Here is a 50,064-nt window from a genome sequence, read left to right on the forward strand (position 1 = left end):
AGAACGCATAACCTTTGCGTCCGTTTCTCTGCAATCTGATTTTAGTTGCCATTTTTTAAACGTTAAATTTTTAATGTTAATGATTTGAATTATGCTATTATCTCGTAATAGCGGCTGCAAAGATACTGCTTTTCTTTTGTTTTACAAATAGTTGGGCTATTTTTCTGTATATTTATTTGTTTATCTCTCTCAACCATTTCTCCAGCTCGCCTGTCCATTGTCTTTTGTAGATGAAACTGTCGCGATATCCCCATCCGTGTCCACCGATAGGATATGTGTGAAGCGATGCAGGAACTCCGTTTTTCACGAGCGACATGTAATAGTTGATGCTGTTTTCTACAGGTACGGCCTTGTCATCGCTACAGTGCATAATGAATGCTGGAGGAGTCTGTGGAGTAACCTGCTTCTCATTACAATACAGTTCTACAATCTTTTCGTCAGGATTGCTTCCCAGGAGATTGTTTCTTGAGCCCATGTGAGTATATCTCTTCTCCATTGTGATGACCGGATAGAAGAGTATCTGGAAATCGGGTCTTGTAGACTCGTCGAAATGAGTTGCAGCAGTGCTCGTAAGATGTCCTCCGGCAGAAGAACCCATGATTCCGAGTTTTGAGAATTTCAAGTCTTTAGACTTTTCACGCATGATTCTTATGCCCTGATGTGCATCGCTCAGGGGAACTTCGTTGTGTCCGTTAGGCATTCGGTAGATAAGAACCGAATATGTTATTCCCTGACTGTTGAACCACGCAGCCATATCGTGTCCTTCATGGGCAGTAGCCAGATGATGGTATCCGCCTCCGGGACATGCTATGATTGCCATTCCGTTGGGATTCTCGGCAGGATAAACATAAAGAGTAGGTTCTGCCACATAGACAGGACCATTTTCTTTTTGTTCTTTAATACCGTTTTCGTTAGGCGCACCATTAGGCCAAAGCTTGATTTCGATAGGCTTCTGTGCGCATAATATAGATGACAGCATAATGAAACTCATAATCAGTAAATTCTTTTTCATAACAGTTTATTTTTTGATCGACATGCTGGCTTTCACCAGATATATAATAAGGAGTGCATATGCAACGAGTGATACAACCTGGCTCATAGGATTAGCCAACCATGACTCGTTTACAAGATTGATGTCGCAATATCTCATCACTGCGCTAACTACACCCATCAGAGCACCTCCGGCAATGAAACCGGAAGCAAGCAATGTTCCTTTCTCGCCACGTTCCCGGTTCACAGATTCGTCCTTACTTCTTGTTGTCACGTACCAGTTTATAGCACCACCCACCAATAGAGGAAGGTTGAGTTCCAAAGGAATGAACATACCAAGTGCGAAAGCCAGTGCAGGAACCTTGAAATAAGTAAGAACGATTGCCAATACAGCACCTGCTCCATATAAAGCCCATGGAGCACCTACACCATTCATCAGCGGGTCGATAACGGCTGCCATAGCATTTGCCTGAGGTGCAGCAAGCTGTCCGCTTGTAAATCCGTATGAATCATTAAGCACCATGATGACACCGCCCACTGTAGCGGCAGAAACCAGTGTTCCGAGGAATTTCCATGTTTCCTGTTTCTTAGGAGTACTTCCAAGCCAGTAACCTATCTTGAGGTCAGTGATAAAACCGCCGGCCATTGATAGAGCTGTACATACCACACCACCCATAACCAGTGCTGCAACCATACCTGTAGCTCCGTTCAGACCTACTGCCACCATGATTACTGATGCAAGGATAAGAGTCATAAGCGTCATGCCCGATACTGGGTTTGTACCTACTATGGCTATCGCGTTTGCAGCCACTGTTGTGAAGAGGAATGCTATACCTGCCACAAGCAGAAGTGCCACAACGGTGTGAAGCACATTACCCTGCATAACGTCGAAGTAGAAGAACAGCAGAACCAACAGCAACGTAAAGATAGATCCGAATGCGATAATCTTCATCGAAATATCTTTCTGAGTACGTTCTACGTTGGCTTCAGCTTTCTTGCCACCCATTTCCTTTGCTGCAAGACTTACGGCACCTTTTATTATACCCCATGAACGGACTATACCTATGATGCCGGCCATAGCGATACCGCCGATACCTATACTCTTGGCATATTCGCTGAATATCATTTCCGGCGACATATCCTTAACGGCCATAGTGATGTTCGGATTCCATGTATTGAGAACCTGGTCGCCAAACACAAGGGCAAATCCCGGTACTATAACGAACCAAACCACCAGCGAGCCGGCACATATTATGGCAGCATATTTCAGACCTACGATATACCCCAATCCAAGCACGGCAGCACCTGTATTTATCTTGAAAACTAATTTGAATTTCTCAGCCACCATTTCACCGGCACTGCATATACGGCTTGTGAAGTTCTCGTTCCACCATCCGAAGGTACCGACTATGAAGTCGTACAGACCTCCGATGAGTCCTGCCATAAGAAGCGGTTTTGCCTGGTCGCCTCCTTTCTCGCCCGACACAAGAACCTGTGTGCTGGCTGTTGCCTCAGGGAAAGGATATTCGCCATGCTTGTCCTTTACGAAATATTTACGGAATGGAATGAGGAAGAGAATACCCAATACACCTCCAAGCAGAGAGCTGATGAACATCTGCATGAAGTTCACTGTCATCTCCGGATATTTCTCCTGAAGAATATAGAGTGCCGGAAGAGTGAATATGGCACCTGCTACAATCACTCCGGAGCATGCTCCGATAGACTGTATCATTACGTTCTCGCCTAATGCGTTTTTACGCTTTGTGGCACTTGACACACCCACTGCAATGATGGCAATAGGAATAGCAGCTTCGAATACCTGACCTACTTTAAGTCCCAGATAGGCAGCTGCGGCCGAGAAAATCACAGCCATTACTATACCCCATGTCACTGACCACAGGTTTACTTCCGGATAATTCTTCGAAGGCGACATGAGCGGCTCATATTTCTCGCCCGGTTTAAGCGGACGGAACGCATTCTCTGGCAGCCCCGTCGGCTTTTCTTGTTCTGTTTTCATGTTCGATTATGTTATTATTTTGTTAATGTTATTCCGTTTCGTGTCCAAAAGTAATAAAAAAAACTCATAACCTTTGCGTTCTGTATTCGTTTGGTGTGCAGCCAACTTCTTTTTTGAACATACGGCTCAGATGTTGCGGATACTGGAACCCAAGTTCGTAGGCTATTTCCGTCATAGTCATCTGTGTGGACAGCAGTTTCTCCTTAGCCTTGTCCACCACCTTGCCGTGGATGTATTCGGACGCCGTTTTCCCCGTCTGCCGGCTTATCATGTCGCCGAAATAGTTTGGAGAGAGAAACACCTTTTCGGCAAAGTATCTCACCGTAGGCAGACCGTTCTCGGTAGGGGCCTTGCTGTCGAAATAATCGTCCAGCAGACGTTCGAACTGCACTATTACGTTCTTGTTAGACACCTCTCTCGTCTGGAACTGTCTGTCGTAAAAACGCAGGAAGTAGTCGAGCGTCAGTCCTAAGTTTGCTGTTATGATTCTCCGGCTGTGTTTGTCCTGTCGGATTCGGAGTTCCCTTTCTATATTGCCGAAACACTCCATGATTATCCTCTTTTCCTCTTCTGACAGGTGAAGAGCCTCTTTTGAGTCATATCCGAAGAAAGAATATCTCTTTATGTCCTTGCCAAGTGAAGTGCCGTGTATGAAGTCCGGATGAAACAGTATTCCGTAGCCCTCCGGCTTTGTGTCGGTATTCATGTGCGATGTTACCACCTGTCCGGGTGCAAAACAAACTATTGTACCCTCATCATAATCGTACTCCTGCATCCCGTATGTCAAATCGCCACATTTCGTTTTTTTCAGATATACGGCATAGACTCCGTAGTTAATGGTCAGAGTTTCAGGCCACCTCGCAGCCTTGGACAAGTCGACCACACTCACCATAGGGTGCAGAGTCTCAAGTCCGAATATATCGTTGAATCTGTTGACATCCTCTAATTTGATAACTTTCTGTTTCATTTATGCAGATTATTTGTGTTTCGTAGCAAAAATAATACATATTATCCGTATAAGCAACATTCGGTAAAATTGGTACAAAGAGCCGTAATCCATATACAGTACAGATATAATGTATATAGTACTTTTGTAACATGAACAATTATATATTACAGATATGCTTTTAAACGACTTTTTATCTTATGTAAAGACCGGCAAGGCACTCGATACGGATGAAATCCATGCTCTTATGGGAGAGATGAGCGAGGAGGCCCGCCGTGTGACATTCCGGTTGAATTCATCGTATCACACACCGGATGAAGTTAGAGGATTGCTGTCCGAACTTTTCGGATATACTGTGCCCAAAACCCTGCGTGTGTTTCCTCCTTTCTATTCTGATTTCGGAAAGAATATCCATGTGGGAGAAAATGTTTTCATAAATGCATGCTGCCATTTTCAGGACCACGGAGGAGTAACTCTTGGCGACGGCTGCCGGATAGGTCATAACGTGGTGTTTGCAACTCTAAACCACGGATTGCAGCCCGAGGAGCGAGGCATAACCTATCCTGCGCCGATAGTTCTCGGCAAGAATGTATGGGTAGGCTCCAATTTCACTATTCTGCAAGGGTTGACTATAGGCGACAATGCAGTGATAGCTGCCGGTGCTGTAGTTACTAAGGATGTGGAACCCGGCACTATAGTAGGCGGTGTGCCTGCCCGTTTCATAAAGAAGATGTAGGATTTTTCCGGATTCTTCGTTTCTGATTATCAGATTCTTCGACGCAGAAACCGTAACACGTTCGTGTAACGGGTGGAACACGCTCGTGTCACGCGCGGAATACGAACGTGACGCGGGCGTAACACGTACGTGTCACGCTTTCTGCGAACCGTCTTTTCGGGATATTTAAACAATCATCTTCCCATATGTTTCAAAAAAAAACAAACCAATATGAAAAGAAACCTGATTTTAATTATTCAAATTCTAATAATAAGTGTTATGACAAATCTAAATGCGCAAGACAAAAAGACTTTCGCTCCAAGCGATAAAGTAGTGACAGAACGTGTTTCGTTCAAGAATCGTTTCGGCATCACACTTGTGGCCGACCTGTATCGTCCGAAAAATGCTGAGGCTCCGCTACCGGCATTGGCTGTGAGTGGTCCTTTCGGTGCAGTGAAAGAACAGTCGTCCGGACTATACGCCCAGACTATGGCCGAACGGGGATTTCTGACAATAGCTTTCGACCCGTCTTTCACCGGCGAGAGTAGTGGAGAACCACGTTATGTTGCATCACCTGATATCAACACCGAAGATTTCAGTGCGGCAGTGGACTATCTGATTACACGTCCGGATGTGGATTCTGCCAAGATTGGAATAATCGGCATATGCGGTTGGGGCGGATTTGCTCTGAATGCAGCAGCCATAGACACCCGTATCAAAGCTACCGTGGCTGTGACCATGTACGACATGAGCCGTGTCACGGCAAACGGATATTTCGACTCAATGGACGAAGATGCACGCTATGAGCTTCGCCGAAAACTTAACGAGCAGCGCACCATCGACGCGAAGAACGGAACATATGCCCTTGCAGGTGGAGTGATTGACCCTCTGCCGGAAGATGCGCCGCAGTTCGTAAAAGACTATTATGCTTACTATAAGACTCCGCGCGGCTATCATCCGCGTTCGCTGAACTCAAATAACGGATGGAACGTGACTTCCTCTCTTTCATTCATAAACACTCCGCTACTGACATACAGCAGCGAGATAAGAAGTGCCGTCCTGTTGGTTCACGGCGAGAAAGCCCATTCGCGCTATTTCTCAGAAGATGCTTTCAAGAAACTCAAGGGCGACAATAAGGAACTGCTCATAGTTCCTGGTGCAAGCCATGTAGATTTGTACGACAATGTAGCCGGAGTGATTCCTTACGACAGGATTGAGAAGTTTATTCGCGAGAATATGAAATGATAGTGTATAAAGAAACAGACTTGCTTCGAGAATGAAGTCAAGTCTGTTTCTTGTTATATTTCTATTATTATTTTACTTCTTCTATATATAATACCCTGCTTGCATAATCATTTAGTTTATGATAGTCAACTTTGTGGGTATATGGAATTTCAAGTCCTTTGCTCATGAGGAACTTACCTGTAAATGTTTTTCCTTCGAATACGAGAGGTTCATTGTCAATTCTGTTTAATTCTTTAACCATATATCTTTTTTCAGGATTTAAACCTTTCATAGTTATAACAGGCAGATGCTGGTTTACGAAAGTCTCTGTTTTCCACCAATAGAATACAGCTTTGTCTTTTTCTGGAGAAACATACATTAGCGATGCGACTCCATCCTTATCGTATGGTGATTTCAGTCTGTAAATATCACCGAATTGTACTATCGGACGTATTGTCTTATATTCGCTTATAGCTTTACGGCACAATTCTTTTTCTTCCTGTGTCATGTTTTTAGGTTGTATTTCCATCCCGAGACGTCCGCTCATGGCTACATCAATACGGTATTTTAACGGTATTGTTCTGAATGTCTGATGGTTAGGTGTCGCACTGATATGCGATGCCATTGCTATTGCCGGGAAGAAATATGATGTACCCCATTGCATATAAATTCTTTGTAAAGCATCAGTATTGTCACTTACCCAAAATTCATCGAAGTAAGGAAGATATCCATAGTTGGCACGTCCTCCTCCACTTGCGCATGCCTGTATTGTCAGTTCTGGATATTTGTTGCGGATACGTTGGCATACTTTCTCAAATCCTCTGTGATATTCAATGTAAAGATGGCTCTGGTTGTCGTTTGTCAGGTAGTTAGAACCATGATTTATTATACCCATGTTTGCATCCCATTTTATATAGTCTATTTCCGGATTTTCAGTCATTAATTTGTCAACAATTTCATATACAAAATCTTGTACTTCAGGATTTCCCATATCCAGTACTAATTGTGTTCCACCGCGTCCTGTTGTAGCTTCCCTTTTGGGAGATTTAATAATCCATTCAGGATGTTTCTCGTACAATTCGCTTTTAGTGTTTGTCATTTCAGGTTCAATCCATATTCCAAAATCGATGTTGTTCTTTTTTGATGCCTTGATCAGACCTTCTATTCCTTGCGGCAATTTCTTTTTATCGACAGTCCAGTCGCCCAGTGATGAATTGTCTGTGTTACGTTGATATTTGTTTCCGAACCATCCGTCGTCCATTACGAACAGTTCACCTCCCATGGATGATATGTCATTTATCATCTGTTCCATTCCTTGTTGATTTATGTCGAAATATACACCTTCCCAGCTGTTTAATAAGATTTTTCTTTCTTTGTTACCATTGGCAAGTTTATATTCACGTCCCCATTTATGGAAATTTCTGCTTGCACCGCTTAATCCTTCTTCGCTGTATGTAAATGCAAGTACCGGTGTTGTGAATGTTTCATTTTTCTTTAAATTGTATGCTGAATTTTCTTCGTTTATTCCGGCAAAGAAATGATGATATTCACTGTCGTCGGTATCAATTCTAAGTTTATAGTTTCCTCCATAGCAAAGAGCTGCACCTATGGTCCTTCCATTGTTTTCCTGCGGCTTTCCGTCAAGAGAGAACATAACTTCCGCATGTGCGGTATGCGAATTGCGTACACCGTCTTTATTCTTTATTATTTTCATTCCTGGTGTCAGTTCTTCCTGGCATAGGCGGCCTTCGTTAGCCCATGAACCATAGAGAGATGATAGCCATACATTACCCCTTCTTATCGGCATATAGCCTGAGGAGAATTGGTTTAATGTCACTGTTCCTTTTTCTTTGTTCGTAATTTCGCTCCATGTTTCTATCATGTCCACTTTATTGTATGCTTTGTAATTAATATTTACATAAAGTGGATAAATTTTATCTTTCAGGGTAAGTGTTGTCTGGACATAGTCTTCATTGTTTGTTTTTTCGACATTGATGACTTCCATTTGCAATGACATGTTTCCGTCATAATGTTTTACAGCAAGGGCTGTTTCACTTTGACAATTCATTCCATACACAGGATATGCGGAGAATGAATTAAAACCTGAGCTTTTTATTTCGTTCAGTTCGTTTTCTGATAGTTTTGTACCGTAATATATAAGTTTGGCTTCACCGTTTTGGGGAGCTTCTATTACAAGACTGGTACCAGGTGTTGACAGGTTGTAGAACTGTGCGTTTGCATTACTGCATAACAGTAAAAAGAATGCAGTGGAAACATTGGTTAGTTTAAAGATGTTCATGTTTTTTATGTTTTAGATTATTTTACTGCAAAAGTATAAGTTTTTGGTATTATTGTATGATATTTATTTATCATATATTGGTATAAAGGAAAATAAATTATAAATTTGTGTATCAGCGTAATATTTTTAATAAGGTTCATTATGGATAATAAGAAGGAAAACAATATTATAAGGGAAATAACTCCGCTTTCGGATAAAGATTGTTTCTACATAGCTGACAGATATAAAACAGAGTTTACATATCCTATACATTGTCATAAGGAGTATGAATTGAATTTTATAGAGCATGGTTCAGGGCTGTGCAGGATTGTAGGAGATTCAAAAGAGTGTGTTGGAGAATATGATATGGTACTTATAACCAGTCCTGATTTGGAACATGTGTGGGAACAAGGGGAATGTAAGTCTGATAATATACATGAAATAACCGTTCAGTTCTCACCTGCTTTTTTAAGCGGATTGATAAACAAGAATCAGTTTGAGCGTGTTGAAAAAATGTTGAGCAAGGCAAGAAACGGTCTATGTTTTCCAATGCCTGCAATACTGAAAGTTTATAATTTAATATCGGAATTGTCAAAAGAAAAGGGCTTTTATGCTGTTATTAAATTTATGACATTATTATATGAACTTTCTTTATTTATGGATGATGCTAAGGAATTGTCCAGCTCTTCATTTGCACAAATTGAGGTGCAATCAGACAGTAGAAGGATTCTGCGTGTACAAAAATATATAGCAGAGCATTATCAGGATGAAATTCATTTGTCGCAACTTGCCAATATGGTTGGTATGGCGAATGTATCATTCAGTCGTTTCTTTAAATTGAGGACAGGCAAGAGCCTTTCAGATTATATTATAGATGTGCGTTTAGGATATGCAGCACGACTTTTGGTAGATTCTACAATGTCTATATCTGAAGTGTGTTATTCATGTGGTTTTAATAACTTGTCTAATTTCAATCGTTTATTTAAGAAAAAACGAAAATGTACACCGAAAGAGTTCAGGGATGATTATAATAACAGACGTATAGTGATATGATGATGCAGTAATCGTTTTTTTTGGGAACAGACTGTAATAATATTTATGGCTTTAAACAATTAATCGACTTTGGATAAAATAGTATCATACTTTTTATTCAAAGCCGATTAATTTTGCACTTGTAAAGATTGAGTCTTTACGAATTAAAGTAACACATTATTAATATTAAATTTAATCTCTAATAGTATGAGGAAACTTATTTCTGCAATTATCGTTTTTTCTCTTTTTGGAAGTTCATGCCAATTTTCAGAAGAAAAAGTAAAACCTGTTAAGACTCTTGAGGCAGAACAGATGTTGGTTAAACTTAAAAAAATTCCGGTATACGGATTCATGTTCGGCCATCATGATGACCCTGTATATGGAATAGGATGGGATGGTGATGAAGAACGTAGTGATGTAAAAAGTGTGTGCGGCGATTATCCGGCAGTTATGTCATTCGATTTGGGAAGAATGGAAATCAATGGTGACAAAACTTTGGATAATGTTTCCTTGGACAGAATCCGCAAGGAAGTGATAGAACAATATAATCGTGGCGGAATGTCATCTTTTAGCTGGCATGTTGATAATCCTTCGACAAGGAAAGATTCATGGGATGTAAGCGATTCTACAGTGGTTAAATCAGTATTGCCAGGAGGAAACAATCACGCAAAGTTCATAGGATGGCTTGACAAGCTTGCGGAATATATGAATTCCATAACATTAGAGGATGGAACAAAAATCCCAGTGATTTTCCGTCCATGGCATGAACATACCGGAAGCTGGTTCTGGTGGGGACAGAACTTATGTTCTACAGAGGAGTATAAAGCATTGTGGAGAATGACATATGATAGACTTCAGGAAAAAGGTGTTACACAATTGCTATATGCATATTCTCCAGGCTCTGAACCGAAGGATTCTACAGCGTATCTTGAAAGATATCCGGGAGATGACATTATAGACCTGATTGGAGTAGACATCTATCAGTTTGATAAAGATAATTATGTGAACGACATGGAAAAATCATTGGACATAATGACTCAGGTATCTAAGGCACACGATAAGGTTATGGCTGTAACTGAAACCGGCTATGAGGCTATTCCGGATTCTTTGTGGTGGACGGAAACACTGCTTCCTATCGTTGAAAAGTATCCGGTAAGCTATGTCTTGGTATGGCGTAATGCACGAGAGAGGGAAAACCATTATTACGCACCTTATCCGGGACAAGTTTCTGAAAAAGATTTTGTAAAATTTTATGACAGTCCTCGTACTTTGTTTTCAAAGGATATGAATAATATTAAATAATTAAATACATTAATGCAATGAAACAGTTTGAACAGAAATTAAACGATTTATTTGCTCGTCACGAAGAGTTGATTACTCGTAAAAACGAACCTATTGAAGAAGGTAACGGAGTTTATAAACGTTATAAGAATCCTGTATTGACAGCTGCGCATACTCCGGTTTTTTGGCGTTATGACTTGAATGAGGAAACTAACCCTTATTTGATGGAACGCATCGGAATGAATGCCACGATGAACTCTGGAGCAATCAAGTGGAATGGAAAATACCTGCTTGTTGTAAGGGTTGAGGGAGCGGACAGGAAATCGTTCTTTGCTGTGGCTGAAAGTCCTAATGGAGTTGATAATTTCAGATTTTGGGATTATCCGGTTACGATGCCTGATGATGTGATTCCTGCCACAAATATATACGACATGCGACTTACGGCACATGAAGACGGATGGATATACGGAATATTCTGTGCGGAAAGACATGATGACAATGCTCCGGCAGGTGATTTGTCATCAGCTACCGCTACCGCGGCAATAGCTCGTACCAAAGACTTGAAAACTTGGGAACGACTGCCGGACCTTAAGTCGAAGAGCCAGCAGAGAAATGTAGTGCTTCATCCTGAATTTGTGGATGGAAAATATGCGTTCTACACTCGTCCGCAGGACGGATTTATTGATGCCGGAAGTGGCGGTGGAATAGGCTGGGCGTTGGTTGACGATATTACAAATTCCGAGGTTAAGGAAGAAAAGATTATTGACAGCCGTTACTACCATACTATAAAAGAAGTGAAGAATGGTGAGGGACCTCATCCTATAAAGACTTCAAAAGGATGGCTACATCTGGCACATGGTGTAAGAGGTTGTGCAGCAGGTTTGAGATATGTTTTGTACATGTATATGACTTCATTGGAAGATCCAACCAAACTTATAGCTTCTCCGGCAGGATATTTCATGGCACCGGAAGGAGAGGAACGTATCGGCGACGTTTCAAATGTACTGTTCTCTAATGGTTGGATAGCCGATGAGGATGGAAAAGTTTTCATATATTATGCGTCATCAGACACACGTATGCATGTGGCTGTATCTACGATTGATAAATTGGTTGATTACTGTATGAACACACCTCAGGATGGACTTACAACGACAGCTTCTGTCGAGACACTGAAAAAACTTATTGACAAGAATTTGAAATTGATGAACAAGTGATAATTTAATTTAGAAAGCACTGCTATGATAAAACTCAAGGAAAAAATAGGATATGGTTTTGGCGATATGGCTTCATCCATGTTTTGGAAACTTTTTGGAGCATATCTGATGATTTTTTATACCGACGTTTTCGGCTTGCCGGCTGCTATCGTTGGTACTATGTTTCTTGTTACACGAATTTGGGATTCTGTTTTTGACCCCATAGTGGGAGTCGTTGCAGACAGGACATCAAGCCGTTGGGGTAAGTTCAGACCATACCTTTTGTTTCTTGCTGTTCCGTTCGGACTCATAGGAGTGCTTACTTTTTATACCCCTCCTTTCGGAAATACAGGCAAACTGGTATATGCATATATCACTTATTCCCTTATGATGATGGTTTATTCCGGTATAAATGTTCCGTATGCATCACTTTTGGGGGTGATAAGTCATGATTCTAAGGAAAGAAATACATTGTCAACTTTCCGCATGATGTTCGCTTATATAGGCAGTTTTATAGCTTTGTTGCTTTTCATGCCTATGGTGAATGCTTTCTGTAGTGATGCCGGTGACGTGTCGCAACAGCAGCAAGCGTGGACTATGGCTGTTTCTGTGATAGCTGTTATGTGCGTATTGCTATTTCTGGGTTGTTTCTATCTGACTAAGGAGCGTGTCAAACCTATCAATGAAAACAAATCATCATTGAAAAGTGACATCAAAGACCTGTTTCATAACCGTCCGTGGTGGATATTGTTTGTAGCCGGAGTATTTGCACTTGTGTTTAACTCAATAAGAGACGGTGCGGCTGTTTATTATTTCAAGTATTATATTGTTGAAGAAGAATTCCGTTCGATAACATTATTTGGAGTATCATTCGTTTTAAGCGGATTATTCCTTTCTATAGGACAGATGGCTAATATAATAGGTGTAGTTCTGGCGGCTCCTGTAAGTAACGTTATCGGTAAAAAGCAGACCTTTGCTATTTCCATGTCATTGGCTGCTGTTCTTAGTATTATCTTCTATTGGTTCAAACCTGAGGATTTGGTATTGATATTTGTTTTCCAGTGTGTTATAAGTATCTGCGCCGGAAGTATTTTCCCATTGCTGTGGTCTATGTATGCCGACTGTGCCGATTATTCAGAATATAAGACAGGAAACAGAGCTACAGGCTTGATATTTAGTGCCTCATCAATGAGTCAGAAATTCGGATGGGCTATAGGAACAGCCGTTACAGGTTGGTTGCTTTCTTTCTTCGGATTTCAGGCGAATGCGGCTCAAAGTCCTGAAACAATAAATGGAATAAAAATGTTTTTGAGTATTCTTCCTGCGATAGCGGCTTTGGTTTCGGTGTTGTTTGTATGTTTTTATCCTTTGGGAGAAAACAAGGTAAAGGTAATTATTAGTGAATTGAATTTAAAACGTGAAAATAAGAAATGAAAGATATAGTAGTGTCACTTGTAGATGAAGTGCGTAAGGAACTGGAAAATGACATACTTCCGTTCTGGATGACCAGGATGGTTGACAATGAGAACGGAGGATTTTACGGACAAATAACCGGTGAGGATGTTTTATGCCCGGAGGCGTCAAAAGGTGCGATATTGAACGCTCGTATATTATGGACATTTTCTTCGGCATATAGGATATTGAAGAAAGAGTCGTATCTGGAAATAGCTTCAAGAGCTAAAGATTATCTTATCGGTAAATTCTATGACAAACAGTTCGGAGGCATTTACTGGGAACTTGATTTCAAGGGAAACCCCACAGACACAAAAAAGCAGATATACGCCATAGGGTTTGCCATATATGGCTTGAGTGAATATGTAAGGGCTACCGGCGACAAAGAGGCGTTGGAATATGCGGTAAAATTATTTGATGTTATTGAAAGATACAGTTTCGATTCTGTAAGGGGAGGATATTTTGAGGCATTTACACGTGATTGGAAACCTATTGAGGATATGCGTCTGAGCGAGAAGGACGAGAATGAAAGCAAGACCATGAATACCCATTTGCATGTACTTGAAGCATATACAAATCTTTATAGGGTCTGGAAAAACGAATTGCTGAAAAAGCAGTTGGCACATTTGATAGATGTTTTTCTGTACAGGATATTGGATAAGGACACAAATCATCTCAATCTGTTTTTTGATGATAATTGGATAAATAAGTATCATATCATGTCTTACGGGCATGACATTGAAGCATCGTGGCTGATACATGAGGCTGCGATTGTACTTGGTGATAATTCTCTCCTTGGAGAAGTTGAGGCTATAGTTCCGAAAATAGCAAAGGCGGCAGATGAAGGGTTGAACGATGACGGCAGTATGATATACGAGAGATTTATTGACAAGGATATCACAGACAGGGAACTTCACTGGTGGGTACAAGCTGAGAATGTAGTAGGACATGTCAATTTATATCAGCATTATGCTGATAGTAAGGCTCTTGAAACGGCTTCGGACTGTTGGAAATTTATTAAGGACAAACTCATAGATAAAGTAAACGGGGAATGGTACTGGAGTATATCAAACGATGGAACAATAAATAAGAATGATGACAAAGCGGGATTTTGGAAATGTCCTTATCACAATGCCCGTATGTGTTTGGAGATAATTGAACGCTTTTCTTAATACATATTACAAGAGTATTATATATGGATATAAAAGTATCATTATATGATGCTGGTTGTATGTAACTTTGCAACAGTAAGATAAAGCAGATATGTCTATTTATTTGTTACCATTGAATTAATTAATAATAATACAAAAAACACGTTATGAATTTCAAAGTTAAAAAAAGAGTGTTACAGCTGTGTGCTTGTTCAACACTGATTTTCTGGAATATTCCTGACGCATTGGCTTATGATTCTAATCTTGAAATTGTCCAACAGAACAAGAAGCAGATTAGTGGTCAGGTATTGGATTCATCCGGAATGTCTGTAATAGGAGCCAATGTAGTGGAAAAAGGTACTACAAATGGTGTAATAACAGATCTGGATGGAAATTTCTCTCTGAATGTTTCTCCAGGTGCGGTGATTGAAGTGTCTTTTATAGGTTTTGCTACCCAAGAGATAAAAGTAGGAAACAATACAACTTTCAATATCGTGATGAAAGAAGATACGGAGGTATTGGATGAAGTTGTTGTAGTAGGATATGGTACTATGAAAAAACGTGACTTGTCCGGTGCTGTATCACAGATAAAAAGTGATGACCTGATGAAAGGCAGTCCGACTGATTTCACCAAGGGCTTGGCTGGAAAAGTGGCTGGTGTGCAGGTAAATCAGAGTGATGGTGCTCCTGGTGGAGGTGTAAGTATCCAAATCCGTGGTACAAACTCATTTTCAACAAGTTCGCAGCCTCTATATATAGTTGATGGTGTTCCGTTCGATGCAGGGTCAACTCCTTCGAGTGATGCCAATTCAAACAGTAATCAAAGCTCGAATCCATTGTCATTTATAAATCCTCATGATATTGAATCTATAGAGGTGTTGAAGGATGCTTCTGCTACTGCAATATATGGTTCACGAGGAGCAAACGGGGTTGTTATAATAACAACCAAACGTGGACAGGCAGGACATGAGCAGGTGGAATTTTCTGCGAACTTTACAATGTCTAGAGTAGCAAGAAAAATAGATGTCCTTGATGCATATACTTATGCTCTTTATCAGAATGAACAACAATTGAATGACTATAAATATAATAGTAAGCCTATAGGCACATTGCCTTATCCAGGCAAGTGGGAATATGCTTTAAAAGCTGACGGTACTATGAACTCGTTATCAGGTGAGTATAAACCGTCACCGGAGGATTTCTTAAATCCTGGAAATAGAATTGACGAGTTTGGAAATACTACATGGGTTGGAGTAGCAGATTGGCAAGATCTTATATTCCAGACGGGATTCTCACAGGAATATAATATAAGTGTTTCAGGTGGTTCTGATAAAGGTTGGCACTCTTTTTCCGGAAACTATCTTGATCAGACAGGTATTATTAAGAATTCAGGATTTACCCGTTACTCTCTTCGCGCCAATATCGGAAGAAAGATTACGAAATGGTTGGAAATGGGTATGAATACAAGTTTCACGCATACGTTGACAGACTTCTCAAAAACTAATGCTTCCGACTATGGTGTAATCCGTTCAGCGTTGATATTCCCAACTACATATGACCCTAATAATAATGAAGCGGAAACAGGTGAACTTAGCTGGTTGGCATCAAATCCGTTGGCATATATCAATTCAACTAAAGACCAGTTGAAATCTATAAATGTTTTCAATTCTTCATATTTGGAAGTGACTTTATTCCCTTTCTTGAAATTCAGACAAAATTTAGGTATTAGTTATACAAATAATGATCGTGGCACCTATTATGGTAGAGAAACTCAAGAAGGTGCTTCTACGAGTAACATCGATGGTAGAGCCGGACAGTCGGTTAACTGGTGGAGTGGAATAACTGCAGAATCATTGCTTACTTTTACTAAGACATTTGGAGGAATACATTCGGTTAATGCTGTTGCAGGTTTTACTGCCGAAAAATCAAGTTGGGGAAGTAAGTCAATGTCCGCAACAGGATTTCCAAGTGATTTGACACTTGATTATGACATGAGTTTAGGAAAGAACCCGGGTAAATTGGTATCTGATAGGGGTGATGCGGCGTTGGCTTCTTTCTTGGCAAGAGTAAACTATACATTGATGGACAAATATATCTTTACCGCGTCCTATCGTGCGGATGGTTCCAGCAAGTTTACAGCTGAGAATAAATGGGCGGATTTCTTGTCTGGAGCTTTTGCGTGGAGAATTTCAGAGGAGAAGTTTATTAAGAATTTAGGTATATTCAGCAATATGAAATTAAGGTTGAGCTATGGTGAAACCGGTAATCAGGGTATTGGAAGTTATAGGACAATGTCTATTCTGAATATTGCTAATTATCCATTCTCTGGGGCCTTGAGCAGTGGATTTGCGCAAGTTGACTGGAGAGGTCCTGTCGCTCAGGATTTGCGTTGGGAAACAACTTCACAGTATAATGTGGGTTTGGATCTGGGATTTTTGAATAACAGGATAAACTTTACTGTGGATTATTACTACAAAAAGACACGCGACTTGTTGCAGGATGTAAAGATTCCTAACAGTACAGGTTTTGGTACAATGTTAATCAATAGCGGATATGTAACCAACGAAGGATTAGAATTGACTGGTAACTTCCATATATTGCAAGATACACCTTTAAAATGGAGCATGGATGCCAATATTTCGTTTAACCGTAACAAAATTGGCGGTTTGGATTCTGACCAATACGCAACTAAATTGTGGAATGCGGCAGATGAGGTCTTCTTACAGCGTAACGGATGCCCTATCGGTACAATATATGGATATGTTGAAGATGGATTCTACGATAATTTGGCTGAGGTAATGGCTTCTCCAGATCCACAGGTGCGTGCAAAAGGAAGCGCAATGATAGGTGAAATCAAATATAGGAATTTTGATGATAACCCTGCAATAACGGCTTCTGACCGTGTAATAATAGGTGATACAAATCCGGATTTTGTATATGGCATTACAAATAATTTTGAGTGGAAAAACCTTACATTCAGTTTCTTCCTGCAGGGAAGTCAGGGTAATGACATTTTCAATGGAAACCTGATGGATATTAAAATGGGTAATGCCGGAAATATCACCACTGAGGCATACAATACAAGATGGACAGCGGAAAATGCATCAAATGCCAAATGGCCAAAAGCAACAGCCGGATATAATCGTACATGGTTGATTTCGGACAGATATGTGGAAGACGGTTCTTACCTTAAGCTTAAGACAGTAAATATAGGATATAAATTAAAGCCGAAATTCAAGGGTATTAATACTATAGATATATATGCAAGTGCAAGCAATTTGTTTACAATAACAGGATATAGCTGGTATGATCCTGAAGTAAATGCATTCGGCTCAGATGCTTCACGTAGAGGTGTTGATATATATTCATATCCAAGCAGCCGTACATTCTCTATGGGAGTAAAAGTAAGTTTTTGATAACCATAAAACAGATTATTTATGAAAACCTTTAATATATTTATTATCTCATTAGGTATTGCAGGGGCATTGTCAATGTCGTCTTGTAATAATTTCCTAAAAGAAGATCCTTACTCATACGTTGGTATAGATGATGTTGGTAACGATGATGATGCGGTAAATCTTTGGGTAACCGGTGTTTACAGCAAATGGCTTGACGATATGGCACGTTGGGGAAATTTTCCAAGATTGCTTGATATGGATTGTGACTATGTTTCAGGTCCTGATTGGGCATTTTCTAATTTGGGTGCCGGTAACTTTCAGGGTGATGAAGTTCCGAATACTTTATGGAACGGATGTTACAATTTGATAAATAGAGCAAATGTGGCTATTGAAAGAATTAATAAGATAACAGGTGCTGATGAGGCTGTAAAAGAAAATGGTCTTGGAGAAGTCTATTTCAACAAAGCGTTTGCATATTTCCTTTTAGTACGTGCATATGGTGAGATTCCTCTGTTTGATAAATCTATAGATGAAGGAGCTTCATACAATCAACCGAGAAGAAGCATAAAAGAAGCATATGATGAAATTGTACGTTTGCTGGAAGTTGAGGCTATTCCAAGATTGTATAAGAATACAGATCCTTCGTTTCAGGTTGGACATGTCTGTGCCGGAACAGCAGTTGCACTCCTTGCAAAGATTTATGCTACAATGGCAGCGGCATCAATGCCTGCTGGTGCAGAACTTACTGTAATGTCAGGGCCATCATATAAGTTTGAAAATGATACAAAGAAATTAGTTAAGCCTATTCCTCTTACTTTCACTAAAAAGGTAGTTTCGGGTTATGAAGTCTTTGATTATACTCACTGTTATCAGGAAGCTGCAAAATGGGCAGGTTATTTGATAAATCATTCTTCAGAACACGATTATGGGCAGTACGGATTATTGGATTATGATGATTTGTGGACAAAATCAGGATATGATAAAATAGGTAATGGTCAGGAACATCTTTTTACCTTGAGAACCAGAAGTGGTGATGAGGTCTATAGCTCTGGTGTCCTTGAATGGTATAATGGTATTGATAATGGTAATGGAGTCGTTCAGAATGGATTATATATAGGAAACAGATATCATTGGTATTGCCTTTTTGATGATGATGATTATAGAATAGTAGATGGCGTAAAACATCGTTTTATCCTTTCATACCAAGATGAGAATGAAAATAATAAGGGTGGTTTTTATTATCCACAAGAATTGAAACTTCAGGCTACTGGATATGATGAAAACGGCAATAAAGTAGCTGACCCTGTTGCTCCTTTTAATGACGGACGAAACTATTATTATAACGTGTCAAGTGAGTGTTTGGCTTTTACTAATAAATATTCTGATGTAACAGATCTGACTCAGAAATATTCTGATGCTTATTATCCTTTCCTGAGAATGGCTGATGTTTATTTGATTTATGCGGAAGCAAAATGCGAACTGGATGAGTATAATGAATCTGTTGGTGCTTTAAACGAGATTCGAGTAAGATCTAACGCCAAAACATATTCTTTCAGTAACAAAAATGATTTGCGTTCAAAAATATTGGAAGAAAGGGCTAAGGAGCTTACTCTTGAGGGAGACCGCAGGTGGGATCTTATCAGATGGGGAATATATGTTGATGTGATGAATTCCATAACCGGTACAAATAATGATGGTACAACAGCTGCTTATGATGAGGCAGGAATAAATAAAAGGCGTGACGAAAGGCATTTGCTGTTCCCGTTACCGACTTCAGAAGTGTCGACTAATGAGTCTATTGACAGTAATAATCCTGGATGGAGTTAATTAATAAATATATAAAAGTTATGGATAAGATAAAAAACAAATATATGTACATGTTGTTTATGGTTTCATTAGCCATGGCATCATGTAACGACATAGTGACATACGATGATAACTATGACGATGGTATGACATCTACAGGAATTCCTGTTATCAATGCTATTTATGATTCTGAAGATACGGAATGCACAACTCCATTGGATAATGCGGTTTTTGAGCAGATGATTATTATTACAGGTAATAATCTTGCACAAGTCAAAAAAATCATGTTCAATGATGTGGAAGTAAAGTTGTCAGAGGTTTATGCAACAAGAGAAAAGGCTTTTATGCCTGTTCCTCGTCAGATACCGGAAAATGTGACTAACAAGATTACATATGAAACAGAGTTTGGTACAACAACATTCGATTTTACTGTTAATATTCCAGAGGTAAAAGTAGATGGACTGTATTATGAGTTCTGTCAGCCTGGAGATACAGTTCAGATGGTAGGTGACTATTTTGATTTGTATGGATTTGGTGGTGAAACAGAAACATCTACAATAAAAATGAACGGACAGGATTTGAAAGTGGATTCAATTTCTGAAGGATATCTTTCTGTTGTAATTCCTGAAGATGCTCAACCAAATTCTGTAATAGATATAAACTATGAAGGAGTTAATGGTAATGTTCATAGACAGATTTCATATATGAATACAGATGGATTGGTTTGGAATAAGGATTTTGTAAAAAATTATTCATATCCGGAAAAAGTATCGTATGTAGAAGGTAATGTTGAAGATGGTGAACCTGATTATTATATAAATTTGAGAGGAGATTTTTCTGCATGGGGATGGGTTGATATAATAAAAAGTAAAATCAATATTTCGTCTCAAGTTGCGGCTTCTCCGAATGATTATCTTCTTAAGTTTGATGTATTTTCTGCAGAAAATACTCCATTCTATAATTCTGGAGATGCAGGATATAGATTTGTATTTAACACCAATGGGGATAATTCATATGCATGGAATCCTTCGTCTGTAACAAGTTTCGGGACATATGGCAAATGGTGTACTGTTTCTCTTGATTTAGTGTCTGTGGCTACTAAAACTCAACCATTAACAGAAGGTGAGACTAATTTTGAGTTGGTTATTCATCCAAATTCTAATTGGACTGTGGATCATGGTTTTGCAAACTTCAGAATAGAGAAGAAACTTCCTTGAAAGAATTTATACTATATTATGACACACTAAAACAACATTGTTATGAGAAAATTTATTTATACCATATTGCTGGCATTTGTTTCATTGGCTATTACGTCATGCAATGATGAGGCTGGAGAAATAACAGTAACATCTGTGCCGCGTATGACAACTGTTACTCCAGAAGATGGTGCCACAAATGTGATAGCACAAGATGGTTCGTTGACTATAGAACTTGTTTATGACCAAAAAATAAAATTGACAGAAGATAATCCTTTGGAAAAGATTCAAGTTTTCAGAGGTGAACTTGAAATAGTTGATGTTTATTGTGCAAACAATATTTTATATATTGAACTTGATAAATGCAATGATAAGACTAACTATGAAATTTATATACCAAAAGGAGTAATCTTATCTGCTGCTGATGGAACAGAGGCTTATGCTGCTCGTTTTAGCTTTACAGTAAAACTGAAAAAAACTGCTCCATTTCAATTAATCAAAACAAATTTGTGTAATGAAAATGCTTCACCTGAAACCAAAAGGTTATATACAGAATTGGTAAGAAATTATGGCAAAAACATAATTTCCGGTGCTATGGCTATAGATCAGGTACAGAAATCCCAATATCATAGCTGGAACAGTGAGTATGCAGAATTTGTAGGACAGAAAATAGGCAAGACCCCTCTCTTGAATGGTTTCGATTATGGTCATTTGAGCAGTTCACCTGCAAAATGGATTGATTATAGTGATATAACTCCTGTAACTGACTGGTATCATGCAGGTGGTATAGTATCTGCAATGTGGCATTGGAATGTACCTGATAAAGAACCTTTACATGATGCTGTAAATTTGTTTTATGGACAGCATGATTTGGAAAATTGGAATAGTCGTGAGGTTAGTTTAAATGGTAATGATGTAAATAATTTTACAAAAATAAAGTTTTCTATTTCTGACGTTAAGGATGATGCGCAGATACTTATTCAAAAGAAAGATAATGGAGATGGAGGAGGTGATATATCATCTGTTATGATATCTTCCGATATGACAGAATATGTATTAGAGTTAAACGATGAAATAAAAACTTTAATAGGAAACGAATTTGTGCTAAACGGAAAAAACTGTACAGTTACAAGTATTGATATGATTGATTATACTTTAGGTTTTTATGTTCCAGGTGCAGGCAGTTCATCTACAACTTTTGATCCATCTAAGGTACTTGAAGAAAATTCATGGCAGCAGAAATTTTTCTATGATGATTTGAAAAAACTTGCAGATTATATGAAACCAATATCTGATGCCGGTATTCCTGTTATATGGCGACCGTTACACGAAGCATCAGGTGGATGGTTTTGGTGGGCAGCAGGAGGTCCTGAAGTATATAAACAATTGTGGCAGATGATGTATAAATATTTGATAGAAGAGCGCGAATTGAATAACTTGATTTGGGTATGGACTTCCGATTCAAAAGGTAATGACGAAGAATGGTTCCCTGGAAACGATTATGTTGATATTATCGGACGTGATTTGTACGATGTCAGCGATGTAGATGAGTTTGTAAACGAGTTTTATAATCTGGCAGAAAAATATCCTAACATGATGATTGCTTTAACGGAATGCGGTAGAATTTCAAATATTTCTGATATTTGGGAGACCGGAGCAAAATGGGCTTGGTTTATGCCGTGGTATCCAAGCAGTATAGACAATTGGGAAGAGCAAGCCACTGAGGCATGGTGGAATGATGCAGCTAATACCGATTACGTGAAATGGAGAAATTAAAAATATTATTAACTTTCAAAATATATAGATTATGAAAAAGACATTATTATTATGTTTAGCCGTAGGGCTTGCCATAACAGGATGTAAAAATGAAGTGACAGATATTATAAATAATACAGCCGGAACAACTGTAAGTTTTACTTCTTCAATAATTAAAAGTCGTGCAATAGATAATAACTGGGAGGTAGGAGACGAAATAGGAGTTTATATGCAGAATGCAGACGATGCTACATCGTATTTAAATACAAATGTAAAATATACTAATTCTGAAGAAACTATTGATGGCTTTACATCCGATACTCCGATTACTTATCCTGGTGGAGATGTTACTTTAGTGAATTTCATGTCTGTTTATCCATATAATGAAAATGTGACTGATGGAAACTATTCATTTACTTTGGGAGATAATTTGTCTGATAACGATATTATGTATGCTTCATCTCCTTTGGTAGAGGCTGGTACAAATAATGTTGATTTGACATTCAAGCATAAACTATCTAAAATAGTTTTAAACATAAAAGATGAGAACGGTAATCCTTTGAATGATGCTACTGTAAGTATTGACAAGCAATGCAAGGAAGGTGTGTTGAATATGTCTGATGGAACAGTGACAGCTAAGGAAGCAGCAGAATATAATTCTTCTCTGCAATTTGTTAATAAAACCAATGGACAATACGAGGCTATAGTTTTGCCTGACGAAGCACGTGAAGGACGCATAATATTAGTAAAGACTTCTGACAATAAAATTTACAGATGTCCTATTGACAACATTTCTTTTGATTCTTCAAAAAGATATACATTTCCTGTAGTTCTTTATTCTAAAGATCCTTCAGTAGAGCAGCCTGGGTTAGTTCCAGATATAGATGATTGGACAGATGAAGGTAAGTCAGAAGGTTGGGTCGTTGCTCCAGATGTTGATATTACTACTTCCAAAACAAAGTATGTTTTAATTGAAGATCAAACATTGACTACAAATTTGCCTATAACTGTTTCTGATGAGAACTTTAGTGGTACATTGCTTGATACAGATGCTTATTGTATAGAATATTCAAGAACTGATGCTTCTGCAGCAGCAACACTTACCGTATCATCATCTTCAAAGGGTTCAAAGGCATTTACTTTACCGGAAAATATGAAAGAAGGAAAAGTGATATTTGCAGTAGGAGAGTTTACTACAGGAATAAATATATCTTCTGATGTTGATATTACTTTGAAGTCTGTATCTGTTTATAGCGTAAATACTATTACACCAATTGTTCCTATTGTGATTTGGGAAGGTGAACATGTATTATTGTCTGGATGGGGGGCATCTGCAAGTCTTGAGTATACTTCTGAGAACTATAATAAAACAACTCTTGGAAGCATATTTAGATGTTATTATAAAGATAAAACTGAAGGGGCACAATTACAAATAGCAGTAGGATGTACTGATGTTAATGATGATTTGGGATATGTTGATATTATAGTAACGCAAGAACATCTTGATGCTCTTAAACCAGATGAAGGAAGTAGTTCAAAGTGGTCTTCTTTTAATGGACAGAATATGACTATTACAAAAATACTCCTACTTCCTGCTCCAACTGAATAATTATATTAAATATGGCATATAATCTCCGTTGTATCCTAACCATCCTGGTACAACGGAGATTTTCTTTTTTATTATTGAATAATGTTGTTGCTAAGAATTTCTAATCTCCCATAATATTCAACTTCTGTTATTGTATTGTAAAATTTAAATTACTTATTTTGTAAAATCATGGGATAAACTAATTTAAATTTGTTTCTAATAATGTTTTTTTATTTAGTTAGCCTTAAATTTATAACATCAAATAAGATTTATTGATTTACAGACGTGTTTTTATAGAATATAATTATTATACAATAACAAGTAGAATTATGAGATTTGTGTGTGTTGTGCTATGCCTTTTATGCTGCACTTTCGGTATTGAGGCGCAAAATGTTTTAAAATTCAATCAGGAAGGAAAGTTCAAGATTGTGCAGTTTACTGATGTTCATAATATTTATAGTGACTCACGTTCAAAGGTGGCCTTACAGAGAATTAAGGAAGTTCTGAATGTGGAAAAACCTGATTTGGTGATAATTACCGGTGATATAATATATGGAAAACCGGCAGAAGAGGGATTTCGTGAAGTACTTGGACTTGTTTCAGATTTTAAAATCCCTTTTGGAATAACTTTTGGAAATCACGATGATGAACAAGGGATGACTCGCAAACAGTTGTTTGATATAGCATCTTCGTTTGAGTATAACCTTACGACTACGGCCGAAGGTGTTTACGGTTCCTCTAATTACATATTGACAGTTAGGTCGAACGATAATACAAAGGATGCAGCCATATTATATTGTATGGATTCCAATACATATTCCACGATTAAGAATATAGAAGGATATGGTTTTATAAATTTTGACCAGATTGCGTGGTATCGTGATAACAGTAAAAAGTTTACATCTGCCAATGGAGGAAATCCGGTTCAGTCATTTGCCTTTTTCCATATACCGCTTCCTGAATATTCTTATGCAGTAGAAGATCAGAATGCAGTAATGATAGGTACACGTATGGAACAAATCTGTGCTCCTAAATTGAATTCCGGAATGTTTGCTGCAATGAAGGAAATGGGCGATATAAAGGGTATATTCGTGGGACACGACCATGATAATGATTATGCAGTGTATTGGAATAATATATTGTTGGCTTATGGAAGATATAGTGGTGGAAATACCGTGTATAACCATTTGTCGAATGGAGCAAGAGTGATAGAATTGTCAGAAGACGGAACTTCTTTTACTACATGGATAACTTTGGAGAAAGGTGAAAGAATTAATAAGGCTGTTTGTCCGGATGATTTTATAAAAGATAAAAATAAGAACATGTAGTAATAAAGGCTGTTTCTTAAGTGCTAATTAAATCACGAAAGAAACAGCCTTCTCTGTATCTGTAATTCTGTTATTTCCACTCCTTTTTCTTCCTTACGAAAAACATCCAGCGAAGTATGGATGCCGGGATAGTATGACTGAATGAGTTTACTTCGTCTGCACGTTCATCTATGTTCTCCAAAAGAGGTTCAGCGTCTTTCTCTGTTATTATTCCGTTGTTTATCATTTGTCTTACGGTACGCTTTTCATTGCTTAGCAGCATACGGATAGACTTCAGTGTAAGGGCATGTCCGTAGGCTTTCGGGAATTCATCTGCGAGGGTATTTATTACTACGTCCATGCGCGAGATGTTGTTTCCAATTTCCGACTTCAATGTACCTAATACGGCCTTTTGACTGTCGTCCAGAAGATTGGAAGCCTTAAGTTCGTCTATCAGTTTCAGGTCTTCTTTCTGAAGAATGATGAAACCTCGTCCCAAATCATATACCACAGTGATACGCTCGCGGAAGTAGAAACTTATCCAGTTGTTTATAATAGGAGTTTTTCTGAGTGCGTTTATGCTATTGCTTCGGTCGCAGAATTTGAATATTGAGTTTCTGAAGTCAAGTGTGTATTTACCGTCGTGGTCGTACAGTTCGTCGAGCGAGTTCATAAGTCGGCGGAAAACCGTTTTCGAGATTATACCTTCTTCGTAGATGGCTTTGCAGGTAGCTTTTTCACGGTCGAGAACTTTCAGACGTATTTCGGAGATAACATCCTTTTCCTTTGAATCTACCATTGGAACTTTAGGAGCTTCAGCCATATAGTGTTGTACTTTCTTCCAGTTAGCTCCGGTCAGATGATCTCTCGATTTCAGTTTCTCCAGATATATCTCTGAATTTTCTCTGATATGTTTCTGGATATTGTATTCTAATTCTACCCTTGCCGAAGGAACATTGATAAGCCCCATCTTGTTCAGCAACCAGCGCATTGTCGTGGCATTTATGCAAAGGGTAAGTGTTACGATTCCGGCTGTGAAGAAAAGAATCTGATTTCTGATGTCTTCCGGTATGGCTTCAGTGTACGAAACCATCAGCGCAAGAGTCATGGCAAGTGCACCACGCAAACCTCCCCATGTGAGTATCACAGATTCACGTTTTGTAAGTCCGTAGCCCATTCTTTTCATCACCGGATAGAGCATGGAAATCATGGCGTAACGGAACAGATTGAGGAAGATATATATCAGTATAAGCACTACGAATGCGCTCCATGAGAAAGTGACTTTTTCGGAAATCACTATACCTACGATGATGAAAATAAGAGTGTTCGCTATATAAGTGGCAAGCTCCCAGAAATGTTCCATGAAGTTGTTTACCTGTGGTTTCAGACGAGGTTTACCAACGTATGTCACTGTGAGTCCGAATGCTACGAGAGCTATTACTCCCGATACTCCAAGATAGAACTGCGACACTATAAAGGTGACGTATGCCGAAAGTATGATAACACTGTTCTGTATCATTTCTTCCGAGTTTATTCGGGTGATAAACCATATAACGAGACGTGCAAGGAAATATCCGAGTATGGTACTTATGCTTATCACCTTGATAAATTCCATTATAGGAGAACTGTCCGAACCTCCTGTAGCCGCATATACTCCGAAGAATAGCATAAAGCATACGATACCGGTTCCGTCATTCAGCAGAGATTCTGCATCAACCAATGTGGAGAATCGTTTACTGGTTTTCAGTTCATGAAGAAGTGCGACTACGGCCACAGGGTCAGTGGCGCTTATCAATGCTCCGAACATAAGAGCGAATGCCCATGTCCAGTTTTCATATCCGGGGATTGTCAGTCCGATACCTACCATGAGCACTCCTGTAAGAATCATGCAGATGACAAGTCCCGGTGCGGCAAGCAGTGTGGCATTAGCCAGTGTCTTTTTGAAGATGTGCATGTTCAGCTCATATGCGGCATCGAATATCAATATAGGCAGAAACAGATATAGGATAAGGTCCGGATTGATGTTTGCCACGCTGTCTACTGCCTCGGTTATCTGTGGAAGCGAATGGAATACTCCGGAACGGTTTAATACCCCTACAAGGAGTCCGATGGCGAACAGTCCTACTGTATAAGGGAAACGACTGTGTTTTAATAGAGATTTAAGTAATGCTCCTATTACAAGTCCTGTGATAGTGAGCAGCAAAGGTTGCAGAAATGCAAATTCTTCCATGGTAAAGTTTATTAATTGTTACAATAATTATGGTAATGAAACAAAGATAATAAATAAAGAATACAGAATACATTTCAGTCTGAAAAAAAAGTAACAAAATATTATCTGTCGGCATTATGGATTAAATTTGAGTTACTTTGTATGGTAAAAATTGTTTTTGTCTTATGGATAAGACAAAAAATGCTTATTATTGTCTTGTATATAAGACAAAAAATACCTATTTTTGTCTTGTTAATAGGACAAAGGTATGGATAAGGAAATATTAAGGTCAGTTTTGGTGGATTATCAGATTGAGATTCCACGACATAAAGTAATTCCACGTAATTTCCGGATTGAAGAATTTGGCAATTATGTATTTGTCGGTATCCGACGTGCGGGAAAATCTTATCTTCTTTATCAGCGTATTCAACAGCTTCTTGCATCAGGAATAGGTTGGGATGAGATTCTGTATATGAATTTTGAAGACGAGCGTATCGAAAATATGTCGGTACAAGACCTTAATGTACTGTTGGAGATACACATGGAAATGTACGGTAAACGTCCTATTCTGTTTCTTGACGAGATACAGAACATTGATGGTTGGGAAAAATTTGCAAGACGTCTGGCCGACTCAAAATATCGCGTATATATAACGGGTAGTAACGCGAAGATGTTGAGTAAAGAGATACAAAGTACATTGGGTGGAAGATATATTGCTGTGGATGTGTTTCCATATTCGTTCGAGGAATTTCTTACAGCCAATAATGTTAAAATATCTCCTACAACATTGTATGGCACTGAAACACGAGCTGAAGTCTTGAGGATGTTTAATGACTATTTCAGCTTTGGCGGTTTTCCGGAAGGCTCTTCTTTGGCATCAAAACGTGATTATCTGTCAAGTGTTTATCAGAAAATATATTTAGGCGACATTGCTGCCAGACATTCTATAGATAATACTTTTGCCTTGAAAGTGATGTTCAAAAAGATTGCAGAAAGCGTAATGCAGCCTTTGTCTTTCAGCCGTTTGGCAAATATCATAACTTCCACTGGAGTAAAGGTGGGGAAAAGTACATTGATTAATTATATAGAATATTCCAAAGATGCCTGGCTGATAAATCAGATTACAAATTTTGCCGGTAAATTAGTCGATAAGGAAACAAATCCCAAATATTATTTTACTGATAATGGAATTTTGAATCTTTTCCTTATTAATAACAATGCTGCTTTGTTGGAGAATCTTGTAGCAATCAGTTTGTTGAGAAAGTACGGTAGAGAGGATGCCGTTTTCTTCTATAATGATGGTGTGGAAGTGGATTTCTACATTCCTGAGGCAGCGATGGCAATACAGGTGAACTACACTATTTCAGATAAGGAAACGTATGAACGTGAAGTAAAAGCATTGATTAAATTGTCAAACTTTATTGAATGCAAACGTCTGGTCATAATAACACGTGATGAGGAGCAGACTATCACTAATGATGAAAAGATTATAGAGGTAATCCCAGTGTGGAAATGGCTTTTGAGGGAATGACAGGAATTTCAAATCATTCCCGCAGCAATAGTCTTCGCCTTAGCCCTGTCAGGCTTTCCTGTTCCTGTAAGAGGAAGTACCGGAATAAGGATGATATGTTTCGGACGCCAATATGGTGGAAGATTGTTTATCGCATTGTCCGTATTCATTTTGCGTGAAATAAGCATAACAATCTTTTCGCCAAATTTTGCATCCGGTACGGAGGTTATCATATACGAACCTTCAGGCAGGTAATGACTCAGCTTTTCTTCCACCTGTTCTATCTGTACTTTCACTCCTCCGGTGTTGATGGTATTGTCCTTGCGTCCGAGTATGCGGAACTGTCCTTTGTCGTTGAATTCTACTATATCGTTTGTGATTAAAGTTTCAGGATTTACGGATGGAGCAGAGATGATAAGTGTTCCTTCGCCTGAAAGGCTGAGGGAGACATTGTAGAAGGGTGTGTACCATTCCGAGGCATCGCTGCCGTTCAGTCGGCGGAGTGCGATGTGCGACAGTGTTTCTGTCATTCCGTATGTGCTCCAAACGGCATTAGGGAAAGATTTCAGCTCCTTTGCCATGTTCTTGTCTATGGTTCCTCCTCCGATTATGAGGTGACGGATTTGCATCAGTTTCTTTCTTTCTTCCGGGTGCTGCAAGGAGTTGAATACCTGCATCGGTATCATAGCTGCGAAGTCCGGTATTTCCGTTATGTCCTGTAACGGTCGTCCGCATGGAGTAACTACCATAAGGTTGAGGCCTGCTATAATGCTTCGTACAACTACCATTTTTCCGGCTATATAGGGTAGGGGCATACACAGCAAAGCACTGTCGCCTGCCTTTAGTCCTAAGAATGATACTGTCAGGCGTGCGCTGTTCATCATCCTTTCTTTCTCTACCCACAGTTCTTTTGGAGTGCCGGTAGAACCGGAAGTGTGAACTTTCAGCAGAGGACTGTCGTTGTACCATTCGGCAAGGAATCCTCCAAGTGAAGCCATGAAGCTGTCTTCACCGTATTCTGATGCGAATCGGTCTTTAAGTAGTGATGCTTTTTCTGCAGTATAGGTCTTTCCGTTTATGGTGATGTTTTGGTGCATTATCATTTCCATAGGCACTCTTCATGTAGTTTTATAATAGATTAGTAATAACTTCAGCCGGAATGTCCAATAGGGAGAAAGCAAACATTTTTTTGCCCAGATCTTTCATGGAAGCCCCGATATGGTACACTTCCTTATCGTCAACTATTAGGAAACGGTCATGGCTGTTTCTATAGGTTCTGATATTAATAGGTGGGTATTGGTTGTTATGCTTGTCAAGGTCAAGTTGCAATTGTTTCGTAATCTTTTGTGTATAGACTGTGGCAGACACACCATGATTACGTTTGCTCAACATAAGCAATACAGATTCGTCCACATAGTTGTCTATCAGAAGAAGGGATTTTCTGGCAGATTTGATAATATCTGTAGCGAACTTATACGCATCAAAAATCTGTCCGTCAAAGAAGATACCTTCAACAGGAGGCAATGAGGTGCGGACAAAGAAGTCTATCTGTTCAGAATGTTCGGCAAGGGTTTTCTCTATCCTGGAAAACCTGTCATCTATTCTATGTTCGATGTCATTTAACCGTTGATTGATGGAATATCCTTTCAATAAGTATTCTTTCAAAACTTTATTAGCCCATTGACGGAACTGTGTGCCTCTTTTGCTTTTCACCCGGTAACCTACTGATATAATAACATCAAGGTTGTAGTAATCTACCTGATAAGTCTTACCATCAGAGGCAGTGTAGGCAAATTTTGCCCAAACTGAATCTTTTATTAACTCTTCTTCTTTGAATATGTTTCGTATATGTTTTCCTATAACACTTATATCACGCCCAAACAAATTTGACATTTCTTCAATAGAAAGCCAAACTGTCTCATTCTCCAATCTTACTTCCAACTTTATTGTTTCGTCAGGCTGATATAATATTATTTCTCCTTGCTCCATGATTTACTATGCTTATGTTTCTACAAAAGTACGAAAATATATTAAAGAATTTTCATCACCTGTGGCTCAACTTCTGAATACGGAGAATCAGACTGGAACTATAATTGGGACGGAGGCTTCACCGTATTCTGATGCGAATCGGTCTTTATTAGTATTATTCTTCTCCGCATCAAACCACAACCTCTCTCCCTTAATACACAGCGGAGATTCAATATTGTCGGTAAACAGCAGCCCTGTTCCGAGTCCCTGCGGCAAGGTGTGTTCCTGAGTGGCTGTCCATTGTGCTATGGCATTAAGCCCGACGTTGGATTCCAGTGCTGAGGTTATCCAGTAACCGATGTTTCTTTCCTTTGCCAGCCTTATCCATTCTTCAGAGCCGGCAATTCCGCCATGCAGGGATGGTTTCAGAATGATATATTGTGGACGGATAGTTTCAAGAAGGCGAACCTTTTCGCTTTCCTTGTTTACACCGATAAGTTCCTCGTCGAGAGCTATGGGCAGAGGAGTTGAGGCGCATAATCTTGCCATTTCGTCCCATTGTCCCTGGCGTATGGGCTGTTCTATGGAATGAAGGTCGAACTTGCTCAATGCTTCAAGTTTGGACATAGCCTCTGACGGTTTGAAAGCTCCGTTGGCATCTACACGGAGTTCTATATCTTCCTTGTCGAAGCGGCTGCGTATAAATTCAATCAGCTGTAATTCCTTGTTGAAATCTATTGCACCGATTTTCAGCTTTATACAGCGGAATCCGGCTTTCATCTTTCCCCTGATACGGGCATACATCTCGTCGAAACTACCCATCCATATAAGCCCGTTGATGGTTATACCTTCTTCTCCACGTGAGAACGGTGTATTCCAGAAAGCAAGGCTGCCGGCGTTAAGATGATAAAAAGCTGTTTCCAGACCGAACAGCATTGATGGATATGGTCGCAGACTCTTATAGTCTATCCGGCCTGCTTTTTCTACTTGGAGGCAATGGCATCGCAGCACATCTTCATAGTCCGGAATGTCGTCGCAACTGAGGTTGGGAAGCGGGGCACACTCGCCTGTTCCTGATTTACCGGTTTCTGTATCTGTGAGTCGGATGTACCATACTTTTCGGGTTGTATATACGCCGCGTGATGTACCGGCCGGCTGTTTGAAGTGAAGTTCGTATGGGAAGATTTCTGATTTTATCATAAAATATATCTTAAAATGGGCTGTATAAGAAAGCGTGACACGTACGTGTTCCGCCCGTGACACGAACGTGTTACGCGCGTTACACGAACGTGTTCCACCCGTTACACGTACGTGTTACGCTAAGTGTTACGGCATTTTAGGGAATTTGCTCCAGTCCGGTTTACGTTTTTCGAGGAATGCTTTTCCGCCTTCCTGTGCTTCTTCGGTCATGTAGTACAGCATTGTGGCATCGCCGGCAAGTTCCTGAATACCTGCCTGACCGTCGAGTTCGGCGTTCAGACCAGCCTTAATCATGCGAAGTGCAAGCGGACTGTGCTGCATCATTGTTTCTGCCCATTCCACTACTTCGTCTTCCAGACGGTCGAAAGGAACAACTTTATTTACAAGTCCCATTTCAAGGGCTTCCTGTGCGGAATACCGGCGGCAGAGGAACCATATCTCGCGGGCCTTTTTCTGACCAACCACGCGAGCCAGATATGAAGAACCGAAACCGGCATCGAAGCTACCCACACGAGGGCCTGTCTGTCCGAAAATTGCGTTCTCCGATGCGATTGATAAGTCGCAAACTACGTGAAGAACGTGTCCGCCACCGATAGCATAACCGTTTACCATCGCTATCACAGGTTTAGGAATGGAACGTATCTGCTTCTGTACGTCAAGCACGTTGAGGCGTGGCACACCATCTGTTCCGATATATCCTCCGTGGCCTTTCACGTGCATGTCGCCGCCTGAACAGAAAGCCTTGTCGCCGGCACCTGTCAGTACTACTACATTGATGTCCTGACATTCGCGGCAGATAAGCAGTGCATCGCTGATTTCTGATGTAGTGGTAGGAGTGAATGCGTTTCTGTATCGCGGACGGTTAATAGTGATTTTCGCTATTCCGTTATAGAAGTCGAAAAGAATATCCTGATATTCCTTTATGGTTTTCCATTCTCTTTTTTCCATGATGTAATTATTTTTTTATTAATTCTTCTATTATGTCTTTTATGCCTTTACTGTTTATCTGTTTACGGAAATAAACTGAATATCCCTCCGTACTTATGTCATTGAAAAAGAGTTCTGCGCAAGAAATCTTTATTTCTTCATCTTCTGCTATTTTAGACTCATTGTCATATCCTTTAGTTTCTATTACAATGTTAAGTTCCTTTGTTCCATCTTTCTTCTTGACCACATACATGAAGTCCGGACTATAGTTGGATGAAGCGACTGTAGGGATGCAAATACTTGATGATGGTATTTTACCATATACAATAATTTCGTCAATATCCGATTCCATGATGTTTTTTCTTTCCAAATCTGAGTCGTATGCAAGTGTGTCATACAGATATTTAGGTGAAAGAAGAACATTCTTATTTTCTCGTTTGCGACCAATGAATGCCTGTGCAACTTCATCCTTTACAGAACCATCTGCATTTGTCAGTCTTGTTTCTTTTGGATGGTAATTTGCCTGTTTGTATTTAACCATTCCGGCCAGATTTTTAGCTTTCCAGTCGTCTATTGCATTTATCAAACGTGCTGATGAATTTTCATTGAACATCTCGTTCGATATATCAGTTCCATTATTGGCAGCTTTGCATATTGCTTCATGAAGGATTGTTATAGGAACACATGTGAAATATGAAACTCTCTTTAAAAACTCGTTGTATGCCATGTGACGGTTGTTCAACAACAACTGTGTACCGGTTGCTTCTGTACTTACAGCCTTGTCATTTTCTATACCTACAACTCTCCTGTCGGAACTTACGGACAAATGTGAGAATATGTTTTTTTCTTTGATTATTTCCGGAAGTCGTTTTTTCAATTCTTCCTCAATACCTTTCTCAAAATACAAAACATACTTCTTGTTAAGTTTTTTCCATAATTCTCTTATTTCCTCAAATCTTGCCTTACGTATTCCGATGGTACCTTTTCTTTCACTGTTTCTATTCCTTATGCGGCTTGAGTCAACTCCATCCTTTTCGTTAATGTTATTGAACTCAGGATATTCAACAATGAACGCATCGAAGTTTGAAAGAATAATCTTATGGTCAATACCTATATAATCTTTGTCTATGAGTTCCATAAACAGACTCTTAATAGTCATGCCACGCATTATAGCGACCTTTTCTATCTCAGAAATGGATAATTCCATCGGAGGGATTTCTTTTTTCATTATGTCGCTGTTTATTTCCTCTACAAGCTTTGTGGCAAAGTCCTTCTCGGTAAAATCGACAATATAGTTAAGCATGAATGTCTTGTCAACAATACGGTTACCAGCCTCATCAACCGGGAGTCGCAATCCTCTACCTACTTCTTGTAGTTTGCTTATTTCGGAGCCACTGGAACGCAACTTACATATTGTAAAAACATTAGGATTATCCCATCCTTCTTTTAAAGTCCATTTCGAAAAGAGAAAACGTTGTATGTTCCAATTTCCATTTTTATCTTTAAAACTTATCAGTTCTTTTTTGCCGTGAAGGATTACAGACACTTCTTTTGCTATGTTCTCATCGCTGTCTTGGTTGTCTTTTGAAAAATATCCGGCACATGCGTCATTTATATTGTCAAGAGTAGCCTGAAGATATGACTGGTATTCTGTATCGTTTTTTCTGCTTAACTCGAATAAAAGTCTCTCTTTTAATAGTTCAATAAATTTGTTGTGTAGCCAACCATCGTTTTTATTTTCGGTTCCTCTATAACTTTCTATATTGTCAATAAAGAATAAAGCTAAAGCTTTTATGCGTGTAGGAGTACGTTCAAAAAGTTCCCTTTCTGTTTCAAAATGTCTTTTTAGTGCCAACGACAGCATTCCTTCCTGATAAGATGTTGAGTACTGGTCAGGAAAGAATTCCATTCCTGTTTCTTTTATCTGTCCATTACTCAGCTCTATATTTTTTGCGGATATTCCGCTTATGGAAATACCGCTCAAGTCCGGGTCTATCTGACTAAGACTATCTCCTGCATGTAGTACATAATGCGAATTACCATCGTTTGTGGTATATTGCATATTTACGGACTTTTCCGTATTGTTTATTTTTGTGATTTTTATTTTCTTTTCTGCAGACTTCCCACCTGGCAGTTCGAGATGTTCTTTTGAAACACCTTTGATTAAAGTCTGTCTGAATGCTTCACAAGCGTTAAGGTCATAGACCAGGTTTATATGGTCTTTCTCAGAGCTTTTGTTTTTCCCTTTTCCGAATGTGTGTTCAGGAAATGTGGCGCCATATCGTAACACCAATTGCGGCTCAAAGCTTTTAATCAGTGAGACAAAAGATTTGCTTTCTCTTTCCATCCTGTGCGGCTCGTCTATTATCAACACAGGGCGTGTGTCTTTTATGGCATCTGTCGGACGGTGGAACTCGCCAACCATTTGGTCATAGTCTTCTCTTGTCAAGAGTTTTCCGTTGGTGAGCAGTTGTGAATTAAGCAACAGAACGTATATTTTGTTTTTTTCATGTTTGCTGCCATAAAAGAATCTTCCTACAGCCGTAGGAAATTTCAATTTTCCTTTATTTTTTGTCTTTTGTGCTTTCAGGACGCACAGCTCGATTCTTGCATTATATTTGCAGGTGTCTGTAAAATGTCTCATCACAGTGGAGTCTTCGAGAAACGAAGATGTTCCGGCTTTTATTGGCAGTGTGGGTACTGCTATGATGAATTTGTTAAAACCGCATCTTTTATGCAGTTCGAACATGGTTTTTGTATATACGTATGTTTTTCCCGTGCCTGTTTCCATCTTTATGTCCATCATCTGGTATGATGGCATATCTTCTGATCTTTTTACCCTAACATTATTGGGATTGTTGACAAATCGGCGATATTTATGAGGAATATCTTCCTTAACCCAAATATCATAAATAGTTTTTGAATTCAGCGACCATCTGTAAATCTCAGGATTACGGTGCGGGGCTGTAGCTTCCGATACATTTGATGTTTCTATCACACTGGCTACGTTTATTACAGGACGTTGTTGGTGTTCGAGGTCGTTTTGCAGGATTAATTCCATATATTGTAATCAGTGTATTAGTATCTTATATCTATATTTATTCTCAGACTTTTGGCACCGTCTTTAAGCGTTGACAGATTTTTTGTTAATTGAATACGGTTTTCAACACAAAAGCTATATCCGAATATGACAATGTTTTGTGGAGAAAACAATTCACCGTTGTATTTATCCATCAATGATATTATACTATCCTTTGAGAATGAGTAATCGCTGTCTATCATATAAAGATGATTACCTATATGATATGCTTTATATCCGGCAAGATTAATCTCTTCCGCATTGTCAGTCAGTCCGTAACCGTCGGCTACCATCCAAGTACGGAGTACACTTTCGACACCGAAATCTTTCAGAATATTATCGTCGCTGAATGTTCCTTCGGGATTGAAAGTCTCAATCTTGTCTAATGTTTCCTGCTCAGGTTCTTCAAGTGTAAAGTGCTTGAAACCCAAATCACCTGAGAATAACGGATTTTCTTCTTTTATTTTGCGTGAAGCTCGTTTGATACGCTCTATACCAACATAATTTAAATAATGTGGATATCCGTTATTATCTAGAAAATCTATTACTTTTTTTATTTTAGGTTTCTCTCCTGTTGGAGCATTTGCATATTTATATTCTAAATCTTCAGGTAGTTGTATAACAATAAATGTTCTGTTTCCATTTAGAACATTTAATCTGAATATTGATTCAGCAGTGGTTCCTGAACCTGAAAAGAAGTCAATGCATATTGAATCTTCATTACTTCCTAATGTAAGTATTTTTTTTAATAAATATGTTGGTTTCGGAAAATCAAAGATTTCTCCCATTCCATATTTGTTAAGTTCTATAGAGCCTTGTTCTGTGATAACACCTGTTTCATCCCAAATTTCATCATCCTCACCGTCTTCTGATATTTCTATGTCTTCAAGCCAAATAGTTTTAGCTTTGTAAGTACCTTTACGGTATTTTTCGTATATACCCCATTCTCCAGATGATTTTTCTCTTGCAACAACTGTACTGTCCATTGAGGATTTACCAATATTATTATTTAATTTTTTCTTTCCCCATCTCCAACAACTCTCAACTTTTTCGCTGTTGTAAGGAAGAACCTCTACTGAATATTCTAATGTGCGTGTATCGCTTATTGGATAGTAGCCATTATCATCTTTAAGGTTGGGGTTTACATAAATAGGATAAAATAGATTAGGTCGATTAAAGCGTCCATATTTAGGATTCCTGTTTCTTAATTCTCTTTCGGAATATTCGCTTATATTATCTTTCTTTATATTTCCGCTAAGTTCTTTTTTAAATTCGTTGATAATAGTTTCTTCACTTTTAGCATATACTAATAGATACTCGTGTGTTTTTGCTAATTGCTTGTAAGTTTGTCCACGTTTGTTAGATTGTACTATTATTTGTGCTATAAAATTTTCTTCGCCAAAAATTTCATCGCATAGGCATTTTAAATAGGCTTGTTCGTTATCATCTATCGAAATAAATATAACTCCATCATTTGTCAGTAAATCACGTGCGAATGAAAGTCTTGGCAGCATGAAAGTAAGCCATGCTGCATGACTTGCACTACCACGTTTTGTCATTGATATGATACGTTGTGCACGTTCTTCATCTATTCCCAGTCGTTCAGCAAGTTGCGCTCCTGTGAAGGAGAATTTGTCATTATATATAAAGCCATCTGTACCGGTATTGTAAGGAGGGTCGATGTAGATAACCTTTACTTTACCTGAATATGATTTTACCAAATGTTGCAATGCGTCAAGATTATCACCACTAATATATATATTTTTACTATCCTTATTCTCCGGGTTTTTATTATGCTCAGTATCCGGACGAATAATGGTCGTTGTGTCCATATTTGTTAGCATACGTGCATAATTCTTGCCAAGGAAATTAAACCCAGAAGTTTCGTCGGTTATATTCATTTCCTTAGGAAGTGAAGCTTTAAAAGCGTCTATATCAAATTCACCGTTTGCTCTAAAGCATTGAGGAAAAAACTTTTTCAGAATATTAATTTCTTTTTCTCCCGCAAAGCTTTTATCATTTTGGGCAATAATATCTTTTATCATAATGGCTTTAATTATATGTATTTCAGGTTATCTCTTTAAGTTGTGATAATACTTTTTAAGCAGTTCTATGTCCTTTTCTTTCTCTGTAAATACTTCGAGCAGCATAGGGCGGTTTGTTACTGACGGTTCAAGGAAACGTGCAGTGGCGCTGTTCAACTCTTCTTCATTATGAGCCGACAGATATTCCAGTCCGCGATCCTCAGCCCATGCCTTTGCCGATGCTGTGTGGGGGGCTGTCACGAAACGGCGAGCATTGTCGTGCAGTTCCAGTCCCGGCAGTGCGTGGAAAATCTCTCCACCGCTGTTGTTGAGGAGCAGTATGCGGATGTTCGAACCGTAGTTATTGTTCCACAAGGCATTCATGTCGTAGAAGAAACTCAAGTCGCCAATGATAATGAAGTTCAACTTGTCTGATGCAGTGGCATAACCTATGGCTGTTGACAGTGAACCTTCTATACCGTTTGTTCCTCTGTTTGATAGAATCTCTACATCCTGAGGAACATCGAAAAGCTGTGCGTATCTCACTGCCGAGCTGTTGGCAAGATGCAGTGAACACGGTGCAGGGAGTCCGGTTATAACCTTTCCTATGGCACTCATTTCTGAATATTCAAATTCTGCCTGTGGTATGGCTTTCGACAGGGCTTCCCACTGGCGCGGATATTCCGGAGTTCGGTTTTCCATGCGTGATGAAATCTTTTCGAGGAATTCGAACGGGTCCATTTCGATTATTGTAGTCAGAGAGCCGTAGAGATCCATCGCTTCACCGTCGGCAGATACATGCCAGTGCTCTACAGGCGGATGGCGGCGAAGGAATTTCTTCAGACGCTTTGATATGATATGTCCTCCGTATGTGATGAGCAGTTCCGGACGCATCTTCTTCTGTGCCTCGAAGTCCATTGAGCATAGAAGCGGTTCAATGTTTTTGATAGGCATTCCCGGTATGGTGCGGTTGCTTATATTCTCGGAGAACCATGCGAAGTGCTTGTATAACAGTTTGGTATATTTCTTGTCGAACAGGTAAATCAGGTTCATCTGTCCAACTACCATCATCCGTCGCTGGTATTTGTTCAGGCGTTCGATAAGCGGTTCGTAGTCCTTGTCATAAACACTAAGTCCCTGATAGCGGGTGATGACTCTTGCATTTGGGAGTTCGTTTACCGGAAGCAGGAAGAAAGGATCGCTGACCGGTACATTGATGTGAACAGGACCTTTTCCGTGATGGTTAAGTTCGAGAAGAGCCTCGTTTGTCAGGCGGTTGCAATACCATTCGTCCTCGTCTGTATTTACTTCAGGAAGGTTCACGGATTTCTTTACCAGACTTCCGAATACTCCCGGTTGAGGCAATGTCTGTCCGTCCATCTGACCTATCCATGCAGCAGGGCGGTCGGCAGAGATTACCACAAGCGGTACTTGCTGATAGAATGCCTCGGCTACAGCCGGATGCAGATTCAGCAGGGCAGTACCCGAAGTACAACAGATGGCTGCCGGGCTTCCTCCGTGAAGGGCAAGTCCGAGCGCAAAGAATCCTGCACTGCGTTCGTCGGTTACGGGATAACATGTGAACTCAGGTATATTGGCAAGTGTCTGCACAATAGGTATGCTACGGCTACCGGGGCAAAGTACTATCTTCCTTATCCCATGTGCTTTAAGCAGAGCTGCCAGTTGTAGTATGCTTTTTTTGTCGGTGTACATTTTGAGTAATATATTGGGGAGTTGTTGGCTCTATCAACTAATAACTAACTTTATAGTCTTCATCTTATGCTGTGTTTCTTCCCATTCCGAGTTGGCGTCAGATGAAGGAAGAATACCTCCTCCGGCGTATAAAGTTGCGTAATTGCCGTTTACGTTCAGACAGCGAAGATTTACATAAAGCGTGGTATGTCCGTCCGGGTCCAGCCATCCTATTATGCCGGAATAGTATTTCCTGTCATAGCCTTCGTTTTCGATGATGAAATCGTATGCCTTTTCTTTTGGAAGTCCGCAAACGGCGGGAGTTGGATGCAGGGCATCAAGCAGATTGCCAAGTTCGGAAGTCTTTTTCAGTCCGAACTGGAAGTCGGTTTTCAGGTGTACCAGTTGTCCGGCACGTGCCGTATATGGCCCTTTGACGGAAATCTTGCTGCTGAATTTCTTTATGACCTTGTTTATGTATTCGCTTACGAAAGCCTGTTCGTCTTGCTCTTTCTTGTGCCATTCGGTAGGCATAACTTCGCCCTGCATTGGCATTGTGCCTGCCAGTGCCACAGTGTTCCATGTATCTCCCTCACCGCTGAGGATTATTTCCGGGGTACTGCCTATCCATGTACCGCTTACGGGAGTGTGCGACAGCGAAATCATCATTCGCGGATAGCTGTTGCATGCTGTGACGAATGCTTCAAGAGGAGAGAAACTCTCGTCAAGCTTGTACGATGCATTGCGCGATAAGACAAGTTTCCCTATTTTTTTGCTTTTCAGCGGACTGATGAAATTGGCGAACACTTCCAAGTATCTTTCTTTAAGCTCTGTTTCAGGCTTTATGTCGATAGCGGTGGATGTACATTCCTGTTCGGTGTCGGATATTGTAAATGATGAGATTTTTTCCGATATTTCTTCCCATCCTGTAGCTGTAATGTCCGGGCGGATTATTACTCCGGGATGATTGCTTGTGAAACTGAAAGGAGATATCACAAATCCTTTTTGTCCGTTCAGTTCCTTCAGACTGCTGAATGTCTGCGGCTCACCTCCGTCCTGCATTACCAGGAGAGGTATATCAGTCCATGGAAGACGGTAAATGGCGAACGACGTGTTGCTGCACGTCATTTGGTCAATAAGTTTATATATCTGTGAATCGGGTTTGTTCATATCCGTTTTTTCACTATTTGATTAACTATTCTTGCAGTGGAAATGAGTTTTCCATCCTGGTTTGTTATGTCTACGTTCCAAATATGTGTTGTTCTGCCCCGGTGTACTATTGTGCCTGTGGCTGTAACGAAAGCTCCTTTTTCCACCCGCACCATTCCTACGTGGTTGGCGCTGACCTGAATGCCGCACGGCATTTCTCTCGGGGCGCAAAGCGGAACAGAGCCGTGTCCTGCAACCATTTCGGCCAGTGCGAGTGATGCTCCACCATTCAGTATGCCGAACGGCTGGCAAGTACGATGGTCAACAGGCATGACGGCAATTACTCTTCCTTCTTCCATCGTTATGAACTTTATACCAAGATGTTCACCCATCGAACCTTTTAAATCAGGAAGAGTATTTGCTGTTTTATTGCTGTTTTGCATATTATTTCCTTTTTTATCCGAATGCAAATATACATTTATTCGTTGAAGACCGGAAAAATTCTTTACTCATTTATATTTAAAGATACTCTTTTTACCATATGTTAATTTTCATGACGAGTCTTTGACCTAACTTTGCGCCCTGAAAAAAATGACAGTATGAAAGATAGTATCGACTTTGGAAAGATGGACGTATCGAAGTTGTTCGTAAAACTTCTGATACCTACGGTGATGGGAATGGTGTTCTCAGCCATATTTATCATAACCGACGGAATTTTTGTGGGAAAGGGTATAGGCAGTGACGCACTGGCGGCGGTGAATATTACAGCTCCGTTGTTTTTGATAAATACCGGTGTGGCTCTGATGTTCGGTATCGGTGCTTCGGTTGTGGCGTCTATACACTTGTCACATGGTAAAATAAAAGTAGCACGTATAAATGTGACTCAGGCTGTTGTAGTGTCATCGTTACTGCTTATACTTTATGCGCTGTTGATAATGTTGAATTTGGAAAAAGTAGCATTGCTGCTTGGCAGTTCGCAACGGCTTCTGCCTTTGGCTGTGGAGTATATGAACTGGTTTATTCCGTTCCTGGTGTTCAGTGCATTGCTTAGTTCCGGAATGTTTTTTGTACGTTTGGACGGTTCACCTAATTATGCCATGTTTTGTAATATCATACCGGCTGTCATCAATATAGTACTCGACTATGTATTTATCTTTGAATTCTCTTGGGGAATGTTCGGTGCTTCCTTGGCTACTAGTCTTGGATATATAGTAGGTGCCGCCATGATACTGGTTTATCTTATCGACAGAAAGCATGTGGTACATATGGTCAGGGTGAAACTGAGCCGAAAGAGTCTGATGCTTACCGTGCGGAATGTAGGATATATGTGTCGTCTTGGTGCATCTACATTCCTGTGCGAAGGAGCTATTGCTACGATGATGTTTGTGGGTAACTACGTGTTTATGCATAACATTGGCGAAGACGGTGTGGCGGCATACAGTATTGCATGTTATTTCTTTCCGATAATATTTATGGTATATAATGCCATAGCGCAGTCGGCACAACCTATTCTGAGTTATAATTTCGGTCAGGGTAACAGTTCTAGAGTTAACCGTGCGTTCAGGTTGGCTCTCTTCTCTGCTGTAGGTTTTGGTGCGGTTGTTATTGTTCTTACCGAAGTATTCTCGCCGCAGATTGTATCTATGTTTATAGATCCGGCATATCCTGCATATAATATTGCAGAAAGCGGTCTTCCGCTGTTTGCTTCCGGGTTTATATTTTTCGGGATAAATATGGTTTCAATAGGTTATTTCCAGAGCGTGGAGCGTGACCGTCCTGCCATGGCCGTGACATTGCTTCGCGGATATATCCTTATTCTGATGTGCTTTTGGATTATGCCTGAATTGTTAGGAGTTCCGGGAATATGGCTGTCTGTCCCCGCGGCTGAGTTTGTTACTTTCCTTTTTGTCATTACCATTTATTGCAGAAGAAAGAGATAGTCTTGAAAGTAATGTGTATTTTTGTATCAGTTAACTAAATATTGATATTTCATGAAACAGTTTGTTGATGCGTTTTGCAAGAGATACAGTGCTGACGAGAAGGAGTGTATGAGGCTCGTTGATAATATGGAAGAAGTTTGTGTCCGAAAAGGTGATTTCCTGGTGCGTGAGGGTGAGACCAACAGTTCATATTATCTGATTAAAGAAGGGATATGGCGTGGGTATATACTACGTGACGGAGAGGAACTGTCAGTCTGGTTTGCAATAACCGGCGAGACGGTTTTCTCCAGTTGGGGATATATGGTCGGTCGTCCGTCGCCTATCTATATTGAGGCTATGACGGACAGTACACTGTATGTGATAAACAAACCTAAGATGGAAGAGTTTCTAAACTCTTCTATAGAAAGTGCTAATCTTGGTAGGAAGTTAGTGGAACAGGATTTTCTTGTAGCGGAGGAACGTATAGTAGCCACTGGAGCTATTTCTCAGGCAAAAGAGAGATATCTTGATTTGCTGAAACGTGATCCTTTATTATTACAACATGTTCCATTGAAATATATAGCGTCATATCTTTTCATCACTCCACAGTCGTTAAGCCGAATAAGGGCAGAACTGGCTAAAGAAAAATTATTTTAGATGAAGATTAACGAAAAATGATAATATGATTGTGCTTTTTGTTTTGTGATTTATATGGTTTATGCTATATTTGTCGCAAAATAACTTAAAATCATATTATTATGAGAACAAAAGACTTTATTTTTATTCTGATTGTTATTGCAGTGTTCCTCCCTTTTACAATTTCCGATACCATATACAATTGGTATCTTTCTTTTAATGCAGAACATGGCATGGTGATGAGTTTCATGAAGTTCGGTATATTGGCAACTATGGGGGAACTGTTGGGGCTTCGTATCAGTAGAGGAGTTTATTATTTTGAGGGCTTCGGAGTATTGCCTCGAGCTGTCGTATGGGGAATATTGGGTATGGGAATAAACATGGCTTTCATTGTCTTCTCAACCGGAGTTCCTGCATTTATGGGGTATATGGGAATGGACAACCCGTCAGGTGTGATGGCTGGCTCGTTGACATTTGAAAAGGTTCTGCTGGCCTTTTCTGTTTCTGTGGTTATGAACTCAATATTCGCGCCTGTTTTTATGACGCTTCATAAAATCACCGATACGCATATAATGAATAACGGAGGAACACTGAAGGGACTGTTTACTCCTATAAAGATGGGAGAAATAATGCAGAATCTTAACTGGAAGATTCAGTGGGGATTTGTCTTTAAAAAGACTATACCGTTGTTCTGGTTTCCGGCGCATACAATAACTTTCCTTCTTCCAGGAGAAATGCGAGTACTTTTTGCTGCACTTTTGGGAGTACTGCTTGGAGTAATACTTTCTGTTGCCGCACGAAAGAAATGATGTCATTCCTTCATTTCGCTCACACGGTTTATGAACTCATCGGCATACACACGGCCGACAGGTATTTCCACTGCACGGTGATAGAGTGTAAGTTGGCGGCGGGTATAATTTGCCACTTTGTGCAATGGAACTATATACGACTTATGTACACGCATGAATCTGTCCTTAGGCAGCATTCCCATGATTGATTTCATGCTGGTTTGCGAAAGAACCGGTCTGTCATCGTCTGTAAGATAAATCTTGATATAATTGTCCATAGCTTCGATATACTCTATCGAGGCTATTCTTATTTTCACATTTTTGTATTCCACTTTCAGGGTTATCTCTTCCTCTTCTGTAAGTACGGGGGCGGCAGAAAGGCTTTCCAGCTTTTTCATCCTGCGTACCCTTTCTATAGCCTTTTCGAAACGGGAGTATGAGAATGGCTTGTGAAGGTAGTCGATGGCATTCAGTTCGAATCCGTCAACGGCATATTCGGCGTATGCTGTGGTAAATATAAGATATATACCTGCCGGAAGTTCGCGTGCTATGTCGATACCGTTTATTCCCCCCATTTCTATATCGAGGAATACTATATCTGGTCTGATGGACTTTACTTTTTCCAGTCCTGTTATAGGATCTGTATATGATGTAACTTCAAGTTCACCGCAGCGTTTGCAGAACTGTTCTATAATACTCAAAGCTACAGGCTCGTCATCTATTGCTATACACTTCATGGTCATTTCAGTTTTAAGATAAGATTTACGGTGAAAATACCGTTTGTATTACTTATTTCCAGGTTGTGTTTACCCGGATATAAGAGCTCAAGTCTTTTCTTGCAGTTGGATATACCTATCCCTGGTTCCTTGTTCTCGGGTTTTGGGTTAACTGTATGGTTTTCTGTGAACAGAGTCAGTGTGTCGTTATTTACCTTAAGGCTTATTATGATATCGCTTTCTATATGCGATGATGCACCGTATTTCAGTGCATTCTCGATGAAAGTTATAAGTATCATCGGAGCAATCTTTGAGGCTTTTGCTGATTCGTCGGCCGAATATGAATAGTAGATATGGGTACGGTTTTCGTCTATACGGTTCTTTTGTAATTCTATGTACTGGCTGATATATTCTGCTTCCTCGTCAATGCTTACAGTATCCTGTGTTGCCTTAGTGTACATATATTTTATCAGTTCGATGAATTGCATAAAGGCTGTTTCTGCCTTTTGGCTTTGGGTTATCATCAGTCCGTATAGGGTGTTCAGGGTGTTGAAAAGGAAATGCGGATTTATCTGTGCCTTGTATAGTGCCAGTTCGGCTTTCTTCTTCTCGAACTCACTGGCTTGTCTTGCCATAATCTGCTTGTACAGTTCTGTAAGGAGTCCTACAGCTATACTGAAACATACTGTTACCAGATACATGAACCATGTGGCTTGCTGATGTTGCTTTATTCTGCTTAGACTCATGGTCTTTCTTATGAACTTGTCCATTTTAGGCTTGTGACCTCTGAAGGGAAAGTCCATCTGGTACTGTGTGATAAGCCATGTAATGAATATCGTACCTAATAGAACAGCTATTGCTATTAGCAGATGTTTTCTGTCTTTTAGCGCCATAGGAACGCTGATTTGCTTGATACAGAAATATACGGCATAAAGCCATGCTATCAGAGTGATGACGAATAGTGAGTTGCTTTCCAGCCATTTGTCCACAGGGAGCATCATCATCATGGCAGGCAGCAGAATGATACAGAAGAATAGGTCTATGCCTATAGGTAAGTACTTGTTGTTCATATCGTATGGAGTTATGATGCAAATGTAAAATAAATATGCCGAAAAAGCGAATAAATGAAATGTTAAAAATACGCTTTTTGTCGTTTGCCACTTGATGTGTGTCGTTCGCCACTGCATTCGTCTGGAGCTGATTTTTGTGTTAAAAGTTTGGGTAGCTTTGTCTCGGAAACGAAAAATTTAACATTATATGAAACAGAAACTTTTGACATTTATTGTTTTATTATTGTTGCCACTGATGTTGGTGGCACAAGGGAGGGTTACGGTGAGCGGAACCGTGACGGACAAGAATACAGGTGAACCGTTGCCATCGGCTACAGTAAGTATAGCACCTTCTTCGGATAAGGATGCGAAGAAATATACCTCAACAGATTTGGACGGTAAATTCGTATTCAAATCTGTTTCTTACGACAGTTATGTCATCGGAGTGACATACGTGGGTTATAAGGATGATGAAAAACGATTGAAGATAACTGATAAGAAAGACAGCTATATCTTAACTTTCAAACTTGATGAAAACGCTCTGATGTTAGGGGAAGTATCTGTGCAGGGACGTGCCACTCGTGCCGAACAGAAAGGCGACAGTCTGTTCTATAATGCCGAGGCTTTCAAGGTCATGCAGGGAAGCTCCGCAGAGGATTTGTTGTCGAAAATGCCTGGTATAGTGGTAGAAGGTGGAACCATTCAGGCTCAGGGTGAAGATGTTAAGAAGATATTGGTAGACGGTAAGGAGTTTTTCGAAGGCGATGTAAATCTGGCTATCAAGAACTTGCCTTCGGGTGTCATTGCAAGTATTGAGGTGTTCGATAAGAAGAGTGAGCAGGCTGAATTTACCGGTTTCGATGATGGTGAGGAAGTAAAGACCATCAATATCATAACAAAAGGAGGATATCGTCAGGGAACTTTCGGTGAGGTATCTGCCGGATATGGAACAGAAGACAGATATAAGGTGAACGGTAATATAAACTTCTTCAATGACGACCGAAGGATTTCCGTATTGGGTATGTCGAACAATGTCAATCAGCAGAATTTCTCGCAGGAAGACCTTGCCGGAGTTATGTCATCGTCTGCTAAAGGTGGTGGCCGTGGAAGACGTGGCGGTGGCGGCGGAGGTGGTCGCGGCGGTGCCGGAGGAGGGGGTAATACCTCTGATTTCATGGTAGGCAGCATGGGAGGTATCACTTCTACAAATGGTGTCGGACTGAACTATGTAGACAAATGGGGAGAAAAGGTAAATATTACAGGAAGTTATTTCTTCAACCAGTCTGAAAACCTTACACAGCAGCAGACAGAGCGCGAATACTTTGAATCTGTGCTTCCGGGTATGACGTACGATGAATATCAGGAGAAAACCATGGAGAACTGGAATCACCGTTTCAATATGAAACTTGATTACAGAATCTCGGACAGGACATCGCTTCAGTTCCGTCCTACAGTGAGCTTTCAGAACAATGACAATATATCATTGCTCGACGGACAGAATATGATTAGCGGACAGACTGACGCCGAAACACATACCAACTCCAATAGCAATACCGATGCATATAATCTTGGGGCGGACATCATTCTTCGTCACAGATTCCCAACGGAAGGCAGAACACTGTCACTCATGATGAACGGTAAGATGAGCAATACGGATGGAGGTACTTATACGGACTATCTTAATACATTGAATATGCTGTCCGGTACACCTCAGACAGAGGAGTACAGCCAGTATAAGAACACTATGAACAAACAGTACAGTTTCCGTTCTAACCTCAGTTATACAGAAAAACTGACAGACCATATGCAGTTGCAGTTAGGGTATAAATTCTCATACTCCGATTCGGATTCAGGCAGAAAAACCTATATGAAATCGTCTGTGACAGACCTGTATGACCAGTTGGACGAGAATCTTTCAAATGTATATCAGACAGGATATACCACTCATGCGGGTAATGTGGGACTCAGATATCATGCCGGAAAACTGAATGCCATGATAGGTGCAGACGTACAATGGTCGGAATTGTCGGGCGACCTTGTATATCCTAATCCGGACAGAATGAACAACAACTATTTCTCATTCCTGCCTTCGTTCAATTTGAGATACTCGCTTGACAGAACGAACTCGTTCATGTTGCGATACAGAAGCAGCTCGTCTTCTCCATCGGTTACGGAACTTCAGAATGTGGTTGATAACTCCAATCCGCTTTTCCTTTCTACCGGTAATCCTGACCTTGACCAGCAGATTTCGCATACAGCAAATTTACGATATATCCGTACCACTAAATCGGGACAGACATTCATAGCAATGGTTGGGGGTACGGCGAAATTGGGTTATGTGGCTGACAGTACATTTATAGCAAAAGAGGATATACAGATATCTGATAATGTGACTCTTAACAAAGGCTCTCAGTTCACCAAACCTGTCAATATGGACGGATACTACAGTCTGCAGTCAATGCTTACATACGGTTTCCCGTTCGACCTGATTCGCAGCAACATCAATTTCAGTGTATCGGCAAACTACTCAAATGTACCGACCATTTTCAACGGAGAGAAAAGTAAGACTAACGAACTGAACATCATACCGAAAGTGATTATAGGAAGTAATATAAGTCAGAACCTTGACTTTACAGCTTCCTACTCTGCAGGAATAAACAAAATATTCAGTTCTCTTAATACAGCAAGCGGAACAGGAGATTATATTACTCATAATGCAGCAGCCAAGTTGGGATGGACATTCTTCTGGGGACTTACATTGCGCAGCACATTCAATTATATAGGCTATACAGGACTTGATACAGGTAATGAAGATTATTTCCTCTGGAATGTATCGTTGGGAAAGAAGTTCCTGAAGAACAATGCGGCGGAAATAAAGGTTGAGGCTTTTGATATCCTGAAGCAGAACCGGGCATTCACCCACAGCACCGGAAGCAACTATTACGACTACATAAACAGCAATGTTCTTAAGCCGTACGCAATGGTAAGCTTTGTCTATACAATAAGATAGCTGCAGAAAGGTTTTGCAAAGCTCTTGCAAAGCCTTTTAAAAAGCTTTTAAATGGTGTTTAAACAGTATTTAAACAGTGATTAATGAACAAACTTTTTATTAACAAATAAAGAACAACAGACATGAAAAAGATTTTATTTTTTGCCTTGATGGCAGCAATGTGTACTCAGACAATTGACGCACAGCGTAAAGGAGGAGAGAAGAGAACTCCGGAACAGGTGGTAGAAAACCTTGACAAAAAGCTTGATCTGACAGATGAGCAGGAAAAGCAGATAACAGAACTGTATAAAGAATTTTTCAATCAGAAGGTTTCACGTGAGGACAGAAAAGCAAAGATGGACGAACTGAATACCAAAATTTCTTCTTTGCTGACAGACGGCCAGAAAGCCAAGTTCGAGAAAATGAAATCGGAAAGGAGTAAGAAAAAACGATAAATATCTTTACTTATACACAACAAAAAAAGCCGGGCATCAAGAATTAATGACGCCCGACTTTTTTGTATATCATTCATATATATTATCTTGCTGCAGTAAACAAAGATGTTTGCGAACCGCTCAGAGCACGTACAGATGCCAATCCCTGCTGGTCAGGAAGAACTGTTACAGTGTTTCCATCCTGAAGTCTTACAGTGATAGTTCCATCTTCATTCATTGTCATAAGTTCGTAAGATTCACCATCACAAGAAGCATTCCATGTACGGTTTTCCTGATTGTAAACCAAATCTATAGAAACATCTTCTCCTTTTTTAGTGATGCTGTATCCGTTTTCGTTTGTTCTTACGAGATATTCTCCGTTTTCACCTTTCACGGTTTTGGTAGTTCCAACCTCAGCCAATGGATTTGACCCACTCCAGAATTCG

Annotated in this window: 36 protein-coding genes; 19 read left to right on the forward strand and 17 right to left on the reverse strand. The window is 39.8% G+C overall.

Annotation, left to right across the window (positions count from 1 at the left end):
- Nucleotides 1-172: 172 nt before the first annotated feature.
- The 3 genes from QZ379_RS02445 to QZ379_RS02455 all read right to left on the reverse strand — a co-directional run bounded on the left by QZ379_RS02445 (nt 173) and on the right by QZ379_RS02455 (nt 3,974).
- A complete protein-coding gene (locus QZ379_RS02445) occupies nt 173-1,012 on the reverse strand; it encodes an alpha/beta hydrolase (protein WP_291557935.1) in 840 nt (279 codons plus the stop codon).
- Nucleotides 1,013-1,018: 6 nt separating this feature from the next.
- On the reverse strand, nt 1,019-3,007 hold the full coding sequence (locus QZ379_RS02450) for an OPT family oligopeptide transporter (protein WP_291557937.1): 1,989 nt from the start codon (nt 3,005-3,007) through the stop codon (nt 1,019-1,021).
- Between the two features lie 64 nt (nt 3,008-3,071).
- Nucleotides 3,072-3,974 (reverse strand): AraC family transcriptional regulator, encoded by a 903-nt coding sequence (locus QZ379_RS02455; protein ID WP_291557939.1) that lies wholly within the window; start codon nt 3,972-3,974, stop codon nt 3,072-3,074.
- 154 nt (nt 3,975-4,128) lie between these two features.
- On the opposite strand from QZ379_RS02455, the gene QZ379_RS02460 reads away from it, so the two are divergent.
- Complete coding sequence (locus QZ379_RS02460) at nt 4,129-4,689, forward strand: sugar O-acetyltransferase (RefSeq protein WP_291557940.1); 561 nt, start codon at nt 4,129-4,131, stop codon at nt 4,687-4,689.
- Between the two features lie 258 nt (nt 4,690-4,947).
- A complete protein-coding gene (locus tag QZ379_RS02465; protein ID WP_291557943.1) occupies nt 4,948-5,913 on the forward strand; it encodes an alpha/beta hydrolase in 966 nt (321 codons plus the stop codon).
- Between the two features lie 67 nt (nt 5,914-5,980).
- Here QZ379_RS02465 and QZ379_RS02470 read toward each other — a convergent pair whose 3' ends face one another.
- Complete coding sequence (locus QZ379_RS02470) at nt 5,981-8,191, reverse strand: alpha-galactosidase (RefSeq protein ID WP_291557944.1); 2,211 nt, start codon at nt 8,189-8,191, stop codon at nt 5,981-5,983.
- A 141-nt stretch (nt 8,192-8,332) separates the two neighbouring features.
- Between QZ379_RS02470 and QZ379_RS02475 the strand changes: the two genes are divergently transcribed.
- The 11 genes from QZ379_RS02475 (at nt 8,333) to QZ379_RS02525 (ending at nt 25,350) form a co-directional block, all read left to right on the forward strand.
- Nucleotides 8,333-9,223: an AraC family transcriptional regulator gene (locus tag QZ379_RS02475; protein WP_291557946.1), complete on the forward strand. Its 891-nt coding sequence runs from the start codon at nt 8,333-8,335 to the stop codon at nt 9,221-9,223.
- 186 nt (nt 9,224-9,409) lie between these two features.
- On the forward strand, nt 9,410-10,504 hold the full coding sequence (locus QZ379_RS02480) for a glycoside hydrolase family 26 protein (protein ID WP_291557948.1): 1,095 nt from the start codon (nt 9,410-9,412) through the stop codon (nt 10,502-10,504).
- A gap of 17 nt (nt 10,505-10,521) precedes the next feature.
- The gene (locus QZ379_RS02485; protein WP_291557951.1) at nt 10,522-11,697 is read left to right on the forward strand and encodes a glycosidase; all 1,176 of its coding nucleotides are present in this window, start codon (nt 10,522-10,524) and stop codon (nt 11,695-11,697) included.
- A 24-nt stretch (nt 11,698-11,721) separates the two neighbouring features.
- Nucleotides 11,722-13,110 (forward strand): MFS transporter, encoded by a 1,389-nt coding sequence (locus QZ379_RS02490; protein ID WP_291557954.1) that lies wholly within the window; start codon nt 11,722-11,724, stop codon nt 13,108-13,110.
- Entirely contained in the window at nt 13,107-14,300 is a 1,194-nt protein-coding gene (locus QZ379_RS02495) for an AGE family epimerase/isomerase (protein ID WP_291557957.1), read from the forward strand. The genes QZ379_RS02490 and QZ379_RS02495 overlap by 4 nt, the downstream gene beginning before the upstream one ends.
- A 146-nt stretch (nt 14,301-14,446) precedes the next feature.
- On the forward strand, nt 14,447-17,695 hold the full coding sequence (locus tag QZ379_RS02500; protein WP_291557959.1) for a TonB-dependent receptor: 3,249 nt from the start codon (nt 14,447-14,449) through the stop codon (nt 17,693-17,695).
- Nucleotides 17,696-17,716: 21 nt separating this feature from the next.
- Nucleotides 17,717-19,504 carry a RagB/SusD family nutrient uptake outer membrane protein gene (locus tag QZ379_RS02505; protein ID WP_291557962.1) on the forward strand — a complete coding sequence of 596 codons (1,788 nt, stop codon included), beginning with the start codon at nt 17,717-17,719 and terminating at the stop codon, nt 19,502-19,504.
- Nucleotides 19,505-19,524: 20 nt separating this feature from the next.
- The gene (locus QZ379_RS02510; RefSeq protein WP_291557965.1) at nt 19,525-20,700 is read left to right on the forward strand and encodes a glycan-binding surface protein; all 1,176 of its coding nucleotides are present in this window, start codon (nt 19,525-19,527) and stop codon (nt 20,698-20,700) included.
- Between the two features lie 42 nt (nt 20,701-20,742).
- Nucleotides 20,743-22,455 (forward strand): glycoside hydrolase family 26 protein, encoded by a 1,713-nt coding sequence (locus tag QZ379_RS02515; protein WP_291557968.1) that lies wholly within the window; start codon nt 20,743-20,745, stop codon nt 22,453-22,455.
- 31 nt (nt 22,456-22,486) lie between these two features.
- On the forward strand, nt 22,487-24,043 hold the full coding sequence (locus tag QZ379_RS02520) for a fimbrillin family protein (protein ID WP_291557969.1): 1,557 nt from the start codon (nt 22,487-22,489) through the stop codon (nt 24,041-24,043).
- Nucleotides 24,044-24,351: 308 nt separating this feature from the next.
- Entirely contained in the window at nt 24,352-25,350 is a 999-nt protein-coding gene (locus QZ379_RS02525) for a metallophosphoesterase family protein (RefSeq protein WP_291557972.1), read from the forward strand.
- A 70-nt stretch (nt 25,351-25,420) separates the two neighbouring features.
- On the opposite strand, the gene QZ379_RS02530 is transcribed toward QZ379_RS02525, so the two are convergent.
- Nucleotides 25,421-27,559 carry a sodium:proton antiporter gene (locus tag QZ379_RS02530; RefSeq protein WP_291557975.1) on the reverse strand — a complete coding sequence of 713 codons (2,139 nt, stop codon included), beginning with the start codon at nt 27,557-27,559 and terminating at the stop codon, nt 25,421-25,423.
- A gap of 247 nt (nt 27,560-27,806) precedes the next feature.
- On the opposite strand from QZ379_RS02530, the gene QZ379_RS02535 reads away from it, so the two are divergent.
- Entirely contained in the window at nt 27,807-29,069 is a 1,263-nt protein-coding gene (locus QZ379_RS02535; protein ID WP_291557978.1) for an ATP-binding protein, read from the forward strand.
- An 8-nt stretch (nt 29,070-29,077) separates the two neighbouring features.
- Here QZ379_RS02535 and QZ379_RS02540 read toward each other — a convergent pair whose 3' ends face one another.
- From QZ379_RS02540 to QZ379_RS02580, 9 genes are all read right to left on the reverse strand, one after another.
- A complete protein-coding gene (locus QZ379_RS02540) occupies nt 29,078-30,151 on the reverse strand; it encodes an AMP-binding protein (protein ID WP_291558032.1) in 1,074 nt (357 codons plus the stop codon).
- Nucleotides 30,152-30,176: 25 nt separating this feature from the next.
- Nucleotides 30,177-31,037 carry a RhuM family protein gene (gene rhuM, locus QZ379_RS02545; RefSeq protein WP_291557982.1) on the reverse strand — a complete coding sequence of 287 codons (861 nt, stop codon included), beginning with the start codon at nt 31,035-31,037 and terminating at the stop codon, nt 30,177-30,179.
- 87 nt (nt 31,038-31,124) lie between these two features.
- Nucleotides 31,125-32,216, reverse strand: a complete 1,092-nt coding sequence (gene menC / locus QZ379_RS02550; RefSeq protein ID WP_291557987.1) for an o-succinylbenzoate synthase — start codon at nt 32,214-32,216, stop codon at nt 31,125-31,127.
- A 126-nt stretch (nt 32,217-32,342) separates the two neighbouring features.
- Nucleotides 32,343-33,164, reverse strand: a complete 822-nt coding sequence (menB, locus tag QZ379_RS02555; RefSeq protein ID WP_291557990.1) for a 1,4-dihydroxy-2-naphthoyl-CoA synthase — start codon at nt 33,162-33,164, stop codon at nt 32,343-32,345.
- A 7-nt stretch (nt 33,165-33,171) separates the two neighbouring features.
- Nucleotides 33,172-36,204 (reverse strand): type III restriction-modification system endonuclease, encoded by a 3,033-nt coding sequence (locus tag QZ379_RS02560; protein WP_291557992.1) that lies wholly within the window; start codon nt 36,202-36,204, stop codon nt 33,172-33,174.
- Nucleotides 36,205-36,221: 17 nt separating this feature from the next.
- Entirely contained in the window at nt 36,222-38,267 is a 2,046-nt protein-coding gene (locus QZ379_RS02565; RefSeq protein ID WP_291557995.1) for a site-specific DNA-methyltransferase, read from the reverse strand.
- Between the two features lie 27 nt (nt 38,268-38,294).
- Nucleotides 38,295-39,959 carry a 2-succinyl-5-enolpyruvyl-6-hydroxy-3-cyclohexene-1-carboxylic-acid synthase gene (gene menD, locus QZ379_RS02570; protein WP_291557999.1) on the reverse strand — a complete coding sequence of 555 codons (1,665 nt, stop codon included), beginning with the start codon at nt 39,957-39,959 and terminating at the stop codon, nt 38,295-38,297.
- A 33-nt stretch (nt 39,960-39,992) separates the two neighbouring features.
- A complete protein-coding gene (locus tag QZ379_RS02575) occupies nt 39,993-41,108 on the reverse strand; it encodes an isochorismate synthase (protein WP_291558003.1) in 1,116 nt (371 codons plus the stop codon).
- Entirely contained in the window at nt 41,105-41,530 is a 426-nt protein-coding gene (locus QZ379_RS02580; RefSeq protein WP_291558006.1) for a PaaI family thioesterase, read from the reverse strand. The genes QZ379_RS02575 and QZ379_RS02580 overlap by 4 nt, the downstream gene beginning before the upstream one ends.
- A gap of 156 nt (nt 41,531-41,686) precedes the next feature.
- Here QZ379_RS02580 and QZ379_RS02585 point away from each other — a divergent pair, with 156 nt between their 5' ends.
- The 3 genes from QZ379_RS02585 to QZ379_RS02595 all read left to right on the forward strand — a co-directional run bounded on the left by QZ379_RS02585 (nt 41,687) and on the right by QZ379_RS02595 (nt 44,451).
- Nucleotides 41,687-43,027 (forward strand): MATE family efflux transporter, encoded by a 1,341-nt coding sequence (locus QZ379_RS02585; RefSeq protein WP_291558009.1) that lies wholly within the window; start codon nt 41,687-41,689, stop codon nt 43,025-43,027.
- Between the two features lie 51 nt (nt 43,028-43,078).
- Nucleotides 43,079-43,663: a Crp/Fnr family transcriptional regulator gene (locus QZ379_RS02590; RefSeq protein WP_291558012.1), complete on the forward strand. Its 585-nt coding sequence runs from the start codon at nt 43,079-43,081 to the stop codon at nt 43,661-43,663.
- 101 nt (nt 43,664-43,764) lie between these two features.
- Nucleotides 43,765-44,451: a hypothetical protein gene (locus tag QZ379_RS02595; RefSeq protein ID WP_291558015.1), complete on the forward strand. Its 687-nt coding sequence runs from the start codon at nt 43,765-43,767 to the stop codon at nt 44,449-44,451.
- 2 nt (nt 44,452-44,453) lie between these two features.
- Here QZ379_RS02595 and QZ379_RS02600 read toward each other — a convergent pair whose 3' ends face one another.
- The gene (locus QZ379_RS02600; protein WP_291558018.1) at nt 44,454-45,167 is read right to left on the reverse strand and encodes a LytTR family DNA-binding domain-containing protein; all 714 of its coding nucleotides are present in this window, start codon (nt 45,165-45,167) and stop codon (nt 44,454-44,456) included.
- 2 nt (nt 45,168-45,169) lie between these two features.
- Nucleotides 45,170-46,216, reverse strand: a complete 1,047-nt coding sequence (locus QZ379_RS02605) for a histidine kinase (protein ID WP_291558021.1) — start codon at nt 46,214-46,216, stop codon at nt 45,170-45,172.
- Nucleotides 46,217-46,403: 187 nt separating this feature from the next.
- Between QZ379_RS02605 and QZ379_RS02610 the strand changes: the two genes are divergently transcribed.
- Together QZ379_RS02610 and QZ379_RS02615 are read left to right on the forward strand one after the other, a co-directional pair.
- Nucleotides 46,404-49,205: a TonB-dependent receptor gene (locus tag QZ379_RS02610; RefSeq protein ID WP_291558024.1), complete on the forward strand. Its 2,802-nt coding sequence runs from the start codon at nt 46,404-46,406 to the stop codon at nt 49,203-49,205.
- 122 nt (nt 49,206-49,327) lie between these two features.
- Nucleotides 49,328-49,639: a hypothetical protein gene (locus tag QZ379_RS02615; RefSeq protein ID WP_291558027.1), complete on the forward strand. Its 312-nt coding sequence runs from the start codon at nt 49,328-49,330 to the stop codon at nt 49,637-49,639.
- 82 nt (nt 49,640-49,721) lie between these two features.
- On the opposite strand, the gene QZ379_RS02620 is transcribed toward QZ379_RS02615, so the two are convergent.
- Nucleotides 49,722-50,064, reverse strand: a 343-nt coding sequence (locus tag QZ379_RS02620; RefSeq protein WP_291558029.1) for a DUF3332 family protein, incomplete at its 5' end; no start/stop codon positions are given.

It is taken from the genome of Bacteroides sp., from assembly GCF_019417265.1.
Lineage (GTDB): Bacteria > Bacteroidota > Bacteroidia > Bacteroidales > Bacteroidaceae > Phocaeicola.

Bases quoted from the DNA above. Each gene is read 5' to 3' on its own strand.
- menD (WP_291557999.1), bottom strand. From the start codon at position 39,959: ATGTACACCGACAAAAAAAGCATACTACAACTGGCAGCTCTGCTTAAA.
- QZ379_RS02485 (WP_291557951.1), top strand. From the start codon at position 10,522: ATGAAACAGTTTGAACAGAAATTAAACGATTTATTTGCTCGTCACGAA.
- QZ379_RS02490 (WP_291557954.1), top strand. From the start codon at position 11,722: ATGATAAAACTCAAGGAAAAAATAGGATATGGTTTTGGCGATATGGCT.
- QZ379_RS02470 (WP_291557944.1), bottom strand. From the start codon at position 8,191: ATGAACATCTTTAAACTAACCAATGTTTCCACTGCATTCTTTTTACTG.
- QZ379_RS02600 (WP_291558018.1), bottom strand. From the start codon at position 45,167: ATGAAGTGTATAGCAATAGATGACGAGCCTGTAGCTTTGAGTATTATA.
- QZ379_RS02585 (WP_291558009.1), top strand. From the start codon at position 41,687: ATGAAAGATAGTATCGACTTTGGAAAGATGGACGTATCGAAGTTGTTC.
- QZ379_RS02455 (WP_291557939.1), bottom strand. From the start codon at position 3,974: ATGAAACAGAAAGTTATCAAATTAGAGGATGTCAACAGATTCAACGAT.
- QZ379_RS02515 (WP_291557968.1), top strand. From the start codon at position 20,743: ATGAGAAAATTTATTTATACCATATTGCTGGCATTTGTTTCATTGGCT.
- QZ379_RS02615 (WP_291558027.1), top strand. From the start codon at position 49,328: ATGAAAAAGATTTTATTTTTTGCCTTGATGGCAGCAATGTGTACTCAG.
- QZ379_RS02475 (WP_291557946.1), top strand. From the start codon at position 8,333: ATGGATAATAAGAAGGAAAACAATATTATAAGGGAAATAACTCCGCTT.
- QZ379_RS02590 (WP_291558012.1), top strand. From the start codon at position 43,079: ATGAAACAGTTTGTTGATGCGTTTTGCAAGAGATACAGTGCTGACGAG.
- QZ379_RS02505 (WP_291557962.1), top strand. From the start codon at position 17,717: ATGAAAACCTTTAATATATTTATTATCTCATTAGGTATTGCAGGGGCA.
- rhuM (WP_291557982.1), bottom strand. From the start codon at position 31,037: ATGGAGCAAGGAGAAATAATATTATATCAGCCTGACGAAACAATAAAG.
- QZ379_RS02520 (WP_291557969.1), top strand. From the start codon at position 22,487: ATGAAAAAGACATTATTATTATGTTTAGCCGTAGGGCTTGCCATAACA.
- QZ379_RS02500 (WP_291557959.1), top strand. From the start codon at position 14,447: ATGAATTTCAAAGTTAAAAAAAGAGTGTTACAGCTGTGTGCTTGTTCA.
- QZ379_RS02595 (WP_291558015.1), top strand. From the start codon at position 43,765: ATGAGAACAAAAGACTTTATTTTTATTCTGATTGTTATTGCAGTGTTC.
- QZ379_RS02450 (WP_291557937.1), bottom strand. From the start codon at position 3,007: ATGAAAACAGAACAAGAAAAGCCGACGGGGCTGCCAGAGAATGCGTTC.
- QZ379_RS02445 (WP_291557935.1), bottom strand. From the start codon at position 1,012: ATGAAAAAGAATTTACTGATTATGAGTTTCATTATGCTGTCATCTATA.
- QZ379_RS02540 (WP_291558032.1), bottom strand. From the start codon at position 30,151: ATGATAATGCACCAAAACATCACCATAAACGGAAAGACCTATACTGCA.
- QZ379_RS02565 (WP_291557995.1), bottom strand. From the start codon at position 38,267: ATGATAAAAGATATTATTGCCCAAAATGATAAAAGCTTTGCGGGAGAA.
- QZ379_RS02495 (WP_291557957.1), top strand. From the start codon at position 13,107: ATGAAAGATATAGTAGTGTCACTTGTAGATGAAGTGCGTAAGGAACTG.
- QZ379_RS02610 (WP_291558024.1), top strand. From the start codon at position 46,404: ATGAAACAGAAACTTTTGACATTTATTGTTTTATTATTGTTGCCACTG.
- QZ379_RS02525 (WP_291557972.1), top strand. From the start codon at position 24,352: ATGAGATTTGTGTGTGTTGTGCTATGCCTTTTATGCTGCACTTTCGGT.
- QZ379_RS02560 (WP_291557992.1), bottom strand. From the start codon at position 36,204: ATGGAATTAATCCTGCAAAACGACCTCGAACACCAACAACGTCCTGTA.
- QZ379_RS02465 (WP_291557943.1), top strand. From the start codon at position 4,948: ATGACAAATCTAAATGCGCAAGACAAAAAGACTTTCGCTCCAAGCGAT.
- QZ379_RS02535 (WP_291557978.1), top strand. From the start codon at position 27,807: ATGGATAAGGAAATATTAAGGTCAGTTTTGGTGGATTATCAGATTGAG.
- QZ379_RS02510 (WP_291557965.1), top strand. From the start codon at position 19,525: ATGGATAAGATAAAAAACAAATATATGTACATGTTGTTTATGGTTTCA.
- menB (WP_291557990.1), bottom strand. From the start codon at position 33,164: ATGGAAAAAAGAGAATGGAAAACCATAAAGGAATATCAGGATATTCTT.
- QZ379_RS02480 (WP_291557948.1), top strand. From the start codon at position 9,410: ATGAGGAAACTTATTTCTGCAATTATCGTTTTTTCTCTTTTTGGAAGT.
- QZ379_RS02580 (WP_291558006.1), bottom strand. From the start codon at position 41,530: ATGCAAAACAGCAATAAAACAGCAAATACTCTTCCTGATTTAAAAGGT.
- menC (WP_291557987.1), bottom strand. From the start codon at position 32,216: ATGATAAAATCAGAAATCTTCCCATACGAACTTCACTTCAAACAGCCG.
- QZ379_RS02605 (WP_291558021.1), bottom strand. From the start codon at position 46,216: ATGAACAACAAGTACTTACCTATAGGCATAGACCTATTCTTCTGTATC.
- QZ379_RS02460 (WP_291557940.1), top strand. From the start codon at position 4,129: ATGCTTTTAAACGACTTTTTATCTTATGTAAAGACCGGCAAGGCACTC.
- QZ379_RS02530 (WP_291557975.1), bottom strand. From the start codon at position 27,559: ATGGAAGAATTTGCATTTCTGCAACCTTTGCTGCTCACTATCACAGGA.
- QZ379_RS02575 (WP_291558003.1), bottom strand. From the start codon at position 41,108: ATGAACAAACCCGATTCACAGATATATAAACTTATTGACCAAATGACG.